Origin of the sequence: Bordetella bronchialis (assembly GCF_001676705.1) — a bacterium.
In the GTDB taxonomy this organism is placed as follows: domain Bacteria; phylum Pseudomonadota; class Gammaproteobacteria; order Burkholderiales; family Burkholderiaceae_B; genus Bordetella_C; species Bordetella_C bronchialis.
This window is the reverse complement of the sequence record NZ_CP016170.1, coordinates 1,535,384-1,593,054: the sequence shown is the minus strand read 5'-3', so window position 1 is coordinate 1,593,054 and position 57,671 is coordinate 1,535,384. Positions and strand designations below refer to the sequence as shown.

The following is a 57,671-nucleotide window of genomic DNA, read 5'->3' as shown; positions in this document are numbered from 1 at the left end:
GCCCTGCGACTATGGCCCGGACCTGTCGCGCGGCTTCCGCGCCCTGAAAACCTGGTTCACGCTGACCGTGTACGGCGCGGACAGGCTCGGCGCGGCCATCGCCCGGACCTGCGCCATCGCGCGCCATCTGGCGCGCCGCGTGCAGGCCGAGCCCGCGCTGGAATTGCTGGCGCCGGTGGCGCTGAACATCGTCTGCTTCCGCTATCGCGGCACGGGCGACGCCGCCGCCGACGATCGCCTGAACGCGGCCATCCTGCTGGCCGTGCAGGAATCCGGCCTGGCCGCGCCATCGAGCACGCGCGTGCGAGGCAGCCTGGCCATCCGCGCGGCCATCGTCAACCACCGTACCGCGCCGGTCGATGTCGACCGGCTGTGCGACGCGGTACTGCGGACCGGTGCGGCGCTCGCCGCCACGGCCGCCCTGGAACCCCACCCGATACCATGAACCATCCCGCTCCCACCGGCGCCGCCAGCCGGGAAACGCCGGCAGCGCCGGCGACGAACGCCGCCGACGCATCGCCGGTCTCGCGGCCGCCGCTGATCGGCAAGGCCGGCCTGATCACGCTGGCCTTCCGGCAAGGCGACCTGGAGTCATTGCGCCAGGCGCTGCTGGCCCGCGCGCAGCAGGACCCGGGCGACGCCAATGCGGCGCTGGACCTGTCGATGACGCTGCTGCTGCTGGGCCAGCGGGATACCGCGCTGGCGCTGCAGCGGCACGCCGTCCAGGCGCAGCCGCTGTACCACATGCCCGCCGCGCGGCCCGCGACGCTGCGCCTGCTCGCCCTGGTGTCCTGCGGCGACTTCCTGGCCAACACCCCGCTGGAATTCCTGATCGCCGATTCCGACATCGCGCTGGACATCCTGTACGTGGGCGAAGGCGTGCCCGCGCCCGCGACGCTGCCCGAGCACGATGTCCTGATGGTCGCGGTGGGAGAGTCGGCCGCCAATCGCCCGCTGCTGCAGGCGCTGGCCGAGCCGATGGGGCTGTGGCACAAGCCGGTGGTGAATCGTCCCGAACACGTCCTGAACACGTCGCGCGACGGCCTGGCGGCCGCGCTGCGCGGCGCGCCGGGCATCGTCGTGCCGGATATCGCGCGCGCGGAACGTGCCGCGCTATCGGCCATCGCCGAAGGCCGCGCGACGCCGGCGAGCATCCTGCCCGGGGTCGATTACCCGGTGCTGGTACGCCCCGTCGACTCGCACGCGGGCCAAGGCCTGGCCCGGATCGAGCGCGCCGCCGATATCGGCGAATACCTGGCGGGCAGCGACGCCGGCGATTTCTATGTGTCGCGCTTCGTCGAATACCGCGGCGCGGATGGCCGCTATCGCAAATACCGCGTCGTCCTGATCGAGGGCCGGCCCTATCTGGGCCACCTGGGCATCTCGCCGCGCTGGATGGTCCACTACCTGAACGCCGACATGGCGGAGAACGCCGCCAACCGCGCGGAGGAAGCCGAGCAGATGCAGGGCTTCGAGACCGGCTTCGGCGGCCGGCACGCCGCGGCATTCGCCGAAATCCATCGGCGGGTGGGCCTGGATTACCTGGTCATGGATTGCGCCGAAACGCCGGACGGGCGCCTGCTGGTGTTCGAGGGCGATACCTGCGGCGTCATCCACGCGATGGATCCGGAGGATCTATATCCCTACAAGCCCGCCTACATGCGGCGCATCTTCGCCGCCTTCCAGGACATGCTGCGGCGCAAGGCCGCCGGCTGATCCGCCGCGCGGCGGCCCGCGTGGCGCCAGCGCGCCGGCCGCCCCGCCGCGCCGTCCGGCGCCGGATCACAGCGTGTACCGGTCCCACTCATAGGCCACGAAGGCGGCGCGCTCCCCCGTATGCACGACAGGGTCGCGCCGCAGGCCGATGATGATGCCCGCGGCCGGCAGGCGGATCCGTTCGCGCTCATTGCCGTGGATATCCATGGCGACTCCCAGCAGGCCGCCTTCGTCCACCGCATCCCCCGCCTGCACTTCGGGAACGAACAGGCCGCCATGGTCGAAGGTGATCCAGCCGCGCCGCGTCACGCGCCGCACGCTTGCCGGCGCTTCGCTCGCGCCTTCCAGGATGCCCATCCGCACCGCCAGCCGCTCGAAGCCGCGTTCGGCCAGGGCGACGTTGGCGGCCTCGAAGCGGCTGCCGCCACCCAGTTCCAGCATAAAGGCGGGAATGCGGGCGGCCAGGCACTGGTAGTCCAGGGCCCCCGCGATATTGCCCGGCAGTTCGCCCTTGCCGCCCACGTCCATGCGGCAGGCCACGTGCGGCTCGAACAAGGCGATGGCGCGCAGCAGGTCGTTTTCCGCGACGCCGCTGTCGGGATGCAGCTTGTAGACGGCGTAAGGCCTGGAATCGAACAGCGCGTTCATGGTGTGCAGATTGATCACCAGATCGGCGGTGCCGCGGATCTCGCCGATCAGCGCATGCGCCAGCCGCTCGGAGATCAGGCCGCGCGCGCTGCCCGGATAGCACTGGTCCAGGTCCAGGTCGTCGTAGGGATTGCGCTTGCGCCGGCTGTCCAGGGCATGGGGGTTGCCGGTCGGCGTGACGACCACATTGCCGCGCATGGCTTGCGGATCCAGACGCGCGGCGAAGCGCAGCGCGGCCACCATGCCGTTGATTTCGTCGCCGTGCACCTGGCCGTGCAGCCATAGCGTCTTGCCCGGGCGGGCGCCGCGTACCGCCACGTAGGGCAGCTCCACCGCCATGCCGGAGGCCATCGATCCCACCGCGATCGCGCCGTGGCGGCGCGCGCCGCCTTCATGGCCGGCCAGGAAGTCCTTGATGATGCCCATATTCATGCTCCTTGCTGGATTCGATGCGTAAACCCTGATCGGGCGAAAAAAATGCGGCGACACGTCCCAGGGCCTGGCCCTGCCATCGCTCCGCCTGCACCAGGCAGCTCATGGCGTTGGGGCCCTGCGTCAGCGTGGAGGTGCCCACGTCCCGTGTCAGCACGTTGGCGGTACCGGCCTGCTCCGGCGCGTCCTCTTGCTGGCCGGGCGAGAACCAGGCGCCGGTGGCCATGACCACCGTACCGGGCAGCAGGCCCTCGTCCAGCCGCGCGCCGGCCAGGCAGGCGCCGCGCGCGTTGTACAGGCGAACCACGTCGCCGTCGCGCAGGCCGCGGGCACGCGCGTCGTCGGGATGGATGCGCACGGTTTCGTGTCCGGCCACCTTGTTGGACTGCGCCAGCGGGGCGGCGTCCATCTGGCTGTGCAGGCGGTCGGCCGGCTGCACGGTCAGCAGGTGCAGCGGATAGTCCGCCGCGCCGTCTGCGCCCAGCCATTCCGCCGGCGGCATCCATCGCGGATGCGGACCGCAATCCACGCAGCCGTAGCCGGCCAGCGTCTCGCTATACAGCTCGATGCGCCCGCTGGGCGTGCGCAGGGGATGGGCGGCGGGATCCTGGCGGAAGTCCTCGAACAGCACGAAATCGCGCGTGGGCGCCGGCAGCCGCACATGCCCCTGGCGCCAGAATGCGTCGAAGTCGGGCACGTCCACACCGGCCTGCCGGTGGGTGCGCGCGAAGTTCTCGTAGATATGCCGTATCCACGCCATCTCGCCGCGGCCTTCGGTATAGCGTTCGCCATAGCCCAGGCGAGCCGCCAGGTCGGCGAAGACATCCAGGTCGTTGCGGGCCTGGCCGACGGGATCGATGGCGCGATGCATGGCCAGCGCATAGCGGTCGCGCGACGAGCCGCCGATGTCGTTGCGCTCCAGCGATGTCGTGATCGGCAGCACGATATCGGCATGCCGCGCCACCGGCGTCCACCAGATTTCATTGACCACGATGGTGCGCGGCTTGCCGCGCCAAGCCTGCAGCAGGCGATTCAACTGCTGGTGATGATGGAAGGGATTGCCGCCGGCCCAATGGATGAAATGGATGTCGGGGTAATGATGGATGGCGCCCTGGAAAGGATAGGGCTGGCCCGGCTTTTCCAGCATCTCGGTCAGGCGGGCCACGGGAATCGACAGATTCGCCGGGTTGCGGCCCACGGGCATTTCCGGTCCCGGCGTCGCGATGCGCGGATTGCCGACGCCATTCATGGATCCATGGCCGAAACCGAAGCCCCCGCCGGGCAGGCCGATCTGCCCCAGCATGGCGGCCAGCGCGATCGCCATCCAATACGGTTGTTCGCCATGCTGGGCCCGCTGCACGGCGAAGGAACAGGTCAGGTAGCTGCGCGTGCCCTGCAGCGCCCGCGCCAGCGCGCGGATGCGCGCGGCGGGAATGCCCGTGATGCCCGCCGCCCACTCCGGATCCTTGGGCACCCCGTCCGCCGCGCCCGTGAAGTAGCCCGCCAGGGCATCGTAGCCCACGCAATGCGTGGCCAGGAAGGCCCGGTCGTGCGCGCCGGCGCGATGCAGCTCATGGGCCAGCGCCAGCATCAGCGCGACATCGGTATTCGGCCGTATCGGTATCCATTCGGCATTCAGGAAGCCGGGGCAGTCGTCGCGCGTCGGGCTCACGTTGATCACCCGCGCGCCCTTCGCGGCCAGGCGCCGCAGCCAGTATTCCTGCGTATGCTCGGCGGCGCCGCCGGACGACACCTGGCCGTTCTTCAGCGCCAGTCCGCCGAAGGCCAGGAATACCTCGGTATGCGCGACGATGCTGGGCCACGCGGTGACACGCCCCGTCAAGGGCGTATACGTGCCGATCACGTGCGGCAGCAGGAACTGGGCCGTGCCCCAGCTATAGTTGCCCACCTGGTCGACGCCGCCGCCGCCCGCGAAGTAAAAGCGGCGTATCAGCGAGCGCGCATGGTGCAGGCGGCCGGCGGATGACCAGCCGTAGGAACCGCAGAACAGGCCGGCGGGGCCGTGCTCGGCGCGCGTGCGCGCGATCTCGTCCGCCACCAGGTCCAGCGCCTGGTCCCAGTCTATTTCGACGAATTCCTCGCGCCCTCGCTGCGCGCCCCCCGCCGCGCCACGCGACGCCAGCCAGGACCTGCGCACCGCGGGCCGCGCGATGCGGCGGGGCGAATACACCATGGGCGCGATGGTTTCCAGCAGGCGGGACGGCGCCGGGTCCTGCTCGAAAGGCTCGCAGTCGACCAGGCGGCCGTCGCGCACCACGGCCGTGAACGCGCCCCAATGCGCCAGCTGCGGATAGCGGCGCGCTTCGGATGGATAGGGCCTCATGTCGCTCTCGTTGCTTTGCCCGCGGCGGCGCGATGTCGCCGCCGCCGCGCTTCGTCAATCCAGCCGGATGCCGGCCTTCTTGACCAGGTCGGCCCATTTCCCGCGTTCCTTGGACATCAGCTCGCCGAATTGCGCGGGCGTGCCCGACGTGGCCGTCATGCCGGAAGTGGCCAACTGCTTGACGATGTCGGGATTGGCCATGGCCTGCGCGAAGGCGCGGTTGAGCTTTTCCACCACGTCGTCCGGAACGCCGGCCGGCGCGATAACGCCGTACCAGTTCGTCAGCTCGTAGCCGGGAACCGCCTTGCCGATGGGCGGAGCATCGGGAAACTCGGCCGAAGGCGTGACGGTGGTGACACCCAGCGCTTTCAGCTTGCCCGACTGCACCAGGGACTTGACGGAAGGATCGGAGAACGTCACCTCCACCAGCCCGCCGGCCACGTCGGTCAGGGCCGGCGTGGTGCCCTTGTAGGGAATGTGCCGCATATGCACGCCGGCCATCATGTTGAACTGCTCCGCCGCCATCTGGCCTATGGTTCCGTTGCCGCCGGACGCGTAGGTCACGTCCTTGCTCCTGGCGCGCGCGATCAGGTCCTGGATGCTATCGATGCCGGAGTTCGGGCTGGTCACCAGCACATTGGGCATGGTCACCAGCAGGGAGATCGGCGTGAAGTCCCTGGCCGGATCGTAAGGGACCTTCTGCAGGCTGGGCAGGATGGTCAGCGAGCCGGGCGTGGCGATGTAGAGCGTATAGCCGTCCGGCTTGGCGCGCGATACGTAGTCGGTGGCGATGATACCGCTGGCGCCGGGCCGGTTCTCGACCATGACGTTGGCGTTCAGCGCCTTGGATACGCCCAGGGCCGCGGAGCGGGCCAGCACATCGGCGCCGCCGCCGGGCGGAAAACCCACCACGATGCGGATGGGCGTTCCCGGTTCCGGAAACGCCGCCTGGGCGTTGGAGACGAACAGTGCGCAGAGCGCGGCCGCGCCGATGGCGGCGATACGTTTGGCTTGCATGGTGCTTCCCCTTGTCGGCCGCGATATGGGTTGCCAGTGCGGCCGTCGTTGATAAAACGGTGGGTTTGACGAAAGGATGTCCCGCGATAAGCGTCTGTTGCCCGGGCCGGCACGCCCGCAATGGCGGCATGGCCGGACCGGTGCATGGCGTGGTCTAGGCGGGCGACGCCGACAGCAAGGACGCCCGCCCCGGCGCGTCGCCATCCGCCGCCAGGTCCGCGGGCACGCCCGGACGCAGGATGTCGGCCAGGAATTTGCGCGCGCGCGGATGCGCCGGGTTGGCGAAAAATCGGTCCGGCGTGGAGTCTTCCAGAATGCGCCCCTGGTCCATGAACCAGATGCGGTCGGCGACCTCGCGGGCGAAGCCCATCTCGTGGGTGACCACGACCATGGTCATGCCTTCCGCGGCAAGCTGCTTCATGACGGCCAGCACCTCGCCCACCATCTCCGGATCCAGCGCGCTGGTGGGCTCGTCGAACAGGATCAGCGGGGGATGCTGGGCCAGCGCGCGCGCGATCGCCACGCGCTGCTGCTGGCCGCCCGACAGGTTGGCCGGCATCGCGTCCGCCTTGTGTTCCAGTCCCACCTTGGCCAGCAGCTCGCGCGCCAGCGCGGCCGCCCGCTGGCGAGGCATGCCGGCCACGCGCACGGGCGACAGCATGATGTTCTCGGCCACCGACAAGTGGGGGAACAGGTTGAACTGCTGGAACACGAAGCCGATGCCCGCGCGCAGCGCGTTGATGTCGCGCCCCGGCGCATGGATGTCCTGGCCGGCCACGCGTATCGTGCCGCCCTGTATCGGTTCGAGCCGGTTGACGGTGCGTATCATCGTGGACTTGCCCGACCCGGAAGGCCCGCAGACCACCACCACCTGCCCGGCCTCCACGCGGCCGCACACATTGTCCAGCGCGTGGTAGCTTCCATACCATTTCTGTACGTTGTCGAGTTCTATCACGGCAATCTCCAAGACGATGCGGACCGGCGCTCAGGCGGCGCGCAGCCGCTTGCGGGCCAGGCCGCGTTCCATGCGGCCCGCCAGCCGCGACAGGGCGAAGCACGGCACGAAGTACAGCGCGGCCAGCACCAGGAAGGTCTGCAGCGCGTGCGCCATTTCCATGCTGTTCACCTGCTGCGCCGCGAACGTGACCTCCTGCACGCCGATCACGTACACAATCGACGTGGCCTTGATGGTCGACACGAATTGGTTGACCAGCGAGGGAATCATGTTGGCCAGGGCCTGCGGCAGGATCACGTGCCGCATGGCTTGCGCGTAGCTCAGCCCGATCGAGCGCGCGGCCTCGGTCTGCCCGGGCGGAAGCCCTTCCAGCCCGGCGCGCACGATCTCGCCCAGGAAGGCCGATTCGTACAGCACGATGGCGCACAGCGCCGTCGCGAAGGCCGGTACGGTGGCGCCCGTCAGAACCGGCAGGACGAAGTAGGCCCAGAAGATGATCATGATCAGCGGGATGCCGCGGAACGCGTACACCCAGGCGGTCGCGGGCCAGCGCAGCGCGCGGATACCGCTGGTGCGCGCCAGCCCCAGGCAAATCGCCAGCGGGAAGGACATCGCCAGGCCCGCGCCGGCCAGGATCAGCGTGGCCGCCAGGCCGCCCAGCGGGCCCTGTGGCCAGGCGCCCACCAGGAACATCAGGCCGTAGTCATGCACGATTTGCCACATGGCCTATCTCCTTCTATCCGCGGTAGGCCGGCGGATAGCGCCGGCCGAACCACGCGCCCAGGCCCATCAGGGCCAGCGATGCCGCCAGGTACAGCGCCGTCGAGACGGCGAAGACTTCGAAAGAACGGAAGGTCTGGTTCTCGATCGCCTTGACCTGGTAGGTCAGCTCGCCCACGCCGATCACCATCGCCAGGCTGGTGTCCTTGAACAGGATCAGCGAGCGGTTGACCAACGGGGGCACAGCGATGCGTACCGCCTGCGGCAGCATGACGTAGCGCAAGGCGCCCCAGGCGCCCAGCCCCACCGAGCGCGCCGCCTCGAGCTGCGTTCCGGGTATGGCCCGCAAGCCGGCCCGGATGTCCTCGGACATGAAGCCGCTGACATTCAGGCTGAGCGCGATCAGGCCGAACAGGAATTCCGTATCGCCGCGGTTGAGCCACAGGCGCATGCCCTCCGGCAGCACCTGCGGCATGCCGAAGTACCACACCATGATCTGCACCACGGTGGGCACATTGCGGTGATATTCGACGAAGCCGGCCACCACCGCCTGCAGGGGACGCCAGGGAATCGCGCGCAGCGCCACCAGCACCAGGGCGATCGCGAAACCCAGCACCCAGGCGCCGGCGAACAGGCGCACCGTGGTCAGCGCGCCGGCCAGCAGCGTGGCACCGTAGTTGCCGCTCGCCAGGAAAGCGAAATCGAAATGCATGGCGCTTTTCCCGCGGCCTTACTCGGCGTCGACCGGCTCGACCTTGAAGTTGCGGGTCAGCTTGTAGATCGAGCCCGCTCCCAGCCACTTGTCGTACATGGCGTTGAGCGTGCCGTCCTTGTCCATGTCCTGGATCACCTTGTTGACGGCGGCCAGCAGCTTGGGGTTGCCCTTGTTGACGACCACGCCGATATGCTCGACATAGGTCGGCTCGGGCAGCAGCACGGTGGGCTTGCCGCTTTTCTGCGAGTCCAGCTCGAAGCGCTTCAGCACCAGTTCGCCGGCCGTGAAGCCGTCCACCTTGTCGTTCTGCAGACCCAGGTAGCACGAGGCCACGTCCTGGAAGGACAGCACCTGCGAATCCGGCAGCACGCGCGCGGCGATGGCCGCCGAACTCGACCCCTTGGAGGCGCATACCTTGCGGCCGGCCAGGTCCTTCAGCGTGGCAATCCCCGACTCCTTGCGTACCAGCACCTTGATACTGCCCTGCAGGTACTGCAGGCTGTAATCGACCTGCTGGGCGCGCTCCGGCAGGTAGGCCATGGAGCCCGCCACCACGTCCACGCGGTTCATCTTCAGTTCGGGAATGCGCGCCTCGGTGGACAGCGGCTTGTGCTCCAGCGCCACGCCCAGGCCTTTCGCGAGCGCCGCGCACATATCGACGTCATAGCCGACGAAGCTGCGGGTGGCGGTGTCCTGGTAGGCATAGGGCACGCTGGCGCTCTGCGTGCCGCAGATCAGCTTGCCGCGTGCCTTGACCTCGTCCAGCACGTCGGCATGGGCCAGCCCCGCGGCCAGCGTGGCGGCGGCGGCAAACAGGCACAGTTTGGTTTTCATCGTTGTTCCCCTTCGTGGTTCGTGCCGGACGCGGATGGCCGGCAGTGGTGGTTCAGCCCGCCTGCCGATGGACCGGAAAGCGGAATATCGAACGTTCCTGCTCGTCGATCTGGTGGATCAGGTTGGTTTCCCAGGCCAGGTACTGGCGCGCCGCCGCCTTATTGCCGTCGTGGCGGTCATGCACGAAGAACAGATAGTCGATGCAGTCTTCGTCGGCCGGCACGTCGTCGCCGGCCTCGATGGCCAGGCCCGCCGCGCGCCATGCATCGGATGTCTCCATGTTCAGCCGTACCTGCGTGATGCCCAAAGCCGCCAGCTCGCGCGCGGCGAGCGCCGCCACGGCGGCGTCGGTCGCCAGCAACACCACCCGCGCCCCGGCCGGCAAACCCAGGCGCGCCAGGCGCGGCCGGATGGACCAGCGCGCGCCGGCGATATGTCCCTTGCGGTAGGCCATGCCGGGACGCACGTCCACCAGGACGGCGCCATCGCGCAGCGCGCCCGGCAGTTCTGCCGCCGCGATGTGCGGCAAGGCGGGCAGGTCGGCCGCCATGAACGGCGCGGCGACGTCCGCCGCCACGCCTTCGTGCAGCACGCAGGCCTCCCATCCCATCTGGCGCAGCCAGCTGGCCACCACGGGGGCGCGCACGCCCTCGCTGTCGATCAGCACCAGCCGCGCGTTGCGCACGCCGATGTACTGGTCCGTGGCCTGTATCAGTTGTCCCCCTGGGGTATGCTGCGCGCCGGCCAGCGTGCCGGCCGCGTATTCTTCCTCGGTGCGCACGTCGCACAGATACGTGGTCCGCGCGGGGTCGGCCAGCCAGGCGCGCGCTTGCGCCGCGTCCACGGTCCGCACGCCATGTTCGCGGGCCAGGGCCGCCGCACGGTCGCGCAGCGCGGGCAGCGCGTCGACCGGCACCGTGTCCGGGTATTTGCGCCGCGAACCATGTTCCAGCGGCAGGTCCGCCAGATACCAGCCCTGCGTGCCGTTCTCCAGCGCCAGCACCGGATTGGGCACGCCCAGGTTGATCAGGGTCTGCGCGCCGATGATGCTGCGCGTGCGGCCGGCGCAATTGATGACGATGGTGGTGGCCGGATCGGGCACGAGTTCCTGGATGCGCAGGGCCAGCTCGCCATTGGGGCAGCAGATGCCGCCCGGAATGTTCATCTTCTGGTATTCGGTGTAGGGCCGCCCGTCCAGGACCACCAGCTTGTCGCCTTCCCGCTGGCGGCTTGCCAGTTCGGCGGCGCCGATGCGCGGCGTGTGGCAGATATGCTCGGCCAGCTCGCCGAAGGTCTTGCTGGGCAGGTTGACGCCGGCGAACAAGGTATAGCCTGCCTGGCGCCAGGCAGGCGCGCCGCCCTCCAGCACGTGGACATCGGTGTAGCCCAGGCCGCGCAGCGCGGCGGCCGCGCGCAGCGCCACGCCGTCCCCGGCATCGAAGGCCACCAGCCGCGCGCCGCGGCGCGGCAGCAGGCGCGGCGCCTCCACCTCGAGCCGGCTATAAGGCAGCGAAACCGCCAGGAAGGGGTGCCCTTCGCCATACTGGCCGTGTTCGCGCACGTCCAGCAGGCCGATCTCGGCGCCGTCGTGCAGCCAGCGCTTCAGGGTGGGTGCATCGATGCGCGGGACGGAAGAAGGTTCGGTTTGCGGCTGCGTCATGGGGCTCTGCAAGAAATCGAGGAAAAAGCGCTCCCCTCGCGCCGCGTATCCGGGGCGCGCCAGGGAGGGAACTTCATCGGGCGGCCGGCAAGGCCCGCGACGATGCGTCTAGGGGTGCGGTCCGCCGGCGTTCATGCAACCGGCCGGATCCGCGTTTCAGCGTTCAAGCGCGGCCATGGCCTGCTCCAGGTCGGCCAGCAGGTCTTCGGGGTCTTCCAGGCCGATATGCAGGCGCAGGATCGCGCCGCGTCCCGACCAGTCCGCCACGGTGCGCGCGCGCGCCATGTTGGCCGGCACGCAAAGGCTCTCGAAGCCGCCCCAGGAGGCGCCCAGGCCGAACAGGCGGAAGGCGTCGATCATGCGTTCCACGTCGGCGTCGGCGATGCCGCGCGCGAACTCGATGGACAATAGTCCGTTGGTGCCGGTGCAATCGCGTTTCCACAGGGCATGGCCAGGGTCGCCGGGCAGCGCCGGGCACAGCACGCGCGCGACTTCGGGGCGGCTTTGCAGCCACTCGGCAACGCGCATGGCGTGGCGGCCATGCATGGCCATGCGCGCGGCCATGGACCGCATGCCGCGCAGGACGAGATACGCATCGTCGGCCCCCACGGTCTGGCCGATGTCCACCGTGGCGCGTTCCAGCGGCATCCAGGCGCGCTCGCTGGTCACGACGGTGCCCATCATGACGTCCGCGTGGCCACCCAGGTACTTGGTGGCGGCGGTAATCGAGATATCGGCGCCCAGGGCCAACGGGCGGTACAACAAGCCGGAACCCCAGGTGTTGTCCACGGCAAGCCAGCAATCGTGGCGATGCGCGAGCTCGGCGACGGCGGGCAGGTCCATCATTTCGTAGACCAGCGATCCCGGGCATTCCGCATAGATCATGCGGGTGTTGGGACGGATGCGGTCCGCCAGGTCGCTGCCGTCGGGCAGGTAATAGCTGAACTCGATGCCCCAGCGCGACAGATGGTCGGCGCAGAAGCGCCGCACCGGCTCGTATACGGCATCGGTGATCAGAACGTGATCGCCGGCCTTCAGGTACGCCAGCATCACGACCGCGATGGCGGCCTGGCCGGTGGGATACATCTTGGCGCGATAGCCGCCTTCCAGTTCGACCAGGGCGTCTTCCAGCGCATAAGTGCTGTCGGTGCCGCGGGCGCCATAAGACAACAGGCGTTCCTTGTCACGGCGTGCGCGGGTGTCGCGCCATTGCTGGACGCTGTCGAAAATGTACGTGCTGGCGCGCGTGACGGGCGTGTTGACCCAGCCGCGATGCGGCCGCCCGGCACGCAGCAGCCGCGTGCCAGGCTTGTAGCGTTCTTCCATGTTGGCGGTTCCGTCAGCGGCGCGTCTGCACGCCGATGGGCATGACTTTGCAGGTGCCCGCGTCCAGGTCGAAAGCGAGCCGTTCCGTCAGGGTTTCCAGGGCGCGGCCGTACATGTGCAGATGGCGGATCACGCTGTCGCCGCGGATTTCGACGGCATGGATATCGTCCGGCATGAGGGCGATGCCGGTGCCGGGCTCGACGACGACGGTGTCTTTCTTGGCGAGCCGGCCGACGCCGGGCTGTTTGCCGTCGTCGAGCCTGTCGTAGACATAGTTGTATTCGACGCCTTCGACGGCGGCGATGCAGGCCCAGGTCGTATGGTTGTGCGGCACGATCTTCTTGCCGGGCCGCATGACGTTCAGGTACAGCGCGTAGCCGTGGTCGTCATCCTCGCTGATCAGGTAGCGCGCCTGGCGTTCGTCGCCTTCCGGCGCGGGGTAGCGACCGGCGTCCCACCAGTCGCGATGGCTGGCCAGGCCGACGACGGTGCGCAGCACGTCGTCCAGGCTTCCGCGGTTCAGGCCCTGCGTTCGTACAGTATCCTTTATATTTCCAATCGCCTGTGCAATATCGTTTTGATGCGGATGCGGGCTGCCCATACGGAAAAACTCCTGTTTAGACGCGATTTCAGCGATACTCTACGGGCCCGTACGGGGCGTGACAAATTAAATTGATTTAATAACTCATTAGCAGCCGTAATATGTCGGGGGACGTATGCGCAATCTGGACCTGGACCTGCTGCGCACGCTCGCGGCCATCGACCAAGCCCAGACTTTCTCTGCCGCGGCCGAACGCCTGCACAAGACGCAGTCCGCGATTACGCAACAGATGCAGCGGCTGGAGAGCCTGGTAGGCTTGCCGCTTTTCGAGAAGCAAGGCCGCAACAAAGTACTGTCGCCGCACGGCCGCAAGCTGGTCGATTACGCGCGCCATATGCTGGCGATCAACGACGAGGCGATGCGCGCCATGCAGGACGGCCAACTTGAAGGCGAACTGCGGCTGGGATCGCCGCACGACGTGGCCGAGACGCTGCTGCCGACGGTGCTGACACACATCACGCGCTGGTCGCCGCGCGTGCGGCTGGAGATCCGTGTGGATCGCAGTCCCTTCCTGATGAATGCGCTGCGCGCCGGCGAACTGGACCTGTCGATTTCGACGCGCTTCGATCCGGCGTACGAAGGCGTGATCCTGCGCACGTCCCCGACGGCGTGGATCGCCTCGGCGGGTTACGTTCACGACGCCTCGGCACCCGTACCGCTGGTGCTCGCCGACGAGCCGAGCCTGTTCCGGCGTCTGGCGCTGAATGCGCTGGAGCAGGCGCGTGTGCCGTGGCAGACCAATTATGTGGCGCCCAATCTGGTGGGAATACGCGCGGCGGTGCGGGCAGGCCTGGGGATTACGGCGCGCAGCATCGAGTTCCTGGGGCCGGATATGCGGGTGCTGGGCGAGAACGACGGCCTGCCGCCGCTGCCGGACGCGAATTACTTCCTATGGATGCGGACGGATTCGATCAATCCGCTGACGCGGTATGTGTTCGATATGCTGATCGCGAAAATGGGGCTGGGGGATCGGGGGACGCCTACGGCCAGCGTGGAGGCTCGGCAGTTCTGAAGCGGTTGCTGGTGCGGGGTGGGGATGCTTGGATCTGGGGCGCTGTTATTGCCGTTCTTCGGGGGATTGTCTTCAGATGGCTTGCTGATGGCGTCCGGCGGGTGCTTGTCTTTAGGGCTTTCTTATGCCGTCCGGCGGGGCGTTTCCGGTCATATTGCTGATGCCGTCCGGCGGGGGAGATGCCTGTCGTGGCCGGCCCGGTCGGCCGGTCCAGCGCCTTCGCGCTGGACTACCGCGTCGTCTTCCTCGTCCGGCGGCCGAAGGGGCGGCGATTTTCTAGCGGATTTTTTGCCCGGCCGACCTCCCTACGGAAGCCCTCGCGCGGCCTCCGACGGGCCGGCCACGACAGGCATCTCCCCCGCCGGACTCGCGGGTTGCCTTATAGGCGGTCGCTGGGGCGGGCGGTGTTCTTGGCCCTTCGTGGGCCGTGTTTCCGGGTTAAGAAAGATCTTGCGTTGCCCGTCGTTTTCGGGCCGCCCTGCGCGGCCCGAAAACGCCTACGCGGTCGGGGCATGCGGTGGTTGCCGGTAATGCGACGGTTGTTGGTAATGCCGCCGTTGCTGGTAATGCGAAGGTCATGGAATCGGAGTGGAATCTTGGCCCGCGCGGGGGGGGTAACAAGGCGGTGTGGCGGGCCGCCACACCGTAGCACCGAGGCTTGCCGCGGATGTTGGTGTAGGTGCCATGTGACCCTAGCGCGAATGCGGGCGGCCGATTCCAGCGCATTGCGATAACGACGGCATATCGCCCTGCGCCGCAACGTCGGGATGGCGCAGATCGCCGATATCGCCCTGCGCCCCAACGTCGGGATGGCACCAATCGCGGATATCGCCGACGCCATTGCGTTGCGCTAGCGCAGTCTGAAGCGTCCAAGGGATGTCACGATTTTTATGTTCCGACATCCGAGGGACTGTCAGAAGGGATAGCCAGGATTTCTCTGTGTTTGAAGCGTTCGGACGCCGTACTGGGCGCCCTGGCCGCACCTATCGCGAGCATCCGTGGCAAGGCACGGTGCTACGGTGTGGCGGGCCGGCGGGCGGCCCGCCACACCGCCTTGTTACCCCCCCACGCGCGGGCCAAGATTCCACTCCGATTCTTCGACCTCCGCATTACCAGTAATCGTCGCATTACCAGCAGCCGTCGCATCACAAGCAACCGTCGCATTGCCAGCAACCACCGCATGCCCCGACCGCGTAGGCGTTTTCGGGCCGCGCAGGGCGGCCCGAAAACGACGGGCAACGCAAGATCTTTCTTAACCCGAAAACGCTGCCCACGAAGGGCCAAGAACGAGAACCGCCGCAGCGACCGCGACTAAGGCAACCCGTGAGTCCGGCGGGGGAGATGCCTGGCGGGGCCGGCCCGTCGGAGGCCGCGCGAGGGCTTCCGTAGGGAGGTCGGCCGGGCAAAAAATCCGCTAGAAAATCACCGCCCCTTCGGCCGCCGGACGAGGAAGACGACGCGGTAGTCCAGCGCGAAGGCGCTGGACCGGCCGACCGGGCCGGCCACGACAGGCATCTCCCCCGCCGGACGGCATCAGCAATATGACCGGAAACGCCCCGCCGGACGGCATCAGCATGATGACCGGAAACGCCCCGCCGGACGGCATAAGAAAGCCCTAAAGACAAGCACCCGAAGAACGGCAAGAGCAAGATCGCCTGAACCGCCAGCCCTGCCAAGGACCGAAGTAAGCAAGAAGACCGCCCTCCCCCCATCCCGATACAATCGAATCTTCGCGCGGCCACCAAGGCCGCGCCTGTCATTCATTCAGTGTTAATGGAAAAAAGCGATCTATCCGGCCACACGCCGATGATGCAGCAGTACCTGAAGCTGAAGGCCGAAGCCGGCCCGCTGCTGCTCTTCTACCGCATGGGCGACTTCTATGAGATGTTCTATGAAGACGCCGAGCGCGGCGCGCGGCTGCTGAATCTGACCCTGACCAAGCGCGGCACGTCCAATGGCAGCCCCATCCCCATGGCCGGCGTCCCCGTGCACGCCATGGAGCAATACCTGGCCAAGCTGGTCGCGCTGGGCGAATCCATTGCCATCTGCGAGCAGATCGGCGACCCCGCCGCGTCCAAGGGCCCCGTGGAGCGCCGCATCGTGCGCATCGTCACGCCCGGGACGCTTACGGACGACGCGCTACTGCCCGCCAAGGCCGATCGCTGCCTGGCCGCGGTATTCCCCGGCGCCGGCCGCGCGCCGCGCGCCGGCCTGGCCTGGCTGAACCTGGCAAGCGGCGACTTCCACGTCACGGAATGCGCGCCCACGCAGATCGAATCCGAGCTGCATCGTATCGCCCCGGCGGAGATCGTGTATCCGGAAGGCGCCGAACTTCGCGTCAACATCGACGGCGCGCAGACCCGCGTGCCGGATTGGCATTTTGAAAGCGACGGCGCCCGCGCCCATCTGCTGGCGCATTTCCGTACCGACTCGCTGGCCGGCTTCGATGTTGAAGACATGCCCGCTGGCGTCCGCGCCGCCGGCGCCCTGCTGCGCTATGCGGCCCGGACCCAGTCGCAGGCCCTGTCGCACGTACAGGGGATCAGCGTCGACCGTCCAGGCCAGTACGTGCTGATGGATCCGGTCACCCGCCGCAATCTGGAACTGACGCAAACGCTCAGCGGCGAAGAATCGCCCACGCTGTTCTCGATTCTGGACAACTGCCGCACCCCCATGGGCAGCCGCCTGCTGCGGCGATGGCTGCATCATCCGCTGCGGGACAACGCGCCCGTGCTGGAACGCCAGCAGGCCATCGCGGCGCTGCTTGCGGCCCGCCTCGACACCCCCGCCGGCCTGGCCGCGGCCATGCCGCTGGAGATGCTGCGCGATACGCTGAAGCGGTTTCCGGATATCGAGCGTATTGCCGCGCGTGTCGCGCTGCGCTCCGTGCGCCCGCGCGAGCTTGCCAGCTTGCGCGACGCCTTGGCGGAACTGCCGGCACTGTGCGAACAAGTGCGTGGCCTGGCAACGGATGGCCGCTTCGCGGCCCTGGCGGCGCATTTGTCGCCCGATCCCGCCGTCCATGCCTTGCTGGCCGCCGCCATCGCCGCCGAGCCCGCGGCAGCCATCCGCGACGGTGGCGTCATGGCGGCCGGATTCGACGCCGAGCTCGACGAACTGCGTGCGCTGGCCACCGATGGCGGCGATTTCCTGATGCAATTGGAAGCCCGCGAGCGCGAACGCAGCGGCATCCCCAACTTGCGTGTGGAATTCAACCGCGTGCACGGCTTCTATATCGAAGTCACCCGAGGCCAGGCGGACAAGGTGCCGGAAGACTATCGCCGGCGCCAGACCCTCAAGAACGCCGAGCGCTACATCACGCCGGAACTGAAAACCTGGGAAGACCGCGTGCTGTCCGCCCAGGACCGCTCCCTGGCCCGCGAAAAGTGGCTGTACGAGCAGGTGCTGGAACAACTCGGCGGCCACGTGCGCGCCCTGTCCGACTGCGCGTCCGCGCTGGCCGAGCTGGACACCCTGGCGGCGCTGGCAGAGCACGCGCGCCGCCACGACTGGAACGCGCCCGAGCTTTCCGAGGACGCGGAGATCGACATCGAGGCCGGCCGCCATCCGGTCGTGGAGCGCGCGATCGAACGCTTCACGCCCAACAGCTGCAAGCTGGACGCCACCCGGCGCATGCTACTGATCACCGGCCCGAACATGGGGGGTAAATCGACGTATATGCGGCAGGTCGCCTTGATCGCCCTGCTGGCGCGCACGGGCAGCTTCGTGCCCGCCGCGCGCGCCCGCATCGGCAGGCTGGACCGCATTTTCACGCGTATCGGCGCGGCGGACGACCTGGCGGGCGGCCGCTCTACCTTCATGATGGAAATGACGGAGGCCGCTGCCATCCTGGCGGCCAGTACGCCCGCCAGCCTGGTACTGATGGACGAGATCGGGCGGGGCACGTCCACCTACGATGGCCTGGCACTGGCCTGGGCTATCGCGCTGCGGCTGCTGACGCACAACCGTGCCCTGACGCTGTTCGCCACGCACTATTTCGAGATCACCCGCATGGCGGCGGAGCAGCCCACGGCCGCCAACGTACACCTGGCCGCGGCGGAATCCGCGGGCGGCATCGTCTTCCTGCACGAAGTGCGGGAAGGTCCGGCCAGCCGCAGCTACGGCATCCAGGTGGCGCAGCGCGCCGGCGTGCCGGCCGCCGTCATCCGCCAGGCCTCGCGCGAACTGGAACGCCTGGAAGCGCAAGGCGCGCCCACGCCTCAATTGGGGTTGTTCGCCGCGGCGGCGCAGGCGGACGCGGAATCGGCGGCCCGGTCCGCGGCCATGCAGGAGACCGAATCCCTGCTGTCGATGCGCGACGCGCTGGCCGACGTGGATCCCGATAGCCTGACGCCGCGCGAAGCCCTGGAAACCCTGTATCGGCTGAAGGCGCTCCTGCCATGACAGCCACCGCTTGCCACACGCACCCCCCGCGCGGGCGGACCGGCACGCATCATCGGAAGGCGCCACGGTCATGACGATCCCCCATCCCGACCAGCCGCTGGATCTGCTGGGCGGCCGTACGCCGGCCGCGTTCATGAAAGCCTATTGGCAGCGCAAGCCGCTGTTGATCCGCCAGGCCATCCCCGGTTTCAAGCCGCCGCTCTCCATCGCGGAGATCAAGCGCATGGCCCGCCAGGACGAGGTAGCGTCGCGCCTGATCTGGCGGGAAGAAGGCCAGTGGAACATGGAGCACGGCCCCTTCGCGCGGCTGCCCAAGGCGTCCGCGCCGGATTGGACCCTGCTGGTCCAGAGCGTGGACTTGCATCACGATGCGGCGGCGGAGCTGATGCACCGCTTCCGCTTCATCCCGGATGCGCGCCTGGACGACGTGATGATCAGCATCGCCACCGACGGCGGCGGCGTGGGCCCCCACTTCGATAGCTACGACGTCTTCCTGCTGCAGGCGGTCGGACGCCGCGAATGGCGCATCGGCCGCCAGCGCGACCTGAGCCTGGAGCCGGACCTGCCGCTGAAGATCCTGCGCCGCTTCGAACCGGAGACCACCTATGTGCTGGAACCGGGCGACATGCTGTACCTGCCGCCGCAGGTGGCGCACGATGGCATCGCACAGGGGGACTGCATGACGATTTCCATCGGCTTTCGCGCGCCGGACCAGGCCACCCTGGCGCGCGGAATGCTGGAGGCCGCCGCCGAACAGGTACTGGCCCGAGCCGGCCAGCCCAGCGGCCCCTATGGCGAACCCGCCCTGCCGGGCCCGCGCCTGGACGGCCGATATCGCGATCCCGGCCTGGCGCCGACGGCCAATCCCGCGCAGTTGCCGGAGAAGCTCACGGCCGCCGCGCTGGCGGCCGTCGGCCGTGTGCGCTTCGACGAAGCGCTGGCGCATCGCTTCCTGGGCTGCTGGCTGACCGAGCCGGGCGCCACCGCAGTATTCGATGCCCCCACGGAGGACGGCCCGGACCTGGTTGCCGACTGGCCCGTCGCCGGCCTGCTGCGCCTGGACCGGCGCTCGCGCATGCTTTATCGCGGCAGGCAACTGTTCATCAATGGCGAAACCGCCGCCGTGTCCGCCAGCGCGCCGCTGCGGCGCCTGGCGGACGCACGCTCACTGGCCTGCGACGATCCGCTGGCGGGCAAGCTGACCGAAGAAGAAAAAGCATGTTTGATGCAGTGGCTGGACGATGGCTGGCTGCGCTACGAAGCTCCCGCGTGAATTGGGGTCGGAAAACAAAAATGCCCCGATGAAAACCCCGAAAGGTTTCCAGAACACACAATTCAACGATTATTCCTACGCAAACGACACATTAGGAAAAACCCTATACATCGAAGTAAGGCCTGTTTCGTTTGGGACTAGCAAGCTTTAACTTCCACACTCAATCATCCGGGTAACTCCTGTAGCCTGAATTCGTCATCCCGGCTAGGCGCCTGCGCGGGCAGGCCCCCGGGCCGCACGATTGCCATCACAAAGGAGATATTCGAATGATGACGAAAACCCTGATTTTGGCTAGCGTTCTTGCCGTGTCGCTGACCGCCTGCAACAAGAACGACAATGCCACGCCGTCGGGCTCGTCCAGCACTCCGCCCTCGAGCTCGTCCGGCGCTTCGTCCGCGCCCCCCGCCACGGCGCCGTCCGCGACGCCCCCGGCCGCTGGCGGCGGTGGCGCGACCACGACGCCGGGCACCGGCAGCGGCGGCGGCACCACGGGCGGCACGACGCAATAAGCCGTACCGACCGCGAAAGCCGCATGGCATTGCGGCTTCTCCAAACGAAAAAGGAACGCCAGCGCGCGTTCCTTTTTTATCGCCCGTTGCGTGGGCCGCGCAGGCGGCGCGGACTCGGTGGATCGCCACGAGACGCACCGACCCGCGGCGTGACCGGGCATTCTGCGCGCCAGCACCGGCCACCTCGGCGGCGCCTGTTCCGGGTCGGACGCATGCGGCGCCTTCTTACCCGCCACAAAAAAAGAGGCCCTTGCCAGGGCCTCTTTCCGTCCACCGATGCCGCGGTTACTGCGCCGCTGACATCTTGTCCGCCAGCACGCTCAGCAGGCGCTGGGCGGTGGGGCTGCTGTCGACCTGGCCATTCGCGTCCAGCACGGTGACCTGCGTGGTCGCGCCCTGGCCAACCACATGGATGCGGTACTGCGGCGCCTGGCTGGGACGTGCGGTACCGAACATCCGGCTGAAGAAGCCCGGCTCGTCCCGCTGCAGGCCCGTGTCCGTATCCAGGTAGCGCACGTAGAAATCCCCGGCCGAGCGGTCGCGGTCGTCCACGGTGAAGCCGCCCGAATCCAGCGCGACACCGACGCGGCGCCACGCGCGATCGAAGGACTCCTGCACGTTCAGGCGCGCGCCGTCGGCCTGTACATCGCGAACGATCTTGGGCTGCGCGGGCGTGGCCTCTGCACGGGCGACCATGGTCTTGGCCTGGTCCACGCTGGTGCCCAGGTAAACCATCAGCCGCGCCAGCATGGCGGCGTTCAGACCGGGATCCTCGGGGCCGGGCTGCCATTGCAGATTGCCGGAATCGCGCTGGCCCACGTTCTTTTCCACCATGTGCTGGTGGCTGATGTAGATCTCGGTATGACCGTTGACGCGTTCCATGCGCGTGCGGAATTTCTCGCGCTCGCCGCTATCGTAGGCCTGCTCCAGGACGAAGCCCAGCGCCTGGCGCAGCCAGCTTTCCGGGATCTTGGCGCGGTTCTCGGCCCAGTCGGTTTCGATCAGGCCGGCCTGCGGATTATTGGTCTGGATGGTGAAGCCGTTGCTGGTCCAGAAATCCACCACCTTGCCGAAGATCTGGTCCGGCGGCAGATCGACCACCAGCCAGCGGATATCGCCGTCGCGTTCGACATGCATATCGGTACGCGCGGGCAGCACGTCGCTGGTGGCTTTACCCTGGGCCTGGGCGGCCGCCTGCTGCTGGCCTTCCGCCTGGTATTGCGAGAAGGTGGTGGTGCCCCCAGGAGGCGCCTTGTAGCGAGGGTCGGCGGCGGCCTGGGTCAGGTCCGGCGGAATGCTGAGCGGCTGCGACACCTGGCTGCTGGCACTCTTGTAATCGATGGGTTCTTCTTTGCCCAGAATCTGGTTGACGTCGCTGCACCCTGCCAGCATGACCAGGGTAAGCAATGCCGAGTAACCGGCATGGCGCGTGTTCATACGTATCCTCATTGAATGCTTTTAGAGCAGGCCCGCGTCCCGCAACGCGGCCTCCACCGCGGCGTGGTGCTGCGCACCGAGTTCCACCAGGGGCAGCCGGTAGCCCAGGGGCATGCGGCCCATGCGCGCCAGCGCCCATTTGACGGGAATCGGGTTGGCCTCGATGAAAAGAGCCTTGTTTAGACGGGCCACCCGGGCGTTCAGTTCACGCACCTTGGGCACGTCCATGGCCAGCGCCGCCGCACACAGATCGTGCATCAGGCGGGGCGCGACGTTGGCGGTCACGGAGATATTGCCGCGACCGCCCAGGAGCATCAGCGCGGCGGCCGTGGGGTCGTCGCCGCTGAACACCTGGAATCCGGCCGGCGCTTCGCGCAGCAGCAAGGCGCCGCGGCCGATGTCGCCCGTTGCATCCTTGATGCCGACGATGCCGGGTACCTGGGCCAGCCGCAGGACCGTCTCGTTGGAGAGGTCGGCGACCGTGCGCCCGGGCACGTTGTACAGCACCGTGGGGAGGTCCACGGCTTCCGCGATGCGGCGGAAATGCTGGTACAGGCCTTCCTGCGAAGGCTTGTTGTAGTACGGGACGACGGACAGGCCGGCCTGGGCGCCCACCGCCTTGGCATGCCGGGCCAGGTGGATGGCTTCGTCCGTGGAATTCGCGCCGACCCCGGCGATCACCGGGACGCGGCCGGCGGCGTGTTCCACCGCCACCCGTATCAGTTCGGCATGTTCTTCCATCGACACGGTGGGCGATTCGCCCGTCGTGCCGACCACCACGAGGACGTCGGTGCCTTCGGCCACGTGCCAGTCGATCAATGCGCGGTAGGCCGCGTAATCGAGCGTGCCGTCGGGGTGCATGGGAGTGACGAGGGCCACCATGCTGCCCTGGAAAGTAACGCCAGCGGCGGATGCCGAGGATGCCATGTGAGAGGGGCTCCGGTGCCCGCCGGCCAGCCCGGCGGGGACTTCGTGTGTAAATCCCGCGAGTTTACCGGATACCACGAAAAAACCTATAGAAACCAGCTGACCACCGTGCTGCCCAGCGCAAAAATCGGCCGCAGGAATACCCACAGGGCGCCGCTGAACAGCAGCAGCAGCACGATCATCATGCCGTAGGGCTCGATGCGCGCGTATTGGTAGGCCAGCCGGTGGGGCAGCAGGCTGTACAGGATCCGTCCCCCGTCCAGCGGCAACAGGGGCAGCAGGTTCAGGGCCATCAGCACCAGGTTGATCTGCACCCCGGCCGAGGCCATGTCGAACCAGTAGCCTTCCGCGCCGCCGCTTTGGTAGACCAGCTTGAGCATGATGCCCCACAGGATGGCCATAAGCAGATTGGACCCGGGGCCGGCGGCCGCCACCCAGAGCATGTCCTGCTTAGGACGGCGCAGGCGGCCGAAATCCACGGGCACGGGCTTGGCCCAGCCGAACAGGATGCCGGGGCTGCCCAGCAGCTTGGACGCCAGCAGGATGACCAGCGGCACGAGCAGGGTGCCGACAGGATCGATGTGCCGGACGGGATTCAGGCTGACGCGGCCCATCTGGTAGGCCGTCGGGTCGCCGAACATGCGGGCGACATAGCCATGCGCCGCCTCGTGCAGCGTAATGGCGAAAATGACGGGGATCGCGTATATCGCGATCGACTGGATGATGTCGTCCATGGATCAGGCGATTCCAAGCTGGGCGGGGTCGCCACGGCCCACCCGGATGAGTTGCGCTTCGTCGCCGGTCAGGTCGACGACGGTTGTGGGTTCTTTGGGGCAGGCGCCGCTGTCGACGACGGCGGCCAGCACGTGCTCGTAGCGTTCGCGGATTTCCTGCGCGTCGTTGAGCGCATCGGTTTCGCCGGCGGGGATCAGGGTGGTGGACAACAGGGGCTCGCCGAATTGTTCCAGCAGGCCCAGCGTGACCGGGTGCGCGGGCACCCGCAAACCTATGGTCTTGCGCGACGGATGGGACACCCGCCGCGGGACCTCGCGCGTGGCTTCCAGGATAAAGGTGAAAGGCCCCGGCGTGGCCGCCTTCAGCATGCGATATTGGCGGTTGTCCACGCGGGCGAAATGCCCCAGCTGGGCCAGGTCGCGGCAGATCAGCGTAAGGTGGTGGCGTTCGTCCAGGCCGCGCAGGCGGCGCAGCCCATCCGCCGCCGCCTTGTCGTCCAGGCGCGCGATGACGGCATAGCTGGAGTCGGTGGGCACGGCGGCCAGGCCGCCGTCGCGCAGCAACTGCGCGGCCTGTTTCAATAGACGGGGCTGGGGATTCGCGGGGTGGACGGTAAAGAATTGCGCCATGGGGCTATCCTAACATCTTGCAAGAACACATCCGCCGCCCGGCGGCCTGAAGGAGAGTGTCATGCGATTGGACGATTCGCGTGAAAGTGAAAATGTGGAAGACCGCCGTGGCGGCGGGATAGGCATCGGGGGCGGCAAGCTCGGCATCGGCGCGATCATCCTGGCGCTGGTCGCGATGTACTTCGGCGTCGACCCGGCGGTGGTGCTGCAGCTGGTGCAGGACCCGGCCAGCCAGCAGGCGCCGGCCACCGGCACCGCCCCGCCGGCCAACGACCCGCAGGCGCGCTTCGTGGCCAAGGTGCTGGGCGAAACCGAAGACACGTGGCAGGCGATTTTCCGCGAGCATGCCAGCCGCGCCTACGTCCCGCCCCGGCTGGTGCTCTACACCGGGGCCACGCAGACCGCCTGCGGCACCGGCCGCGCCGCCATGGGTCCGTTCTACTGCCCCGCGGACAGCAAGGTCTACCTGGACCTGGGCTTTTTCGACGACATGAAGCGCCGCTTCCAGGCACCGGGCGATTTCGCCCAGGCCTACGTCATCGCGCACGAGGTCGGACACCATGTACAGCATCTGCTGGGCATCTCCGAACGCGTCGCCGCGCTACAGCAGGAAAATCCCCGCCAGGCCAATGCGCTGTCCGTGCGGCTGGAGCTGCAGGCCGACTGCTACGCGGGCCTGTGGGCGAAGCGCGCCGACAGCGCGCGGCACATCCTGGAGGCCGGCGATGTGGAAGAAGCATTGAATGCCGCCAGTGCGATCGGCGACGACCGGCTGCAAAAACAGAGTCAGGGCTATGTCGTGCCTGACGCGTTCACGCACGGTTCGTCCGCGCAGCGCGTGCGCTGGTTCAAGCGCGGTCTGGAGAGCGGCGATCCGCGCCGCTGCGACACGTTCAGCGCGCAATCGCTCTAGGCAGCCGTCGGGGGAAACCGCGCCCTGCCGGCGCCGCCGATGCGGGGCGTCCCGATGCCGGGCGTTCCGATGCCGGCCCCCGCGGTCGGCGCCGCGATGCCGGGCTCCCCTACGCCGGGTTCGCCTAAGCCGGGCCCCCCTAAGCCGGGCTCCCCTAAGCCGGGCGCCCCGCATATCGTTGTGGCGGTTGCTCACGGCCGGGGCCGGCCGGAAACGTGCGCGGGCGGCTGGCCATCAAAGCAGCTGGAATCCGCCTCCGGCGCGGTAGCGGCGGAATGCGTCCAGGCTGGCGCGCACGTGCGGCATCATCGGCGGCAACGGGGCGTCTATGTCCAGCCAGCGCAAGACCGGCGTTTCATGCGGATCCGGGCGCGCCGCGCCATCGAATTCCCGGCAGTGGAACAACACGGCCTGATAGTGGCAGACATCCCCGTTGGGCAGCGTGACGGTTTCCACCCGCGGATCCGAGGCATGCCCGAACGCGATCAGTTGCCCGGCAGCCAGGCCTGTCTCTTCGAGGATCTCGCGCCGCGCCGCCTGCTCCGCGGATTCGCCGATCTCGATGTGCCCCCCGGGCAGGCCCCACATGCCGGCGAAGTCGGCACGCGCGTGCAGCAACACCGTGCCGTCGGGGCGTTCCAGCACCACCCGCACGCATGGGCACAACAACGGCCGCGGCCCCACCAGGGCACGCAGCCGTCCCAGCGTGGACTGGGAAAACGCGGTCATGACACCGCCAGGCGCGCTCCCGACAGGGCATCGACGATTTCGCGGCCGTGCGCCACGGCGGCATGGACGGCCTCGGCCGGGCTGTAGACGAAACCACCGTCCATGAAACGCGGAATAGGATATTCGTCGCCGTCCGCGGGTTGCAGCGAGGCGGGCGCCACGCAAACCACCGCGCGGAACACCGGCGTACCGCCGTCGGCCGGCGCCGGCATATCCCGGGCCACCTTGGCGGTCAAGCGATAACCCTTGTAGACGTCGTTATTGCGATGCACGCGTTCTTCCCCTCTCGTGATGGGTCCAATGACGAGCATACCCCCCACGCATGACATGTCGTGGAATGTTTTGTAACCACAACATGACAGAAAGTTAACCCGGGTTTTCCCGGCGGGCCGGCATGCGCGAGGCCCGCGTGCATGGGCCGACCGCGTCCCGCCGGACATGTCACCGTTTTTCTTCACTCGGGAATGGCGCTTGCGCGCCTTCTGGAAGGCGCTGTGCACTTCAGTGCCGGTCATGCGGAGACAGACATGCTGACTAAAGAACAGCTGCAGCTTCTGAAACAAATACACGCCGGCGAGCAAGGCATCGAGGGCGACCAAGCCAGGGATTTGCTGGACCGCGGCTTCGTCGCCCAACAGGAAGGAGGCTTGACGATTACGCCCCAAGGCCGGGACGCCCTGGGCCTGCGCGAGGGGTTCGGCGATGCCATCGTCGACGCGGTCCTGCCGGGCGCGGGCGCCCGGCAGGCGGAGGAAAAACACTGAGCCGGCCTCAGGCCTTGAGCGCCGCGATGACGGAATCGCGCATTGTTTCGAAGCCGGCAACGTATTGCTGGCTTTCCGACCGGGCAAGCAGGCCGGCATAGTTCTGTTCGAGGCGGGTTTCCACCGCCTCGCGCAGGCCCGGCGTGCCGCGCGCGATATGCAGGACGCACAGCAGCGACGCCGTCAACGCGCTGATCTGGCCGCCCTGATGAGCGATGGTCTGCGCGATCAGCGCCAGTTTCTCGTCGGTATCCATGATCGATCCTCCTGATCTTTAGCCGGTCCGCGGGACGCGGCTCGCGTCCCGGTCCGGCGGCGGCGGGCATCCTAGCACGGCGGTCGCCACGGGCCGGGACTCGTACATCGGACGGCTTGCCCAGTTTTCCGTATAACGCCAACATCATCGTATATCGGCCGGCATCGCGGTCCTCGTTACCGCGTGCCGGCGCCGCCCGGACGAACGTAACGAAGCGCCCATGACAAAACCGGCAAAAATCATCCTCATCGCCATCCTGCTGCTCGCGGTGGCCGTCGTCGGCGGGCTGCATATCGCCTCGCGGGTCGTGGTCAACCGTATCCAGGACATGATGGGCGACAAAGGCCATGCCGCGCGCATCGACGTCGGCTGGCGGCGTATCGTCCTGGACGATGTGGAAATCGGCGCGCCGCCGGACTGGCCCTCGCGCCAGACCTTGCGCGCGGCCCGCGTGACCATCGAGCCGGATTGGCGCGCCCTGCTTTCCGACCGCCTGGACATCCGCCGCATCGTCGTCAGCGACTACAGCCTTTCCGTCCTGCGCTCGGCGGATGGCAGCCTGCAGATGCTGCCCACCCTGCGGCAGCGCGCGCGGGAACGGGCGCAGGCCCGTGGCGAGGACCCGGACGCACCCGGCGAGACGCGGCGTGAAACCCGCGTCGGCTTGCTGGTGCTGGAGAAGGGCCGCCTGGACTTCTACGATGCGCGCGTGGCCAAACCGCCGTACCGGGTGCCGTTCGAGAACGTGAATGCCGAAATCGGCCCGCTCAGGGCGCCGGCCAACGACGAGCATACGCAGATCAAGCTGCAGGGCCAGATGGTGGGCAAGCAGCGGCGCGGCGCCGTCAGCGTCCAGGGCTGGGTCGCCCTGCCCAGCCACGATGCCGATGTACGTACCACGACCTCCGGCGCGGACGTCGGCCTGCTGGCGCCCTACCTGCAGAAACACGCGCCTTCTTTGCTGACCGCCGGCCAGATGGACCTGGATATGACCACGCGCGTCAAGAATCAGCAGTTGGCGGCGCAAGGAAAGGCCACGCTGCGCGATCTGGACTTCAGCGGCGGCACCCTGGGCTCCCTGCCGCGCCGCGCCGTCATGGCGGCGCTGGAGGATCGCAAGGGGGAAGTGACGTTCGAGTTCACGCTACAGGGCAGCCTGAAGGACCCGAAATTTTCGCTGACGGACGACCTTTCCACCCGCATCGTGGGCGGGTTTACCAAGGCGATCGGCGTCAGCGTGGAAGGTGTGGCCGAGGGCGTGGGATCCGCCGTCAAGGGATTGGGTGGGGCGCTGGGCGAGCTGCTGGGGAAATAAATCAGGCGGATCGCGCGCCGGCGTGGGCGTCCGGGGCCTGCCGGCGTCCGGGCGGGGCTTGGACCGGGGGCCTGTGTCAGAGGCCTGTATCAGGCCACCCAACCGCCATCCGGGACGCTCGGTCCCGGGACCGGCAGATCATCCCCCTTTCCCTTCCCGGGCCGCGCGGGCTCGGGCGGAGCCGGCGCACCGAGGGGTGGCTTGCCGGGGCCGGGCACCGGGTCCTTGGGCGGGATATCGGGATTCTCGGGCAAGCCGGGATCGATGGGACCGATGGGGCGTACGGGCTGGATCGGATTCATGGCGAGCTCCTTTGGTCGTGCCTGAAAGCCGGCGTGGCTGCAAACGCCATGCCTCGGTCGCGATCGCGCCGTCCGCTATGCCGTGCTTTTCGCTCCATCGATATATGCCTTCGCGCGCGACACCGCGGCGGCATTCGCGGACGCCGCATCCAGGAAGACGTACTGCGCGCGCTTGCACAAATGAACCGGCGGACCCGGCTGGCCATCGGCGTCCAGGGCGGCGACGGCGATGGTGGTGAGATAGACGCCGGTATCGGATTCCGCCGACACCGGACGAACGTCGATCGACACCGCGTGGCCGCGGTATTCAAACGATTCGATGTCCCGCATGCCTTCCTCCCGAACGGAATGGCCACTCGCGGCCAGCCCAGCGAATATAGGACAATCTGCTCTTTCGATCATCGTGGAGCCGTCGTGTCGCCCCGGGACCTGGCCTTGGCTTTCGTCGTCATTCTCGTGTGGGGAATGAACTTTGTCGTCATCAAAGTGGGCTTGAACGGCATACCGCCCATGCTGTTGGGTGGCTTGCGATTCCTGCTTGCGGCGGTTCCGGCCGTGTTCTTCGTCAAGCGCCCCGCCATCCCCACGCGCTGGCTGGTGGCGTACGGCGCCACGATCTCGCTGGGGCAATTCGCTTTCCTGTTCACGGCCATGGCGGTAGGCATGCCGGCAGGCCTGGCGTCCGTCGTGCTGCAGGCGCAGGCGTTTTTTACCGTGGCGCTGGGCGCGCTGCTGTTGAAGGAACCCTTCCGCCGTCACAACGCCGTGGGCTTGCTGGTCGCCGCCGGCGGGCTGGCCCTGATCGGCGAAGAAGGCGGTGCCGGCATGACCTTGATCGGCTTCGTGCTGACCTTGTGCGCCGCGCTGATGTGGGGGCTGGGCAATATCGCCACCAAGAAAGCCGGCAAGGCCGACATGCTGGGGCTGGTCGTCTGGGGCAGCCTGATTCCCCCGCTGCCTTTCTTCGCGTTGTCGTGGTGGCTGGAAGGACCGGACCGCATACAGGCCGCCCTGGGCTCGGTCAGCGGGGCATCGGTGTTCGCGGTGGTGTATTTGTCCTTCATTGCCACGCTGGTGGGATACGGCCTGTGGGCGTGGCTGATGTCGCGCCACCCGGCCGCGCAGGTGGCGCCGTTCTCGCTGTTGATTCCGGTGATCGGGCTGGCCGCCGCCGCCGCGCTGCTGGGCGAGATCCCGACGCCGGCGCAGATAGGCGGCGCGCTACTCGTGATGGCGGGCCTGCTGGTGAATACCTTCGGGGGCCGCCGCCGCGCATAGCGCGGCGAAGGCGATACGGACCTGAGGCGGGCTACACGCTCATGGTCACCGACGGTTTTCTGGACGAAGCGGCACTGTCGGACCGGTAGGGATTGGCCGGCGTCTGGGCCGCCGGCTGAAGATGCTGGCGCCGCGCGGCACGCCATTGGCTGAACGCCGCCCACATCGACTCGAAAGGCCGGGCCACCACCCTGGCCCGGCGCTGCCATTTGGGTTTGCCGGTTTTCTGCTTGAGCGTACTGGCCGCGGCCGCGGCGTCTTCTTGCGCCGCATGCGCGGACGGGGTGGATGCACCGGGGCCCATCGCCAGGCCTTCCTGGCTGCCGCGCCGACTGGGCGCAGGCGTCGCAGCCCCATTGGCCACGCCATTCACCATGGTGTGCCCCATGGCGAACTCGGCCTGGGCCGGCCCGGCGTGGCCGCCGGCGACGAACGAAGTGACCGATATGGATCCCGCGGAACTCGTGGTAGACGACTCGCTGGGCTTGCGGCCGTTCGCCGCCGGAGCGGGGACCGGATCCGCCGGCACGGGCGGCGGGGGCTGCACATCGCCCTTCATTTTGAGTTGGTCCAAGGCTTTCGTGACCGCTTGGAGATCCCGCATGGCGTCGATGCCATCCGCGCCATCCCGGCGTACCGCGGGCATAGAGTCCGAGGCGGCGAGTTCTTCCTGGAAACGCGCCTGCAGGCCGGCGGCGTCCCGTTCGGCCTGCTCGCTGGACTGTTGCGCCATCATGGCGCCACGCAGCGTGACCAGACTCTGGAACACCGAAGGGGCATATTGGATTTCCGGCGGCACGCCGATTTGCGCCGCGCCGGCGCTTAATTCCACCTCGTGCAGCCACAAAGCTTGGGCGGCATCCGCGTCGGGCAGCGCCGCGCCCGTGGCCAGCAAGTTCACGGCAAGCGGCTTGTCCTGAGCGGCCAGGTCCCGGAAGAAATCCAGGATCGCACGGCCGGTTGCCGTGCCGTCGATTGCTCGCAGGATGGCGGCCAGGGCCTGGCGATGGGGCTGTACCGATCCGGCCAATAGGACATTCAGGCAGCCGTCCAGGTCGTCTTTCGCCGGCTTGGGAAGAACGGCCGGCGCGTGCGCGTCCGGCCACGAAGGCGGAGCGATGTTGACAGAAACCGCTTGATTCACTTCCATGATGTCTCCTTTAGCTGGGAGTGTGGGTGGTCCCGGCGCGCGAGCCGCCGTTATCGGTTCTGGCCGGATCCGCGTTCCATATCGACCGCGTGCGCTTGTGCCGCGTCGGCTTTTGGCCTTCCCGCGCCTGCTTGATAAGAGGACGGTCCGCGTCCGTGGCATCGGAAGCGGCGCCCGAGCCCCGGCGCGGGATCGAGGCCGGTGTCGGAGTCGAGATCGGGCCGGAGACCGAGGTCGCGATCGCGGTCGCGGTCGAGTCCGGGGCCGCGACCCCGGTCGAGGTCACGAAAGGGACCGCGGCCAGCGTGGAAGCCGGGCTGGACACGCCGGCGTCGAGCGCGATACCGGCCCCAGCCTTTCGGTGCGGTATCGGCGCGCCTGCCTGCCCGTAGCGGTCATCGCGGGGCGTGCCGCGGCGACGAAGCAGGAAATCCGCGCATCTGCGGGCCTGGCATTCGACCCATCGGAAGGTGCGCCGCACGCGTCCCGCCCCCGGCTCGTGAACGGCGGCGCCGCCGTTTTCGGTCACGGGGCCGTAAGGATGCGGCGCCGTGGAAGGCTTGGAGGACGGTATCAACAGGCTGGGCGCCGGCGCGGCGTGGTCCCGGGAGGGGCGTGGCGGCAGCGACGGCGCTTGCGCGGCGGGCGGGGGTCCTGGAGGCTGCGCCGGCCGGGGCGGCAAGGGGGGTGGAGCGGGACGCATGGCCGCCGGGGACACCGCGTCCGCGTCCTGGCCCCCCGCACCGGCGCCAGGACGAGCCGGCGTGCGCTGGTGCACCTCGCCCTGGAAACGCGCTCGGGTCATGATCGGATCCATGCGGACGAGAAGCGGCTCGTCCGACGGGTTCCTGAAATGCCCGCCCTGTTCCCGCAGCGCCAGGGTATTGCGGATCTCTGTAAGCCGGAACAATACCCACGGTGCGTGTTCGAGTTCGGGCGAAACGCCTATCGTGCGCGCGCCACCCGTCAGGACTTCCTGGCTGAGGAGCAGGCAGTGCTGCCTGGCTGCCTGCTGCGTCAGCGCATCCCGCGGATCCAGGATATCGATGGACGGCACATGCCCGCGAGCGGCAAGCCTGCCGAAATCGTGGAGAAGTTCGCGCCCGATCTGCGTGCCGCCGATGACCGCGAGGATGTCCATGACGCGTTGGCGATGGGGCTTGACGGTCGGGAAGACGGTGGCGGTCAGCATTCCACCCAGGACGTCCGTTTCGCGTTCCGGTGGACGCGGCGGACTGGCGGGATGCGCGGCCGCGACGGGAAGATCCGCGGATCCTCCTATTGACCCAGCTGTCGGCATGAGGTGTCCTCCATGAAGTAGCGCGGGGCGTGACGCCCTTGCCGAGCGTAGGTGGGATTCGGCGGTGACGCGTTCCGCCTTTTCCGACAGCGGAAAACCCGTATTCCGACCGCGCGCTTCCAGGGCAGGCAAGGCCCCGCCCGGGCGCGCCGCGGCCCTAGCGTGCCGACACGGACAGCGGCCGAGCGGCCTCCAGGAAGGACGCCAGCGCCGGGTTGTCGTCATCGCGCCGCCAGGCCAGCGAGATCTCCTGGCGCAGATAGGCCGTGTCGTCCGACAGCGGGATGTAGCGCACCTTGGGGTGGATGAGCGAGGCCAGGTTGCTGGGTATCAGCGCGACCGACAGCCCCGCCGCGACCAGGCAGACCACGCTGGCGACCTGCGCGCATTCCTGTTCGATACGGGGATGGAAACCCGCCGTGGCGCAGGCGGATATCAATTGCGCGTGCGCGGCGGGCACCTTGTCGCGCGAGAAGGCCACGAAGGAGTCACCCGCCAATTGACGCAGGGCAATGCGTTTGCGGCCCGCCAGCGGGTGCTGCATGGGCAGCGCGGCCATCAGGCGGTCGTATTGGTAGAGCCGCGTCCGGATCATCGCCCCTTCCTGCGGCAGCGGCGTGCGCAGCATGCCGACGTCCAGGGAACGACCCTTGAGCTGCTCGAGCTGGTCCTTGGTGGTCATCTCCACCACGCGCAGGCTGACCTGCGGATAGCGCTCGCGGAAGCGGCCGATCAGCTCCGGCATGAAGCCGTAGCCGGCGCTGCCGATGAATCCGATGGATAGCTGGCCGATCTCGCCACCGGCCGCGTGCTGGGCGCGCTCCACCGCGATGCGTTCGTATCGCAGCCATTGGTGGGCTTCTTCCAGGAACACGCGGCCGGCCGGCGTCAGCGACACCGAGCGCTTGTTGCGCAGGAACAGCGGCGTGCCGACATGCGCCTCCAGCCGCTGGATCGCCTGGCTGAGCGGCGACTGCGCGATCCCCACACGCTGCGCGGCGCGGCCGTAATGCAGTTCTTCGGCGACGGCGATGAATTGCCGCAGCAGCTTGGCGTTCAACATGGCCGGACTCCGGCAAGACTTGCGGACAGCACGGGATATGCACGGACGGGGGCGGCGAATGCCCCCGGCTTTTAAGACACGTCGTGTCTCACAGCGCGCGAAATTATATATTGGACGCGCGCAATCGCCGGTCCTAGACTTTCGGTCCCGACCCGTTGCGAAAGAGCCGCCATGCCCCCCATCCTTCCGCTGGCCGACGAGGCCGTCCGTGCCATTTCCGCCTTGTCCGCGCCGCACCGGACGCTGGACGCCGATGCCGCCGCGCGCCTGCGCTTCTTCGGCACGGCCCCGGCCTTCGATACCCCGCACAAACTCACGCTGGCCTCGGCCAGCGCCATCGGCGTCTATGCGCTGGGCGTGGAGCAATGGTGGCGCATGGCCACCGGCCAGCATCAAAGCGTGGCCATCGATTGGATGCAGGCGGCCTGCGCGCTGAATCCCGGACACTTCCAGACCCAGAGCGGCTACGCCCTGCCCGCGTTGTCGCTGCTGACCGAACTCAAGGCGGATTTCTACCGGACCGCCGACGGCCGCTGGTTCTTTCCCATCGGCTCTTACCCGCACCTGCGCGACGGTGTGCTGGACGTGCTGCAATGCGCGAACACCGGCGCGGCCCTGGCAGCCGCGATCGGCCGCCGCGAAGGCGACGAACTGGAAGACACTTTCGCCCGGCACAAGCTTCCCGGGATTTATGCGCGGTCCCGCGAGGAATGGCTGGCGCATCCGCAAGGCGCGCTGCTTGCGGGCCTGCCGGTCATCCAGGTCGAGAAGATAGGCGACAGTCCGGCGGAAGGGCCGGGCTTCGCGGCGGCGCGCGCGGCGGCCGCCGCGCCATTGCAAGCATGGCCGGGAGCCGCGGCGCCAGGCGCCGGCGGGCCCGCCACGGGCGCCGGCCCGCGCGCTTTGCAGGGCCTGCGAGTGCTGGACCTGGGCCACGTGATCGCCGGCCCCATCGTCGCGCGCTCGCTGGCCGAACACGGCGCCGATGTGTTGCGTATCACGTCTCCCACCCTGCAGGACCCCTTCCGCCAGACCGTGGACACCAACATCGGCAAGCGATCGGCCTTCCTGGACCTGGACCGGCAGGTGGACCTGCAGCGCGCGCGGTCGCTGATGGCGGGCGCCGACGTAGTGGTGCAATCGTGGCGCCCGGGCAGCATGGCGCGCCGCGGACTTGCCGCCGAGGATGCCGCCCATATCCGTCCCGGCGTCGTCTACGTCAGCGTCAGCTGCTTCGGCGATACGGGTCCGTGGGGCGATCGCGGCGGCTTCGAACAGCTGGGCCAGGCGATCAGCGGCGTCTCGGTGGCCGAAGGCGGCACGGGCAGCCCCCGCGTCGTGCCCACTTATCTGCTGAACGACTACCTGACCGGTTATCTGGGCGCGGCCGGCGTCATGATGGCGCTGATCCGGCGCGCGCGCGAAGGCGGCAGCTATCACGTAAAGGTTTCCCTGGCGCGGACGTCCATGTGGGTGCAGGAGTTGGGGCTGGACCCGGGCTTCGACCCGGACCGGCCGCGCCGCCACTTCGCCGAGACCTTGACGCCGGTACTGGAGACGCGGCCGTCGGCGTACGGCATCCTGGAACAGCTGCCGCCGGTGGCGCGATTTTCCCGCACGCAGGCGGCCTGGACGCTACCGCCCGCGCCCAACGGCGCGCATGCCGCGGAGTGGCTGCCGTCCTGAACAACGCGCCCGACATCGCGCTCAGCTATCCATCCACAAAACCCCAGGAGACAAAAAAATGACCATCAAGAAAGGCATCGCCGTCCTGTTCGCCCTTCCGGCGCTGGCGCTGTCCATGGGCGCGGCCCGCGCCGCCGACGACTACCCCGGCAAGCCCATCACCGTGATCATCGGCTTCGCACCGGGCGGGCCCACCGACGCCATCGGGCGTGTTCTCTTCAAGAAGGTATCGCAGGAGCTCAAGACCCCGATCATCATCGAGAACAAGGCAGGCGCGGGCGGAAACATCGGCACCCAGGAATTGATGCGCGCCAAGCCCGACGGCTATACCTTGATGTACGGTACGTCGTCGGTGACCACGGCGCCGCCGCTCTTCGACCGCGATGACCTGGATCCCCGCAAGGCCTTCGCCACGGCCAGCTGCTCGGTCGCGGTGCCGCTGATCCTGCTGACCCCCGGCAAGATGAACATCGCCGATGCGCAGGCCTTCTACACCGCGGTCAAGGCGCAGCCAGGCAAGTATTTCATGGGATCATCCGGCAACGGCTCCATCGATCACCTGGTGGGCATGGACATCGCGCACCGGCTGGGCCTGCAATTCCAGCATGTGCCGTACAAGGGCAACGGACCGGCGCTGACCGACCTTGTCGCGGGCAATACCGGCTTCATGTATTCGGGCTCGTTCAACAGCGCGCTGCCTTTCATCCAGAACGGGCAGGTCAAGGCGCTGGCAGTCACGTCCGGCAAGCGGTCGGAGGCCCTGCCCCAGGTCCCCACGCTGGGCGAAAGCGTCCAGGGACTGCAGGGCTTCGATGCCGGCACCTGGCAAATCCTGGCCGCGCCCAACGGCACGCCGGCGCCTATCCTGAAGAAACTCGACACCGCGCTGCAAGCGGCATTGAAGGACCCCGAAGTGATGAAGAGCCTGCGCTTCCAGGGCGCCGAGCCGATGGACAAGGATCCCGCCCAATGCCGGGCCTACGTCGCCAGCGAATACGAACGCTGGTCGTCCACGATCAAGCGGCTGGGCTTGAAGGGGAATTGAATCCCGGCAAGGGAAGTAAGCGTATCCCCATAATGAAATGGGCCAGAAGCAAATGCCCCACAAGCAAATGCCCCAGAAGCAAATGGCCCATACGCAAATAAGGACGATGTAGTTGGGCGGGACGGGGCGCGCCGGTAGTGTATGCAGCACCCACTTACCGGAGACCCCCAATGAACGACCGTTTGAAGCCCGCGCAGGCATCGCGATCGGTGGCCGTGAAAGCGCGGCTCGATCACCCCGTCATCGATACGGACGTCCACGTCAACAGCTATGCCCCCGCGCTGGAAGACTACGTACAGCACTACGGCGGCAGCAAGCTGGTGGACGCGCTGCGCCGGGCCCAGGGGGGACGCTTCGCGCGCCGCGACGCGGAGGGCAAGGACTGGTACCAGCAGACGCCGCAGGAACGCCAGTACCATCGCACGCTGCGCGCGCCCTGGTGGGCGCGCGTCACCCGCAATACGCACGACCTGGCGACCTACACCCTGCCCGCCCTGCTGTACGAACGCCTGGCGGAACAGGGCTCCGACTACTCGGTGCTGTTTCCCAATGACGTGCTGGCGCCGCTGGCCGCCGGCGCCGATAATCGCCAGGCCCTGCAACGCGCGATCAACCATTTCCATGCCGACCTGTACCGGCCCTATGCCGACCGGCTGACCCCGGTCGCCGGCATCGGCCTGCACACGCCGCAGGAAGGGATCGAGGAACTGGAATTCGCGGTCAAGACGCTGGGATTGAAAGTCATCAACATCCCCGGCGGCATCCGCCGTCCGATCCGCGCGATCGCCGACAAATACCCCGCCCGCGACCATCCGGACGTGGCGCGCCATGCCGGGTACATCGACTTCCTGGGGATAGACAGCGAATACGACTACGACCCGTTCTGGGCCAAGGCGGTCGAACTCGGCGTACCCGTCACCACGCACTACGGCAGCCAGGGATGGACCGGCCGGCAGTCGATCAGCAATTACATGTTCAACCACATCGGGCACTTCGCCGACGGTTCGCAGGCCTTCGCCAAGGCGCTGTTCTTCGGCGGCGTCACCAGGCGCTTTCCCGCGCTGCGCGTGGCGCTGCTCGAAGGCGGCGCGGACTGGGGCGCGCACGTGTATATCCACCTGCTGGACCGCTGGGAAAAGCGCAACCGCGAGGCCGTGCAGAACTACAACCCGGCCCACGTGGACCTGGACCAGCTGGAAGCGCTGTTCCGCCGCTATGGCGGCAGTCTCCTGAAAAACCGCGAGCTGAATCGCGACACGCTGGTGCGCGACAGCCTGGGGATCTCCGCCCTGCCGCACAGCCGCGACCCCCATGCCGACGAACTGGACGACTTCGCCGCCGCCGGCATCGAAAGGCCGGAGGATATCCGCGCCCGTTGGCTGGACAGTTTCTACTTCGGCTCGGAGGCCGACGACCGCACGGTGGCGTCCGCCTTCAATACGCGGGCGCTGCCGCTGGGCGGCCGCGTGAATGCCATCTGGTCGTCCGATGTGGGCCATTGGGACGTGCCGGAGTTCACCGAACCGCTGGCCGAAAGCTGGGACCTGGTCGAATCCGGCGTGATTTCGCAGGCCGACTTCAAGGCATGGGTGTTCGACAACCCGCTGCGTTTCTACACGCAGGCCAACCCCGACTTCTTCAAGGGCACGGCCATCGAGCCGGCGCTGGCCAAACACGGAGTGCAAGCACGATGAACAAGGCGCTGCACGGTTGGCGGCGCCTGGCCGCCGGGGTCGCGGGCGCCCTGCTGCTCGCCACGGCCGCGGGTGCGCACGCGCAGCCTGACACGATCCGCATCGGCGTGGCCACCGCGGGCGGCGGCGACCCCATCACCTGGGGCGGCTCGCCGGGCTCGGTGGCCCGCGTGAACCGGTGGCTGGAAGAGGCGTTCGCCGCGTCCGGCGTCAAGGTCGAATGGCTGTTCTTCAAGGGCGCCGGTCCGGCGGTGAACGAAGCGCTGTCGAACCGGCAGATCGACTTCGCCTACCAGGGCGACCTGCCCTCGGTGGTGGGACGCGCCAACGGCCTGGACACGCGCCTGCTGCTGGTCAGCGGCGCGCGCAACAACCTGTACGTTGCCGTGCCGGCGGCCTCGCCCCTGAAGTCCGTCGACGACCTCAAGGGCCATACAGTGGCCCTGTTCCGCGGCACCAACGGCCATCTCGTGGCGATCAATGTACTGGCGGCCCGCAAGCTGGCCGAACGGGACTTGAAGATCGTCAACCTGGATACCGGCAGCGCGCAGGCGGCCATCGTTTCCAATGGGGTCGAGGCGGCCTTCGGCGGCATCGAGTACTTCAAGCTGCGCGACCAGGGCCTGGTAAAGCTGATCTACTCCACGCAGAAGGAAAGTCCGGCCTACACCCGGCAGGCCGCCCTGCTGGTGCGCGGCGCCTTCGCCCAGGCGTATCCCGCGGCCACGCAACAGGTCGTGGATGGCTTCGTGCGGGCGGCGCGCTGGGCGTCCGACGAGGCCAACCGCGATGCGCTGTTCAAGCTGTGGGCACGCAGCGGCATCCCCTACGATTCCTTCAAGGCGGAATTCCAGGACCAGGCGCTGCGCACGCGCAACTCGCCCCTGGTCGACCCTTTCATCATCGGCCGCTACAAGGCCGTCGTGGCCGACGCCTTGAAACAGCGCCTGATCCGCCGCGAGGTCAGCGTGGACGACTGGTTCGACACGCGTTTCCTGGAGCAGTCCCTGAAGAACCAGGGCTTGACGGGCTACTGGGTGCGCTACGCGGCGGACGGCGTCACGCCGCTGGACAAGGACGCCGCGGCCGCATCCGCCGGGCACGGCGCCGCCGCCGCGAAGCCCGCGGATGCGCGCGCCGGGACCGCCGGCGCGGCCACGGGCGCGGCCGCCATCGCCGCCACATCGGGGACGATCCGGCCATGAGCGCCTCGCCCTTCGTTCTAGCCGGCGCACGCCGCCCGCGCCGGCTCGCCGCCCCCCGGGATCTGCTTGGCAAGCTGGGATCCCGGGGGCTGGGCTGGATCCTGCCGCTGGCCATCCTGGCCCTGTGGCAATTCTGCGATGGACGAGGCTGGATATCGCCGCAGGTACTGCCTTCCCCGCGCTTCGTCCTGGATACGCTGCGCGACCTGGCCGCCAGCGGCGATCTGTGGGCCAACACGCGCGCCAGCATGACGCGCGTGCTGGTCGGCTTCGCCGCCGGCAGCGCGCTGGGCCTGGGCCTGGGCACGGCGATGGGCTTGTCGCGCAGGCTGGAGTCCTATGTCCTGCCTACCTTCAATGCCCTGGTGCAGATCCCCGTGCTGGCATGGATGCCCTTCGTGCTGCTGCTGGTGGGAATAGGCGAGCCGCTCAAGTACATCCTGATCGCCAAGGCCGCGCTGGTGCCCGTGACATTGAATACCCTGCAAGGCTTCCGCCAGGCGCCTCCCGCCCTGCTGGAAGTCGCGCGCGTCTATGGCTACAGCCGCCGGCAGGAAGTGCTGGAAGTCGTCCTGCCCCACGCGGTGCCCACGCTGTTCACCGGCCTGCGCCTGGGCTTCACCAAGGCGTGGCTGTCCCTGGTCGTCGTGGAGCTGGTCGCGTCCAGCGAAGGCCTGGGCTACCTGATCGTCTACGGCCGCCAGCTCTTCCAGCTGGACCTGGTGATGGCCGCCGTCATTGTCGTCGGCGCCATCGGCTACGCCATCGACCGCGCGCTGGACGCCGCCGAGCGCCGCGTATCGCGCGGCCGTCCGGATGCCGCTTGGGAGACCCCATGAAAACCGCGGAGACGCCGCGCGATGCCCCGCGGAACGACTCCGCCAGGAATCGCGCCGGCCAGAACTTCGCCGGCCGGCACCTCGCGCGCCGTGCCGCGCCGGGCCGCTGGCGCGGCTGGGTGATCCCCCTGGCCGCCATCGCCGCCTGGTGGCTGGCCGTCCATACCGGCATCAGCCGGTCGCCCATGCTGGTCTCCCCCGGCCTGGTCCTGCATACCGCGCTGGACCAGGTCGTGACAGGAAAACTGTGGCGCGCGCTGGCCGCCAGCTTCGCGCGGGAGTTCGCGGGATTCGCCATCGGCACGGTGCTGGGCCTGCTGCTGGGCGGGGCGCTGGGATTGTCGCGCGGCTTCCAGCGCGTCGTCGGCCCCAGCTTCAATACCTTCAAGCAGGTTTCGCTGTTTGCCTGGATACCGCTGATCTCGGTGTGGTTCGGGCTGGGCGACGCCGCCAAAGTGGTGTTCCTGTCGCTGGCCGCGCTGGTGCCGGTGGTGGTGAACACCTGCGACGGCATCCGCAACACGCCCGCCGGCCTGCTGGAAGTCGCGCGGGTGCATGGCTATACCCGCCCGCAGACCATTGTGTCGGTGATCCTGCCCTGCGCCGTCCCGTCCATCTTCACGGGCGTCTACCTGGCGCTGATCTATTCCTGGCTGGCCACGATAGGCGCGGAATACCTGCTGGTCGCCGGCGTGGGCATCGGCAACACGCTGATCGACGGCAGCGAACACTTTCGCATGGACCTGGTTATTTTCGGCATGACCGTGGTCGGCCTGGTGGGATGGGGCCTGAACGCCCTGGCCCGCCTTATCGAGCGCCGCCTGGCCCGCTGGCGGTCCGCATGATCCCGCGCCACACCCCCCGCCTGCGAGGCGCCCATCCTCTCTTCCCCACTATGACGACCACCATTATGTCCCCGAACATAGACTCCGGCGCCGCGGCGTCCGCCCTGCGCATCGACGGCCTGGGCAAGCGTTATCCCGCCGCCGGGCGTCCGGATGACGTAACCGTGCTCGACGACATCAACCTCGATATCCCCGCCGGACGCTTCATCAGCATCGTCGGCGCCAGCGGCTGCGGCAAATCCACGCTGCTGCGGCTCATCGTGGGCCTGGACAGCGATTACCACGGCTCGATCCGGGTGGACGGCCGCGCCGTTTCCGGCCCGGGCAACGACCGCGGCATCGTGTTCCAGGAGCATCGGCTGTTCCCCTGGCTGACGGTGGCCCGCAATGTCGCCGTGGGCCTGCGCAACGCGCCCATTCCGGATGCCGAAAAGCGCGAGCGCGTGGCCGAACATCTGGCACTGGTGGGCCTGGAAGCCCATGCGGATGCCTATCCGCACCAGATCTCCGGTGGCATGGCGCAGCGCGTGGCCATCGCGCGCGGCCTGGTCAACCGTCCGCGCATCCTGCTGCTGGACGAGCCCTTCGGCGCGCTGGACGCGCTGACGCGTTCCCGCATGCAGGCGCAGCTGCAGCGCATCTGGCAGCAGGAAAAACTCACCATGATCCTGGTCACCCACGATGTGGAGGAGGCCGTCTACCTGGGCGACGAAGTCGTCATCATGCAGCCGCATCCCGGGCGCATCCATCGCACCGTCGCGGTCGACCTGCCGCACCCGCGCGACCGCAGCGATCCGCGCTTCATCCGCCTGCGCGACGATGTGCTGAGCGACTTCCTGGAGCCCGATGACAGGCGGCGCATGCCGGAGCGCGATCGCCTGCCGGCCGGCGCCTTGCCATAGCCCGGCCACGGGAACTTCCGTCGACTTCACGAAGGCCAGCAGGTCTGGTGCCGGCCCGCATCTCCAGCAGGGCCGCGCGGCACCGCCGCGTGGGGCTCCCCTTGCCGGCGCCCGCGGGGCCCGATGGTATAGTCGTTCGCTCTCGGCAGTAGCCGTGGAATCTTGCTCTGCCATAACGATCTCCAATGCAGCAGGGAGCGAAAAAGGAAGATGGAGCAGCCCTTGGAGTCGGGTTCTCTGGATTGCGATGCAGCGCCGTCGTTCCTGGCCGGGGGCGGCGAGATGGGCGCCCTTATCCGCGCCCACGATTGGGCCTCGACGCCGCTGGGACCGCCGGAACAATGGCCGCAAAGCCTGAAGACCGCCATCCGCATCATGCTGGCGTCGCGGCAGCCGATCTGGATCGGCTGGGGCGAAACGCTCATCTTCTTCTACAACGATCCCTATAAAAGCATCATCGGCGGCAAGCACCCCGTGGCGCTGGGCTGTCCGACCATCGAGGTGTGGAAGGAAATCTGGGCCGACATCGAGCCGCTGCTGCGCACCGCCATGGGCGGGATGGAAGGCACCTATGTGGAAGAAAAGTTTCTCCTGATGGAGCGAAACGGCTATCCGGAGGAGACTTACTACACCTTCTCGTACAGCCCCATCCCGCGGGACGACGGCACGGCCGGCGGCATCCTGTGCGCCAATAGCGACGACACGGCCCGGGTCATCGCCGAGCGGCAGGTACGGCTGCTGCGCGAACTGGCCGCCGTCACCACGCAGGCGCACAGCTGGGACGAGGCTGGCCGCCTGGGTGCCCGCGCCCTGGGCCTGGACCCCTACGATGTGCCGTTCGCCATGCTGTACATGGCCGATCCCGGCAGCGACACGGCGACCCTGATCGGCAGCAGCGGAATCGAGGACGGGCACCCCGCCGCGCCGGCCGCCCTGGAGACCGGACGCGGCTCGCCCTGGCCGGTCCATGAAGTCCTGCGCGGCCAGGACGCTCTGATCCTGGAGGACCTGCCGGCAGACCTGGGCGCGGCCCTGCCGTCGGGCCCGTGGCGGGACGTTCCGGCCCGCGCGGCATTGCTGCCGGTTTCCCCCACGGGCGAGACCGGCATGGCCGGCGTCCTGATCGTCGGGCTGAATCCCTATCGCCTGGTCGACGACGGCTACCGCGGATTTCTCAAGCTGGTGGCCGGCCAGATCGGCGCCGCCATCGCCCACGCCCATGCCTACGAGGAAGAACGCCGCCGCGCGCGGGCGCTGGAAGAAATCGACCGCGTCAAGACCACCTTTTTCTCCAACATCAGCCATGAGTTCCGCACGCCCCTGACGCTGATGCTGGGACCGCTGGAAGAGTTGCTGCAGCGCACACCGGCCGACGACGGGCAGCACGCGCTGATCGACCTGACCTATCGCAACGGCCTGCGCCTGCTGAAGCTGGTCAATAGCCTGCTGGACTTCTCCCGCATCGAGGCGGGGCGGGTACAGGCCAGGTTCCAGCCCACGGACCTGGCGGCCCTGACGGCGGAGCTGGCTTCGCTGTTCCGCTCGGCCACCGACAAGGCGGGCTTGCGGCTGACGGTGGATTGCAAGCCGCCGCCGCAAGCGGTCCACGTCGACCGCGAAATGTGGGAAAAGATAGTCCTGAACCTGCTGTCCAACGCTTTCAAGTTCACCTTCGAAGGCGAGATCCGCATCGAGCTCGAGGCGGGCGTGCAGGGTGGCGTGCGGATGCGCGTGCGTGACACCGGCATCGGCATCGCCGAGCACGAGTTGCCCCACGTGTTCGACCGCTTCCATCGGGTCAGCGGCGCCGTGGGCCGCAGTATCGAAGGCAGCGGCATCGGCCTGGCCCTGGTGCAGGAACTCGTGCACCTGCATGGCGGGACGATCTCCGTGGAAAGCCAGCCCGGCGTCGGCACCACCTTTACCGTCGACCTGCCCCCCGGCAAGGCCCGCGCGCGGGGGGACACGCTCCAGGACGCCGCCGCCGGGGGCGGGGCCAGCGTCGCGGCGCAGGCCTACGTGGCCGACGCGCTGCGCTGGGTCCCGGAAGACCAGGCCGCGCCGCAGGCGCCGGCGCTGTCGTCCGTGCTGAACACCGGCATCGCGCAGGCGGGCGCCGTCGGCACGGAGCGCATCCTGGTCGTGGATGACAACGCGGACTTGCGCGACTATGTGCGCCGCATCCTGGGATCCGCCGGCTACCAGGTGACGGTTTGCGTCGATGGCCAGGACGCGCTGGCGACGGCGCGCCGCCAGCCCCCGGGGCTGATTCTTTCCGACATCATGATGCCGGGGCTGGACGGCTACGGCCTGTTGGCCGCCGTGCGCCAGGATCCGCATTTGCGCGATATCCCGGTATTGCTGATGTCCGCGCGCGCCGGCGAGGAAGCCCGCGTGGAAGGCCTGGATGCCGGCGCGGACGACTACCTGACCAAGCCCTTCTCGGCGCGCGAACTGCTGGCCCGGGTGGCGAGCAACGTCCAGATGTACCGGCTGCGGCAGGAGACCGCCCGCCGCCTGAAGGAAGACGCGCGCATCCTGGAAGTCCTGAACCGCGTCGGCACGACCATTGCCGCCGAACTGGACCTGAGCCGCGCGGTGCAGGTCGTGACGGACGCCGCCACCGAGCTGACCGGCGCGGCGTTCGGGGCGTTCTTCTATAACGTGCTGGACGACGCCGGCGCGCGCTATACCTTGTACACCTTGTCCGGCGCGCCCAAGGAAGCCTTCTCGCGCTTCCCGATGCCGCGCAACACCGCTGTCTTCGGCCCCACCTTCACGGGCACGAGCGTGGTGCGCTCCGACGACATCACCCGGGATCCGCGCTACGGCCACAACGCCCCCAACCACGGCATGCCGCCGGGACACCTGCCCGTCCGCAGCTATCTGGCAGTGCCGGTGGTGTCGCGCACCGGAGAAGTACTGGGCGGCCTGTTCCTGGGCCACGGCGAACCGGGCGTGTTCGACGACGCCGCGGAACGGCTGGCGGTGGGCATTGCCTCGCAAGCCTCCATCGCCATCGACAACGCCCGCCTGTATCAAGCGGCGCAGAACGAGATCGACCAGCGCAGGCAGGCCGAGCACGCCTTGCGGCAGCTGAACGAGACGCTGGAACTGCGCGTGGCCGAGGCGGTGGCGGAACGCGAGCGCCTGTGGGAACTGAGCGAGGACCTGCTCGCCGTGGGCGACTACGAAGGCAAGCTGCTGCGGGCCAGCCCGTCATGGACCCGCGTGCTGGGGCATGACCGCGAGCGGCTTTCCACTTGCCACTACAAGGACCTGCTGCACCCGGACGACCACGCCGCCGCGGCGGCCTCGCTGCGGGCCCTGCGCGAAGGCGGCCGCTCCGTGGCCTTCGAGTGCCGCATGCGCACGGACGCGGGCCTGTGGCGCTGGATATCCTGGACGCTGTCGGCCGACCCGCAAAATGGCACCGTGCATGGCGTGGGCCGCGACGTGACGGCGGACAAGGAAGCGGCGGAGACGCTGCGCCAGACCGAGGAAGCCCTGCGGATGGCGCAAAAGATGGAAGCCGTGGGCAAGCTGACCGGCGGCGTGGCGCACGACTTCAACAACCTGCTCCAGGTGATCGGCGGCAATCTGCAGTTGCTGGCCATGGATACGCGGGGCAACGAGCGGGCGGAAAAGCGCGTGCGCAACGCCCTGGCCAGCGTCGCCCGCGGCGCCAAGCTGGCGTCCCAGCTGCTCGCCTTCGGCCGGCGCCAGCCGCTCGCGCCCAAGGTGGTCAACCTGGGCCGCTTCGTGCGCGGCCTGGACGACATGCTGCGCCGCGCCCTGGGCGACGGCATCGAGATCGAGACCATCATCTCCGGGGGCCTGTGGAACACACTGGTCGATCCGTCCCAGGTGGAAAACGCCCTGCTCAACCTGGCCATCAATGCCCGCGACGCGATGCACGGCCACGGCAAACTGACCATCGAGGCCGGCAACGCCCTGCTGGACGACGACTATGCGCTGCGCCACGCCGACGTGAAGCCCGGCCAATACGTCATGGTGGCGGTCACCGACACCGGCGAAGGCATGACGCCGGAGGTCCTGGAACAAGTCTTCGAGCCTTTCTTCACGACCAAGCCGGAAGGCCGCGGCACCGGCCTGGGCCTAAGCATGGTGTACGGCTTCATCAAGCAGTCCAACGGCCACATCAAGATCTACAGCGAGCCGGGACAAGGCACCACCGTGCGCCTGTACCTGCCGCGCGAGCGGCAGGAAGAAGACCTGGCCACGGAGGTGGACACCGGGCCCATCGCCGGCGGCACCGAGACCATCCTGGTCGTGGAGGACGACGAGGAAGTCCGCGCCACGGTCGTCGACATGCTGGCCGAACTGGGCTACAGCGTGCTGAAGGCCAAGGACGCGCAAAGCGCGCTGGCCATCGTCGAAAGCGGCGTTCCGATCGACCTGCTGTTCACCGATGTCGTCATGCCGGGGCCCCTGCGCAGCCCGGAACTGGCGCGCAAGACGCGCGAACGCCTGCCCAATGTGGCGGTGCTGTTCACCTCGGGCTATACCGAAAACGCCATCGTGCATGGCGGGCGGCTGGACGAAGGCATCGACCTGCTGAGCAAGCCCTACACGCGCGAGGCGCTGGCCCGCAAGATCCGGCACGTACTGCGCAACCAGCAGCAGCGCAACGCCGCCCAGGCCTCGCGGCAACGGCAGCTGCCCCTGCCGGCGGCCCGGCGCAATGGCGCGGCGGCCACGCCGCTGCGCGTGCTGCTGGTGGAAGACGACAGCCTGATCCGGGCCAGCACGGCCGAAATGCTGGAGGCGCTGGGCCACAGCGTCGTGGCGACGGCCCACGCCTCCGCCGCCCTGGCGGCGCTGCACGGCGACCGGATCGACGTGCTGATGACGGACATCGGCCTGCCCGGGGTCTCCGGCGTGGAGCTGGCCGCCCAGGCCCGCGAGCGCCAGCCCGGCCTGGGGGTGGTGTTCGCGTCGGGACACGACGTGGGCGCCGATGGCGCGCACGATAACCTGGCCGACGCCGTCCACTTGCTCAAACCTTATACCCCCCAGGACCTGGAGCGGGTACTGGAGAGCCTGCGGCCCGCATCCTGAGGCGGGGCCTGGCACGCCAGTTGCTTCGCGCGACAAAAAGCGCGCGGCGCGCTGGGCCCGCGCGCCCGAAAACAGGAGCTGCCATGGCCTCGTCTACGCGAACGATCTGGAAAGGCGCCATTTCGTTTGGCCTCGTCAACATCCCCGTGGGCCTGCACACGGCAACCGTCGAATCCGGGGTGGATTTCGACTGGCTGGACAAGCGGACCATGGACCCGGTCGGCTACAAGCGCATCAACAAGCGCACCGGCCGCGAAATCGACCGGGAAAACATCGTCAAGGGCGTGCAGTACGAAGACGGCAAGTACGTCATCGTCTCCCCTGAGGAAATCGCCGAGGCCTATCCGCGCACCACGCAAACCATCGAGATCCAGCGCTTCGTGCCGGCCGAGCAGCTTTCCTTCGTGTACCTGGAGCGGCCCTACTACATCGCGCCCATCAACAAGGGCCAGAAGGTCTACGCGCTGTTGCGCGATACCCTGGCCAAGACCGGCAAGATCGGTATCGCCAAGGTGGTGATCCAGACCAAGCAGCACCTGGCCGCGCTGGTGCCCGCCGGCGATGCGCTGGTGCTGAACCTGATGCGCTGGGGCGACGAGGTCAAGCCCGTCGAGGACCTGGACCTGCCGGCCGCGGGCACCAAGGCGCTGGCCGCCAGCCCGCAGGAACAGAAGATGGCGAAAATGCTGGTGGAAGATATGTCGGGCGACTGGAACCCGGATGACTTCAAGGATGAATTCCGCCACGCCGTCATGGACCTGGTGGAACAGAAGGTCAAGGCCGGCAAGACCGAGACCGTGATCGAGCCGCAGGAAGAAGCCCCGAGCCTGGGCGGCGATAACGTCATCGACCTGACCGAGCTGCTGCAACGCAGCCTGAAGGGCGGGCATGGCGCCAAGGCGGCCGCCCCGGCCAAGAGCCCCGCGAAGAAGGCCGCCAAAAAGACCGCCACGAAGACCAAGTCCGCGTCCAAGTCCGGCGGCCGTACGCGCAAGGCGGCCTGACCATGGTCGACACCCTTGCCAAGTACCGCCAGAAGCGCAACTTCGATATCACGTCCGAACCCGCGGGCGGCGGCAAAGCGAACGCGGCGGCGCGCGCCTTCGTCATCCAGAAGCACTGGGCGACGCGCCTGCACTACGATTTCCGGCTCGAACTGGATGGCGCGATGAAAAGCTGGGCCGTGCCCAAGGGCCCCAGCTACGACCCATCCATCAAGCGCATGGCCGTCCAGGTGGAAGACCATCCCATCGCCTACAACCAGTTCGAAGGCGAAATACCCAAGGGCCAGTATGGCGCCGGCAAGGTCATCATCTGGGACGAAGGCACGTGGCAGCCGGTGGGCGACCCGCGCAAGGGCTATCGCGAAGGGCATCTGAAATTCGACCTGATGGGCGCCAAGATGCAGGGCCGCTGGGCGCTGGTGCGGCTGCACGGCAAGGAAAACGAAAGGCAGCCCCCCTGGCTGTTGATCAAGGATCGCGACGAATTCGCGCGGCCCGACAGCGAGTTCAGCGTGGTCGACGAAATGCCCGACAGCGTGGTGCCGCTGCGCGCGCAACGCAGGAAGGCGATCGCGCGGGCGTCGGCCAGCGGGGGACCGGCGCAGGGAAAGGCGGCGAAGAAGACGGCCGGCAAGACCGCCAAGGCGACGAAAGCGACGAAGGCCGCGGCAAGGGCCGCGGATGAATTTACCGCCGATCCGGCCGACGACGGCGCCGGGGGGCGGAAACTGCCCGGGGTGGCCCGCGCGCTGCCCGCCACCCTGAAACCCCAGCTTGCCACGCTGGTGGACGGCGTGCCGCCGAACACGGCGGACTGGGTCTACGAGGTGAAGTTCGACGGCTACCGCATCGTGGCCCGCCTGGACGAAGACGGCGCGCGGCTCTACACCCGCAACGGCCACGACTGGAGCGCGAAGATGCCGCACCTGGCCAAGGCGCTGGCCGGACTCAAGGTGCCGGGCACGTGGATAGACGGCGAGATCGTCGTCCTGGCCGATAACGGCGCACCCAGTTTCCAGGCCCTGCAGAACGCCTTCGAGGGCGAGCGCACCGCCAATATCGTTTACTACGCCTTCGATCTTCCCTACGTCGCCGGCCGCGATTTGCGCGAAGAACCGCTTACCGTGCGGCGCGCCCTGCTGGAGCAACTGCTGGACGGGGCTTCCGACGGCCCGGTGCGCTTCAGCGCCGCCTTCGACGTACCGCCCAAGGACCTGGTGGCGTCGGCGTGCAGGATGGGCCTGGAAGGCATCATCGCCAAGCGCAAGGACGCCGTCTATGTGTCCCGGCGCACCGATACCTGGGTCAAGATCAAATGCGCCCAGCGGCAGGAGTTCGTGATTATCGGCTACACCGATCCGCGCGGCAGCCGCACCGGTTTCGGCGCGCTGCTGGTCGCGGTCCATGACGACAAGGGCGGCCTGCGCTACGCCGGCAAGGTCGGCACGGGCTTCGACACGCGCGGGCTGGCCGAACTGGCGAAGAAGCTGCAGGCGCTGGAGGTCAAGGAACGGCCGCTGCCGCACCAGGCCGAGATGCCGCGCCAGGCGCACTGGATCCGCCCGGAACTGGTCGCCGAAGTGTCCTTCGGCGAATGGACGGGTGGTGGGCATATCCGTCATTCGGTTTTCCGGGGCTTGCGGGCCGACAAGCCGGCGCGCGCGATCACCCGCGAGGAAGCCGTCCCCGCCGAGGCGGTCGCCGACGACGACCATGACGGCAAGGACGAGACGCCCCCGCCCAAAGCCGCCGCGAAGAAAACCCGGGCAGGAAAAGAAAAGCCGGGCCGGCTGTCCAATCCCGACCGGGTCATCGATCCCTCCACGGGCCTGACCAAGCTGGACCTGGCGCGCTATTACGGGCTGGTGGCGCCGCTGCTGCTGACGCACCTGAAAGGCAGGCCGGTCTCGCTGGTGCGCGCGCCGGGCGGCATCCACGAGCCGCTGTTCTTCCAGAAGCACCTGGAAGCGGCCATGCCGGGCGTCAAGCCCTTGCCGGAAAAACTGGACCCGGGCCATCCCTCTTTGCTGGAAGTACCGTCGGACGTGGCCATCATGTCGGCGGCGCAGATGAACGTGGTGGAATTCCACACCTGGAACGCCGTCAAGACCGCGATAGACAAGCCCGACCGCATGCTGTTCGACCTGGATCCCGGGGAAGGCGTGAAATGGGCCACGCTGCAGCAGGCCGCCGGGCTGGTACGCGTGCTGCTGCGGGAGCTCGGCCTGGACTGCTGGCTGAAGACCAGCGGCGGCAAGGGGCTGCACGTGGTCGTGCCGCTGCGCAAGCAGTACGGCTGGGACCCGGTGAAGGATTTTTCGCAGGCCGTCGTGCGGCATCTGGCGCGCACCCTGCCCCAGATCTTCGTGGCGAAGAGCGGTCCCAAGAACCGCGTGGGCAAGATCTTCGCGGACTACCTGCGCAACGGCTTCGGCGCCACCACCGTATCGGCCTGGTCGGCGCGCGCGCGTCCCGGACTCGGCATCTCGGTGCCTATCGCCTGGGATGAACTGCCGGAAATCAAGAGCGGCGCGCAGTGGACCATCGCCAGCGTCCACAGCCGCCTGGACGCGGGCAACGAGCCCTGGGCGGATTACCGCGCCCAATCCCTGGGGCCCGCCATGAAGGCGCTGGACTTCGAGCCCGGGCGCCGGTAGGCAAATCGACGGGCCAATCCGGCACGCCGCTTGCTTCCCACCCGCACCCGCGCCGTGGCGCCCGCAAGAGACGCCCGCCGCATCCACACAACGGGAGCGCCAGCGCCAACCCCGCCCTGGCCGGAGCGCCACCTCTCCGGTGGCGGGGATGGGCGTCAGGCCGACTCTCCCGCGACAAAGGGTACGAGCAAAATGGCGAAAGAACACACGTCTTCAAGGCCGCACACCGAGCCGGCCGGCGGATGGGGCTCGACGCGCGCCGTCGGGTCCATCCTGGTCAAGGAGCATCGCCTGTTGCATGGCAGCAGGGTGCTGATGCATCAGAACAAGCCCGACGGCTACATGTGCGTGAGCTGTTCGTGGGCGAAGCCGGCCAAGCCCCATCCCTTCGAGTTCTGTGAGAACGGCGCCAAGGCCACCGCCTGGGACATCACCGCGAAGCAGGTGCCCGCGAGCTTTTTCGGCGAGTACACCTGTACCGAGCTGGAGGCCTGGTCCGACCACGAGCTGGAGGCCATCGGCCGCCTGACCGTGCCCATGCGCTGGGATGCCGACACGGACAAGTACGTGGAGATCGGCTGGCAACAGGCCTTCGATGAAATCGGCGCGCTGCTGCGCGGCCGCGATCCGGACTCCGTGGTGTTCTACACGTCCGGCCGCGCTTCGCTGGAAACCTCGTACATGTACGCGCTATTCGCGCGCATGTACGGGACCAACAATCTGCCGGACAGCTCCAACATGTGCCACGAGAGCACCTCGGTGGGCCTGCCCAAGACCATAGGCGTGCCGGTGGGCACGGTGACGCTGGAGGACTTCGAGCACACCGACTGCATGTTCTTCTTCGGCCACAACACCGGCACCAACGCGCCGCGCATGCTGCATCCGCTGCAGGAAGCCCGCAAGCGCGGCGTGCCTATCGTCACGTTCAATCCCCTGCGCGAACCGGGGCTGGTCAGCTTCACCAACCCGCAGTCCCCAGCCGAAATGCTGACCGGCAAGGAAACACGGATCAGCACCCAATACCTTCAATTGAAGCTGGGCGGCGATACCGCGGCGCTGGGGGCTTGTGCAAATGGTTGATCGAAGCCGACGACGCGGCGCGGGCGAGCGGGACGCCGGCGGTGCTGGACCATGCGTTTATCGCCGAGCACACCCACGGCTTCCAGGCCTTCGCCGACGCCATGCGGCGGACCGCCTGGGAAGATATCGAACGCGAGTCGGGCCTGGACCGCGCCGCGCTGGCGCAGGCGGCCGCGACCTATGCCAAGGCCAAAGCGGCCATGCTGCTCTACGGCATGGGGCTGACGCAGCATCGCAATGGCGTGCAAAGCGTGCAGATGATCACAAACCTGATGCTGCTGCGCGGCAATATCGGCAAACCCGGCGCGGGCGTGTGCCCCATCCGCGGCCACTCCAACGTCCAGGGGCAGCGCACGGTAGGCATCACGGAAAAGCCGGACCATGTGCCGGCCGACAAGCTGCGGGAGCTTTACCGCTTCGACCCGCCGTCGAAGAAAGGCATGAACACGGTAGAGGCCTGCGAAGCCATGCTGGATGGCCGCGTGTCCGCCTTCATCGGGCTGGGCGGCAATTTCGCGCGCGCCACGCCGGACCACTACCGCATGGAACCGGCCTGGCGGCGCCAGGACCTGACCGTCGGCATCACGACCCGCCTGAACCGCAGCCACCTGCTGCACGGGCGCCACGCCTATCTGCTGCCCTGCCTGAGCCGTATCGAAATCGACCGCCAGGCCACGGGAGAACAGGCCGTCTCGATGGAGGACAGCACCGGGTGCTTCCATGGATCGCGCGGCATCCACGAGCCGGCCAGCGACAAACTGCTGTCGGAGCCCGCCATCGTGGCCGGCATCGCCAAGGCCACGCTGCCCCCGAATCCGCACGTGGACTGGGACCGCTGGGTGGGCGATTACGGCCTGGTGCGCGACGCCATCGAGGCCACCTACCCCAAGATCTTCAAGGACTTCAACCGGCGCATGTGGAATCCCGGCGGCTTCCATCGGCCCCTGGGCGCCTGTGAGCGGAAGTGGGAAACCGAGACCGGCAAGGCGAACTTCGTCGTGCCCGAGACGCTGGACGACGATCCCGACATGCCGGAAAAAGGCGGCGATGTCATCCGCCTGATGACGACGCGCGGCGACAACCAGTTCAATACCACCGTCTATGCGCTGGATGACCGCTTCCGCGGCGTGTACGGAACGCGCAAGGTCATCATGATGAATCCCCAGGACATGGCCAGGCTCGGATTGCAGGAGGACGATCTGGTGGTCGCCAGCACCGTGGCGCACGATGGCTACAAGCGGGAAGTGGGCGGCCTGAAGGTGCGCCCCTACGACATTCCGGCCGGCTGCGCGTGGGGCTATTACCCGGAATGCAATCCCCTGATCCCGCTTTGGCACCATGCCAAGGAAAGCAAAGTGCCCGCTGCGAAGTCGGTGCCCATCACACTGCGCAAGGAGGCCTGACGCACTCATGTGCCGCCGCGCAGTCGTCTGGATCGCCGCGCTGTGGACCGGCGCCGTGGCCGCCGCGCCGGGCCAGGACGTCCTGGCGCCGGCCGGCATCCAGGCCGAGCGCATTCTCGCGCTCTGGCATGTGACCCTGGCCGTGTGCACGGCGGTGTTCGTGGCGGTGCTGCTGGCGCTGGTCGTGGCGATCCGGCGGGCGTCGCGCCGGGACAAGGAAGGGCGCGAGCCGGATCGGCGGCACGAGCCGCGGCTGCGGCGTGGGGTCGTCGCCGCCACCGTCGTTTCCGTCATCCTGCTGTGCGGCCTGATCGCGGCGGATTTCCTGACCGACCATGCCCTGTCGCGGCTGCCCATGGCCGACCCGCTGCGCGTAGAAATGGTCGGCCACCAATGGTGGTGGGAAACCCGCTATGCCGCCGATGGCGACCGCCCTGCCTTCGTCACGGCCAACCAGCTGCGCCTGCCCGTGGGCCGGCCCGTGCTGGTCACGCTGAAGTCCTCGGACGTCATCCACACCTTCTGGGTGCCCAACCTGCACGGCAAGCGCGACATGATTCCGGGCCGCGACGCGGCTATCCTGCTGCGCGCGGACCGCGCGGGGGACTATCGCGGCCAGTGCGCGGAGTTCTGCGGGGCCGAACACGCATTGATGGCGTTTTCCGTATCGGCCCTGCCGCAGCCGGACTACGCCGCGTGGGTGCAACGCGAACGACAGGACGCGCGGCCGCCGGAGGACGCCACCCTGCGGCGCGGCATGGGCATCTTCCTGGGCAATGCCTGTGCGCAATGCCACACCATACGCGGGACGCCGGCCTCGGGCACGCTGGGACCGGACCTGACGCACGTGGCCAGCCGTCCGCTGCTGGCGGCCGGCACCATCGCCAACACACCGGAAAACCTGGCCCGGTGGATCGCGGCGCCGGGTTCGATGAAGCCCGCCACCACCATGCCGCCGACCGGACTGCCGCCGGAAGAGATGCAGGCGCTGGTGCGCTACCTGGGATCCTTGCAATGACGACCGACCCCGAGCCATCCCGCCCGCCCCCCGCCGGCACGCCAGCCAGGCCCGGCTCGGCGCACCCGGCCGGACCTGGCCCGGCCCGGCCTGACGCGGCCCGGGTGGATGGCGCCGGCGGGGCGCGTCCGCTCGATGGCCCGGATGCCACGACTTCGGCGCGCGCGATGCTGGCGGAGACCTGGCGGGATCCGCCCGGCTGGCGTGGATGGCTGTGCGCCATCAACCACAAGACCATCAGCCTGCGCTTCATGCTGGCGACCTTCGTGTTCTTCCTGCTGGGCGGCCTGCTGGCGCTGGCGATGCGCCTGCAACTGACCCGGCCGGACAACCAGCTGGTGGGGCCGACCTTCTACAACCAGCTTTTCACCATGCACGGCACCACCATGATGTTCCTGTTCGCCGTCCCGGTGATGCAGGCCGTGGCCGGCTATCTGGTGCCGCTGATGATAGGGGCGCGCAGCGTGGCCTTTCCCCGGCTGAACGCATATGCGTACTGGGTCTTCGTCTTCGGCGGGCTGTTCCTGTTCGGCGGCTTCCTGCTGGGCGCGGGGCCGGACGCCGGCTGGTTCGCCTACGTTCCCCTGTCCGGCCCCGACTATTCCACCGGCAAGGGCGTCGACATCTGGGCCCAGATGATCACCTTCACCGAGCTGGCGGCGCTGCTGGAGGCCATCGTCCTGATCACCACCATCCTGAAACTGCGGGCGCCGGGCATGACGCTGAACCGCATGCCGCTCTTCGTCTGGGCCGTGCTGGTCACGCAGTTCATGGTGATCTTCGCCATGCCCGCCGTGATGTTCGGCAGTACCGCCCTGATCCTGGACAGGCTGGTGGGCACGCATTTCTACAACCCGGCGCGCGGCGGAGACGTGCTGCTCTGGCAGCACCTGTTCTGGTTCTTCGGCCACCCCGAGGTCTACCTGATCTTCATCCCGCCGCTGGGTTTCATCTCGACCATCCTGCCCACTTTCGCACGCCGGCCGGTGTTCGGCTATCCGGCCATGGTGCTGGCCTTGGTGGCCATCGCCTTCCTGGCCTTCGGCCTGTGGGCCCACCATATGTACGCCACCAGCATGCCCGAGATGGGCAAGCGCTTTTTCACGGCCTCGAGCCTGGCGATCGCCATACCGTCCGGCGTGCAGATCTTCTGCTGGCTCGCCACGCTGGCCACGGGACGCTTGCGCTGGAGTACACCGCTCTGCTTCGTACTGGCTTTCTTCTTCATCCTGGTCCTGGGCGGCATGACGGGGGTGATGCTGGGATCGGTTTCGCTGGACCTGCAGGTGCACGACACCTACTTCGTCGTCGCGCATCTGCACTATGTGCTGTTCGGCGGGGCCGTGTTTCCGCTGTTCGGCGCCTTCTACTACTGGTTTCCCAAGTTCACCGGGCGGCTGCTGGACGAGACCCTGGGCTACTGGCACTTCTGGCTGTTCTTCATCGGCTTCAACCTGACCTTTTTTCCCATGCACGTGCTGGGGCTGGAAGGCATGCCCAGGCGGGTCTGGACCTACCCCGCCGGGATGGGCTGGGACGGCATGAACCTGTGGGCGACGGTGGGCGACGGCATGCTGGGGGCCGGGGTGTTGATTTTCCTGTTCAACGTACTGCGCAGCCGGCGCCGGGGCGTCCCGGCCGGCCCGGATCCCTGGGCGGCGGGCACGCTGGAATGGCGCAGCAGCAGTCCGCCGCCGCCGCACAACTTCGATTGCCTGCCGGTGGTGGCATCGCGCGATCCCCTGTGGGACGACGGCGTGCGTGGCAGCGTGGCGGGGCTGGCGGCCGATGCGCGCGAAGTGCTGGTGACCACCGCCGTCGACGCGCGTCCGGACCTGCGCGTGCTGTTTCCCAATCCCTCGATCTGGCCTTTTGTCAGCGCCGTGGCCACCGCGGTGCTGTTCGTGGCGTCGGTGTTCACGCCCTGGGCCGTGGTGTGGCTGTCGGCGCCGGTGGCGGCGGCGATGATCCTGTGGTTCTGGCCCAGCCGGCGCGCGACCGGACAGGCCATACGGCTGGAGCGCAAGCCATGACGCATCGCCACGGCGAGGAAGTGGCCGTTGCCGCCGGCACCGTGATCGACGTGTCCGGCCTGCCCACCTACGGATTCGGCCATCGCAGCCTGATGTGGTGGGGCACCATGGGATTGATGCTGATCGAAGGCACCGTGTTCGCCATCGGCGTGATGAGCTACTTCTACTTGCGCGGGCTGGCGCCGCAATGGCCGATCGCCGCCGACCCGCCCGCCCTGGCCTGGGGGACCGCCAACACCGTGCTGCTCTTGGCAAGCCTGTGGCCGAATCACCTGGCCAAGCGCGCCGCGGAACGCCAGCAGCGTGCGCGCGCGGCGCTCTGGGTCGTCGTGTGCGTCGTCCTGGCCGCCGTCTTCCTGGCCCTGCGGGCGCTGGAATTCACGGCGCTCAACGTATCGTGGAACGAGAACGCCTACGGCGCGCTGGTGTGGTTCCTGCTGGGGCTGCATACCACCCACCTCATCACGGATACGGTCGATACGGCCGTGCTGGCGGCGCTACTGTTCACCCAGCGTTTCGATGGCCGCCGATATGTCGACGTCAGCGAGAACGCCATGTACTGGTATTTCGTGGTGTTCAGCTGGGTGCCCATCTATGCCGTCATTTACCTGGCGCCGCGTTTCTAGCGGGGGCTCCATGAATCACTTCCCGCGCATAGCGCCGGCACGGCGGCCGGCTTCGATTCCGGCGATGTCGCCGGCATGCCTCGCGGTGCTGGCGGCGTGTTTTCCGCTGGGGGCGCATGCGCATGTCGCGTCGGCGGATGCGGCCGGGCTGCCGGATCTCCAGCCGGTGCTGGAGCCCTGGGTCGTCGGCACGCTGCTGCTGAGTCTGTTCCTTTATGTGGCGGGCTATCTGCGGCTGCGCCGCCACGCCGCCGCGGGCCCGGATGATGAGGCGGACGCTGGCGTCGGCGCGTCCGGAAACGGGGCGTCGGCCCCCGGTGCGTCGGCCCCCGGTGCGTCGAGCGACGGCGCGTCGGGCGACGGCGCCCGGACGCGCCAGCGCCAATTGCTGGCCTTCCTGGCCGGCTGGGCGACGCTGTGCATCGCGCTCGTATCGCCGTTGGACGCGCTGGGTCCCGTGCTGTTCTCGGCACACATGGTGCAACACGAGATGCTGATGATCGTGGCCGCGCCATTGCTGGTCGTGAGCCGGCCGCTGGCCGTGTGGCTGTGGGCGTTCCCCCGGCGATGGCGGCGCCCCATCGCCCGGGCGTGGCGGTGGCGGCCCTTGCTGCGCGCCTGGACGCTGCTGACTGGCGCGCTGGCCGCGTGGATGTTGCATGCGGCGGCGCTGTGGCTATGGCACGTGCCCCGGTTCTTCCAGGCGGCCCTGGCGGATCCCACCGTGCATGCGTGGCAGCACGCCAGCTTCCTGGCGAGCGCCCTGCTCTTCTGGTGGCCCATCTTCGGCGCGAGCCGCCGCACCGCCCCGGGCGGCTATGCCATGGTGTCGCTGTTCACCACCATGGTCCATACCGGCGCGCTGGGCGCCTTGCTGACGCTGGCCCCGGGCCTGTGGTATCCCGCCTATGCCGAACCCGCGGCGGCGCTGGGCGTGGACGCGCTGCGCGACCAGCAACTGGGCGGCCTGGTGATGTGGGTGCCGGGCGGCCTGGCCTATCTGATCGGCGGGCTGTACGTCGGCTGGCGCTGGCTGGCGCGCCCGGCCCTGTCCGTGTCGGTCATGGTGCTGCTGGCCGTACCGGCGTCGATGCTGCCCACCCGCCCCGCCCATGCCGCGGGCGATGATGCATCCTCCGCGGACGCGATGCTGACCGCGCGCGGCCGCTATGTGGCCAGTGCCGGCGACTGCTTCGGATGCCATACCAATCCCAAGGGCGGCGCGCCTTACGCCGGTGGCCGCGAGCTGTGGTCGCCCTTCGGCACCATCGTCTCCACCAATATCACGCCCGATCCCCGGCACGGCATAGGGGGCTACACCTACGAGGAATTCGCGCGCGCCCTGCGCCGCGGCGTGGCGCGCGGCGGCAAGCCGCTGTATCCCGCCATGCCCTATGCGTCCTTCGCCAGGATGACGGAGGACGACCTGCGCGCGCTGTATGCCTACATGATGCACGACGTCCCGGCCGTGGATCAGTCGCCGCCGCCCACCGACCTGCCTTTCCCGTTCAACCAGCGCTGGATGCTGCGCGGCTGGCAAGCCCTGTTCGTCCCCGACGAGGTCTACCAGCCGCGCCCCGGGCGGGAT

The 57,671-nt window shown here is 68.2% G+C and carries 45 protein-coding genes and 1 pseudogene (2 of these 46 running past the window's edge); 25 read left to right on the top strand and 21 right to left on the bottom strand.

Features of this window, described 5'->3' with window-relative positions; genetic code table 11:
- Both BAU06_RS07070 and BAU06_RS07065 read left to right on the top strand, forming a co-directional pair.
- A protein-coding gene (locus BAU06_RS07070) for a pyridoxal phosphate-dependent decarboxylase family protein (protein WP_066346193.1) crosses the window boundary here: on the top strand, window positions 1-445 show its end. It extends 1,052 nt beyond the left edge of the window; the window shows 445 of its 1,497 coding nt (coding positions 1,053-1,497); its start codon lies beyond the left edge, outside the window; the stop codon is at window positions 443-445.
- Window positions 442-1,716: an ATP-grasp domain-containing protein gene (locus tag BAU06_RS07065; RefSeq protein ID WP_082988038.1), complete on the top strand. Its 1,275-nt coding sequence runs from the start codon at window positions 442-444 to the stop codon at window positions 1,714-1,716. The genes BAU06_RS07070 and BAU06_RS07065 overlap by 4 nt, the downstream gene beginning before the upstream one ends.
- Before the next feature lie 66 nt (window positions 1,717-1,782).
- Here the strand turns inward: BAU06_RS07065 and BAU06_RS07060 are convergent, their stop codons facing one another.
- From BAU06_RS07060 to BAU06_RS07015, 10 genes are all read right to left on the bottom strand, one after another.
- Window positions 1,783-2,796 (bottom strand): M14 family metallopeptidase, encoded by a 1,014-nt coding sequence (locus tag BAU06_RS07060; protein WP_082988037.1) that lies wholly within the window; start codon window positions 2,794-2,796, stop codon window positions 1,783-1,785.
- The gene (locus BAU06_RS07055) at window positions 2,756-5,140 is read right to left on the bottom strand and encodes a molybdopterin-dependent oxidoreductase (protein WP_082993548.1); all 2,385 of its coding nucleotides are present in this window, start codon (window positions 5,138-5,140) and stop codon (window positions 2,756-2,758) included. The genes BAU06_RS07060 and BAU06_RS07055 overlap by 41 nt, the downstream gene beginning before the upstream one ends.
- A 54-nt stretch (window positions 5,141-5,194) precedes the next feature.
- Window positions 5,195-6,157 carry a Bug family tripartite tricarboxylate transporter substrate binding protein gene (locus BAU06_RS07050; protein ID WP_066346176.1) on the bottom strand — a complete coding sequence of 321 codons (963 nt, stop codon included), beginning with the start codon at window positions 6,155-6,157 and terminating at the stop codon, window positions 5,195-5,197.
- A 154-nt stretch (window positions 6,158-6,311) separates the two neighbouring features.
- The gene (locus tag BAU06_RS07045) at window positions 6,312-7,112 is read right to left on the bottom strand and encodes an amino acid ABC transporter ATP-binding protein (protein WP_082993547.1); all 801 of its coding nucleotides are present in this window, start codon (window positions 7,110-7,112) and stop codon (window positions 6,312-6,314) included.
- 30 nt (window positions 7,113-7,142) lie between these two features.
- Window positions 7,143-7,835: an amino acid ABC transporter permease gene (locus tag BAU06_RS07040; RefSeq protein ID WP_066346175.1), complete on the bottom strand. Its 693-nt coding sequence runs from the start codon at window positions 7,833-7,835 to the stop codon at window positions 7,143-7,145.
- 13 nt (window positions 7,836-7,848) lie between these two features.
- Window positions 7,849-8,544, bottom strand: a complete 696-nt coding sequence (locus tag BAU06_RS07035) for an amino acid ABC transporter permease (RefSeq protein ID WP_066346173.1) — start codon at window positions 8,542-8,544, stop codon at window positions 7,849-7,851.
- Window positions 8,545-8,562: 18 nt separating this feature from the next.
- A complete protein-coding gene (locus BAU06_RS07030; protein ID WP_066346169.1) occupies window positions 8,563-9,381 on the bottom strand; it encodes an ABC transporter substrate-binding protein in 819 nt (272 codons plus the stop codon).
- Between the two features lie 52 nt (window positions 9,382-9,433).
- On the bottom strand, window positions 9,434-11,041 hold the full coding sequence (locus BAU06_RS07025) for a rhodanese-like domain-containing protein (RefSeq protein ID WP_066346166.1): 1,608 nt from the start codon (window positions 11,039-11,041) through the stop codon (window positions 9,434-9,436).
- Window positions 11,042-11,197: 156 nt separating this feature from the next.
- The gene (gene metC, locus BAU06_RS07020) at window positions 11,198-12,367 is read right to left on the bottom strand and encodes a cystathionine beta-lyase (protein WP_066346163.1); all 1,170 of its coding nucleotides are present in this window, start codon (window positions 12,365-12,367) and stop codon (window positions 11,198-11,200) included.
- Window positions 12,368-12,380: 13 nt separating this feature from the next.
- Complete coding sequence (locus BAU06_RS07015; RefSeq protein ID WP_066346161.1) at window positions 12,381-12,968, bottom strand: cysteine dioxygenase family protein; 588 nt, start codon at window positions 12,966-12,968, stop codon at window positions 12,381-12,383.
- A gap of 115 nt (window positions 12,969-13,083) precedes the next feature.
- On the opposite strand from BAU06_RS07015, the gene BAU06_RS07010 reads away from it, so the two are divergent.
- The 4 genes from BAU06_RS07010 (at window position 13,084) to BAU06_RS26010 (ending at window position 20,166) form a co-directional block, all read left to right on the top strand.
- The gene (locus BAU06_RS07010) at window positions 13,084-13,980 is read left to right on the top strand and encodes a LysR substrate-binding domain-containing protein (protein ID WP_066346159.1); all 897 of its coding nucleotides are present in this window, start codon (window positions 13,084-13,086) and stop codon (window positions 13,978-13,980) included.
- A 1,773-nt stretch (window positions 13,981-15,753) separates the two neighbouring features.
- A complete protein-coding gene (gene mutS, locus BAU06_RS07005) occupies window positions 15,754-18,384 on the top strand; it encodes a DNA mismatch repair protein MutS (RefSeq protein ID WP_415834943.1) in 2,631 nt (876 codons plus the stop codon).
- A 70-nt stretch (window positions 18,385-18,454) separates the two neighbouring features.
- The gene (locus tag BAU06_RS07000) at window positions 18,455-19,657 is read left to right on the top strand and encodes a cupin domain-containing protein (RefSeq protein WP_066346149.1); all 1,203 of its coding nucleotides are present in this window, start codon (window positions 18,455-18,457) and stop codon (window positions 19,655-19,657) included.
- A gap of 266 nt (window positions 19,658-19,923) precedes the next feature.
- Window positions 19,924-20,166, top strand: coding sequence for a hypothetical protein (locus BAU06_RS26010; protein WP_066668745.1), 243 nt, complete (start codon window positions 19,924-19,926; stop codon window positions 20,164-20,166).
- A 285-nt stretch (window positions 20,167-20,451) separates the two neighbouring features.
- On the opposite strand, the gene bamC is transcribed toward BAU06_RS26010, so the two are convergent.
- The 4 genes from bamC to BAU06_RS06975 all read right to left on the bottom strand — a co-directional run bounded on the left by bamC (window position 20,452) and on the right by BAU06_RS06975 (window position 23,894).
- Window positions 20,452-21,603, bottom strand: coding sequence for an outer membrane protein assembly factor BamC (bamC, locus tag BAU06_RS06990; protein ID WP_066346142.1), 1,152 nt, complete (start codon window positions 21,601-21,603; stop codon window positions 20,452-20,454).
- Window positions 21,604-21,624: 21 nt separating this feature from the next.
- Window positions 21,625-22,530, bottom strand: a complete 906-nt coding sequence (gene dapA, locus BAU06_RS06985) for a 4-hydroxy-tetrahydrodipicolinate synthase (protein ID WP_066346140.1) — start codon at window positions 22,528-22,530, stop codon at window positions 21,625-21,627.
- 86 nt (window positions 22,531-22,616) lie between these two features.
- Window positions 22,617-23,264: a site-2 protease family protein gene (locus BAU06_RS06980; protein ID WP_066346137.1), complete on the bottom strand. Its 648-nt coding sequence runs from the start codon at window positions 23,262-23,264 to the stop codon at window positions 22,617-22,619.
- A 3-nt stretch (window positions 23,265-23,267) separates the two neighbouring features.
- Window positions 23,268-23,894: an L-threonylcarbamoyladenylate synthase gene (locus tag BAU06_RS06975; RefSeq protein ID WP_066346134.1), complete on the bottom strand. Its 627-nt coding sequence runs from the start codon at window positions 23,892-23,894 to the stop codon at window positions 23,268-23,270.
- Between the two features lie 61 nt (window positions 23,895-23,955).
- On the opposite strand from BAU06_RS06975, the gene ypfJ reads away from it, so the two are divergent.
- Window positions 23,956-24,807, top strand: a complete 852-nt coding sequence (gene ypfJ, locus BAU06_RS06970) for a KPN_02809 family neutral zinc metallopeptidase (RefSeq protein ID WP_066346133.1) — start codon at window positions 23,956-23,958, stop codon at window positions 24,805-24,807.
- 234 nt (window positions 24,808-25,041) lie between these two features.
- Here ypfJ and BAU06_RS06965 read toward each other — a convergent pair whose 3' ends face one another.
- Window positions 25,042-25,536 (bottom strand): NUDIX domain-containing protein, encoded by a 495-nt coding sequence (locus BAU06_RS06965; protein ID WP_066346132.1) that lies wholly within the window; start codon window positions 25,534-25,536, stop codon window positions 25,042-25,044.
- Window positions 25,533-25,808, bottom strand: coding sequence for a hypothetical protein (locus tag BAU06_RS06960; RefSeq protein ID WP_156770172.1), 276 nt, complete (start codon window positions 25,806-25,808; stop codon window positions 25,533-25,535). Before BAU06_RS06960 ends, BAU06_RS06965 begins: the two co-directional genes overlap by 4 nt.
- Before the next feature lie 255 nt (window positions 25,809-26,063).
- Between BAU06_RS06960 and BAU06_RS06955 the strand changes: the two genes are divergently transcribed.
- Complete coding sequence (locus tag BAU06_RS06955) at window positions 26,064-26,300, top strand: hypothetical protein (RefSeq protein WP_066346128.1); 237 nt, start codon at window positions 26,064-26,066, stop codon at window positions 26,298-26,300.
- 7 nt (window positions 26,301-26,307) lie between these two features.
- On the opposite strand, the gene BAU06_RS06950 is transcribed toward BAU06_RS06955, so the two are convergent.
- Complete coding sequence (locus tag BAU06_RS06950) at window positions 26,308-26,556, bottom strand: hypothetical protein (RefSeq protein WP_066346125.1); 249 nt, start codon at window positions 26,554-26,556, stop codon at window positions 26,308-26,310.
- Between the two features lie 220 nt (window positions 26,557-26,776).
- On the opposite strand from BAU06_RS06950, the gene BAU06_RS06945 reads away from it, so the two are divergent.
- Entirely contained in the window at window positions 26,777-27,871 is a 1,095-nt protein-coding gene (locus tag BAU06_RS06945; RefSeq protein WP_066346117.1) for a DUF748 domain-containing protein, read from the top strand.
- Between the two features lie 377 nt (window positions 27,872-28,248).
- Here the strand turns inward: BAU06_RS06945 and BAU06_RS06935 are convergent, their stop codons facing one another.
- Complete coding sequence (locus tag BAU06_RS06935) at window positions 28,249-28,503, bottom strand: hypothetical protein (protein ID WP_066346111.1); 255 nt, start codon at window positions 28,501-28,503, stop codon at window positions 28,249-28,251.
- Window positions 28,504-28,587: 84 nt separating this feature from the next.
- Between BAU06_RS06935 and BAU06_RS06930 the strand changes: the two genes are divergently transcribed.
- On the top strand, window positions 28,588-29,451 hold the full coding sequence (locus BAU06_RS06930) for an EamA family transporter (RefSeq protein WP_066346109.1): 864 nt from the start codon (window positions 28,588-28,590) through the stop codon (window positions 29,449-29,451).
- 31 nt (window positions 29,452-29,482) lie between these two features.
- On the opposite strand, the gene BAU06_RS06925 is transcribed toward BAU06_RS06930, so the two are convergent.
- From BAU06_RS06925 to BAU06_RS26835, 3 genes are all read right to left on the bottom strand, one after another.
- Window positions 29,483-30,601, bottom strand: a complete 1,119-nt coding sequence (locus BAU06_RS06925; protein WP_066346107.1) for a hypothetical protein — start codon at window positions 30,599-30,601, stop codon at window positions 29,483-29,485.
- Window positions 30,602-30,611: 10 nt separating this feature from the next.
- Window positions 30,612-31,793: a hypothetical protein gene (locus BAU06_RS26530; RefSeq protein WP_156770171.1), complete on the bottom strand. Its 1,182-nt coding sequence runs from the start codon at window positions 31,791-31,793 to the stop codon at window positions 30,612-30,614.
- Between the two features lie 265 nt (window positions 31,794-32,058).
- Window positions 32,059-32,964: a LysR family transcriptional regulator gene (locus BAU06_RS26835; RefSeq protein WP_197509456.1), complete on the bottom strand. Its 906-nt coding sequence runs from the start codon at window positions 32,962-32,964 to the stop codon at window positions 32,059-32,061.
- A 171-nt stretch (window positions 32,965-33,135) separates the two neighbouring features.
- Here BAU06_RS26835 and BAU06_RS06905 point away from each other — a divergent pair, with 171 nt between their 5' ends.
- The 15 genes and pseudogenes from BAU06_RS06905 to BAU06_RS27260 all read left to right on the top strand — a co-directional run.
- Complete coding sequence (locus BAU06_RS06905) at window positions 33,136-34,650, top strand: CoA transferase (RefSeq protein WP_066346086.1); 1,515 nt, start codon at window positions 33,136-33,138, stop codon at window positions 34,648-34,650.
- A 58-nt stretch (window positions 34,651-34,708) separates the two neighbouring features.
- A complete protein-coding gene (locus BAU06_RS06900) occupies window positions 34,709-35,695 on the top strand; it encodes a Bug family tripartite tricarboxylate transporter substrate binding protein (RefSeq protein WP_066346081.1) in 987 nt (328 codons plus the stop codon).
- 170 nt (window positions 35,696-35,865) lie between these two features.
- Window positions 35,866-37,389, top strand: a complete 1,524-nt coding sequence (locus tag BAU06_RS06895) for an amidohydrolase family protein (RefSeq protein ID WP_066346078.1) — start codon at window positions 35,866-35,868, stop codon at window positions 37,387-37,389.
- Window positions 37,386-38,594: an ABC transporter substrate-binding protein gene (locus BAU06_RS06890; protein ID WP_082993544.1), complete on the top strand. Its 1,209-nt coding sequence runs from the start codon at window positions 37,386-37,388 to the stop codon at window positions 38,592-38,594. Before BAU06_RS06895 ends, BAU06_RS06890 begins: the two co-directional genes overlap by 4 nt.
- Window positions 38,591-39,433, top strand: coding sequence for an ABC transporter permease (locus BAU06_RS06885; RefSeq protein WP_066346075.1), 843 nt, complete (start codon window positions 38,591-38,593; stop codon window positions 39,431-39,433). The genes BAU06_RS06890 and BAU06_RS06885 overlap by 4 nt, the downstream gene beginning before the upstream one ends.
- A complete protein-coding gene (locus BAU06_RS06880) occupies window positions 39,430-40,278 on the top strand; it encodes an ABC transporter permease (RefSeq protein WP_082988031.1) in 849 nt (282 codons plus the stop codon). Before BAU06_RS06885 ends, BAU06_RS06880 begins: the two co-directional genes overlap by 4 nt.
- A gap of 65 nt (window positions 40,279-40,343) precedes the next feature.
- Window positions 40,344-41,180, top strand: a complete 837-nt coding sequence (locus tag BAU06_RS06875; protein WP_415834936.1) for an ABC transporter ATP-binding protein — start codon at window positions 40,344-40,346, stop codon at window positions 41,178-41,180.
- A gap of 210 nt (window positions 41,181-41,390) precedes the next feature.
- Window positions 41,391-46,262: a response regulator gene (locus BAU06_RS06870; protein WP_066346071.1), complete on the top strand. Its 4,872-nt coding sequence runs from the start codon at window positions 41,391-41,393 to the stop codon at window positions 46,260-46,262.
- A gap of 83 nt (window positions 46,263-46,345) precedes the next feature.
- The gene (gene ku, locus BAU06_RS06865; RefSeq protein ID WP_066346069.1) at window positions 46,346-47,266 is read left to right on the top strand and encodes a non-homologous end joining protein Ku; all 921 of its coding nucleotides are present in this window, start codon (window positions 46,346-46,348) and stop codon (window positions 47,264-47,266) included.
- A 2-nt stretch (window positions 47,267-47,268) separates the two neighbouring features.
- Window positions 47,269-49,923: a DNA ligase D gene (gene ligD / locus BAU06_RS06860; protein ID WP_066346066.1), complete on the top strand. Its 2,655-nt coding sequence runs from the start codon at window positions 47,269-47,271 to the stop codon at window positions 49,921-49,923.
- Window positions 49,924-50,115: 192 nt separating this feature from the next.
- Window positions 50,116-52,406, top strand: a pseudogene (locus BAU06_RS06855) (FdhF/YdeP family oxidoreductase).
- A gap of 7 nt (window positions 52,407-52,413) precedes the next feature.
- Complete coding sequence (gene coxB, locus BAU06_RS06850) at window positions 52,414-53,424, top strand: cytochrome c oxidase subunit II (RefSeq protein ID WP_082993543.1); 1,011 nt, start codon at window positions 52,414-52,416, stop codon at window positions 53,422-53,424.
- Window positions 53,425-53,591: 167 nt separating this feature from the next.
- Complete coding sequence (gene ctaD / locus BAU06_RS06845; RefSeq protein ID WP_082993542.1) at window positions 53,592-55,457, top strand: cytochrome c oxidase subunit I; 1,866 nt, start codon at window positions 53,592-53,594, stop codon at window positions 55,455-55,457.
- Complete coding sequence (locus BAU06_RS06840) at window positions 55,454-56,083, top strand: cytochrome c oxidase subunit 3 (protein ID WP_066346057.1); 630 nt, start codon at window positions 55,454-55,456, stop codon at window positions 56,081-56,083. The genes ctaD and BAU06_RS06840 overlap by 4 nt, the downstream gene beginning before the upstream one ends.
- A gap of 64 nt (window positions 56,084-56,147) precedes the next feature.
- A protein-coding gene (locus BAU06_RS27260) for a cytochrome c oxidase assembly protein (RefSeq protein ID WP_156770169.1) crosses the window boundary here: on the top strand, window positions 56,148-57,671 show its 5' portion. 762 nt of this gene lie beyond the right edge of the window; the window shows 1,524 of its 2,286 coding nt (coding positions 1-1,524); it begins with the start codon at window positions 56,148-56,150; its stop codon lies off the right edge, out of view.

What these genes read in the sequence shown, in the direction of transcription:
- BAU06_RS06885 (WP_066346075.1), top strand. Translation starts at nt 38,591, where the DNA reads ATGAGCGCCTCGCCCTTCGTTCTAGCCGGCGCACGCCGCCCGCGCCGG.
- BAU06_RS06875 (WP_415834936.1), top strand. Translation starts at nt 40,344, where the DNA reads ATGTCCCCGAACATAGACTCCGGCGCCGCGGCGTCCGCCCTGCGCATC.
- BAU06_RS07050 (WP_066346176.1), bottom strand. Translation starts at nt 6,157, where the DNA reads ATGCAAGCCAAACGTATCGCCGCCATCGGCGCGGCCGCGCTCTGCGCA.
- ctaD (WP_082993542.1), top strand. Translation starts at nt 53,592, where the DNA reads ATGCTGGCGGAGACCTGGCGGGATCCGCCCGGCTGGCGTGGATGGCTG.
- dapA (WP_066346140.1), bottom strand. Translation starts at nt 22,530, where the DNA reads ATGGCATCCTCGGCATCCGCCGCTGGCGTTACTTTCCAGGGCAGCATG.
- BAU06_RS06905 (WP_066346086.1), top strand. Translation starts at nt 33,136, where the DNA reads ATGCCCCCCATCCTTCCGCTGGCCGACGAGGCCGTCCGTGCCATTTCC.
- BAU06_RS06880 (WP_082988031.1), top strand. Translation starts at nt 39,430, where the DNA reads ATGAAAACCGCGGAGACGCCGCGCGATGCCCCGCGGAACGACTCCGCC.
- BAU06_RS26835 (WP_197509456.1), bottom strand. Translation starts at nt 32,964, where the DNA reads ATGTTGAACGCCAAGCTGCTGCGGCAATTCATCGCCGTCGCCGAAGAA.
- BAU06_RS07040 (WP_066346175.1), bottom strand. Translation starts at nt 7,835, where the DNA reads ATGTGGCAAATCGTGCATGACTACGGCCTGATGTTCCTGGTGGGCGCC.
- BAU06_RS06945 (WP_066346117.1), top strand. Translation starts at nt 26,777, where the DNA reads ATGACAAAACCGGCAAAAATCATCCTCATCGCCATCCTGCTGCTCGCG.
- BAU06_RS06965 (WP_066346132.1), bottom strand. Translation starts at nt 25,536, where the DNA reads ATGACCGCGTTTTCCCAGTCCACGCTGGGACGGCTGCGTGCCCTGGTG.
- BAU06_RS06975 (WP_066346134.1), bottom strand. Translation starts at nt 23,894, where the DNA reads ATGGCGCAATTCTTTACCGTCCACCCCGCGAATCCCCAGCCCCGTCTA.
- BAU06_RS07060 (WP_082988037.1), bottom strand. Translation starts at nt 2,796, where the DNA reads ATGAATATGGGCATCATCAAGGACTTCCTGGCCGGCCATGAAGGCGGC.
- BAU06_RS06870 (WP_066346071.1), top strand. Translation starts at nt 41,391, where the DNA reads ATGGAGCAGCCCTTGGAGTCGGGTTCTCTGGATTGCGATGCAGCGCCG.
- BAU06_RS06890 (WP_082993544.1), top strand. Translation starts at nt 37,386, where the DNA reads ATGAACAAGGCGCTGCACGGTTGGCGGCGCCTGGCCGCCGGGGTCGCG.
- ku (WP_066346069.1), top strand. Translation starts at nt 46,346, where the DNA reads ATGGCCTCGTCTACGCGAACGATCTGGAAAGGCGCCATTTCGTTTGGC.
- BAU06_RS06895 (WP_066346078.1), top strand. Translation starts at nt 35,866, where the DNA reads ATGAACGACCGTTTGAAGCCCGCGCAGGCATCGCGATCGGTGGCCGTG.
- bamC (WP_066346142.1), bottom strand. Translation starts at nt 21,603, where the DNA reads ATGAACACGCGCCATGCCGGTTACTCGGCATTGCTTACCCTGGTCATG.
- BAU06_RS06840 (WP_066346057.1), top strand. Translation starts at nt 55,454, where the DNA reads ATGACGCATCGCCACGGCGAGGAAGTGGCCGTTGCCGCCGGCACCGTG.
- BAU06_RS06955 (WP_066346128.1), top strand. Translation starts at nt 26,064, where the DNA reads ATGCTGACTAAAGAACAGCTGCAGCTTCTGAAACAAATACACGCCGGC.
- BAU06_RS07035 (WP_066346173.1), bottom strand. Translation starts at nt 8,544, where the DNA reads ATGCATTTCGATTTCGCTTTCCTGGCGAGCGGCAACTACGGTGCCACG.
- BAU06_RS07030 (WP_066346169.1), bottom strand. Translation starts at nt 9,381, where the DNA reads ATGAAAACCAAACTGTGCCTGTTTGCCGCCGCCGCCACGCTGGCCGCG.
- ypfJ (WP_066346133.1), top strand. Translation starts at nt 23,956, where the DNA reads ATGCGATTGGACGATTCGCGTGAAAGTGAAAATGTGGAAGACCGCCGT.
- BAU06_RS06900 (WP_066346081.1), top strand. Translation starts at nt 34,709, where the DNA reads ATGACCATCAAGAAAGGCATCGCCGTCCTGTTCGCCCTTCCGGCGCTG.
- mutS (WP_415834943.1), top strand. Translation starts at nt 15,754, where the DNA reads ATGGAAAAAAGCGATCTATCCGGCCACACGCCGATGATGCAGCAGTAC.
- ligD (WP_066346066.1), top strand. Translation starts at nt 47,269, where the DNA reads ATGGTCGACACCCTTGCCAAGTACCGCCAGAAGCGCAACTTCGATATC.
- BAU06_RS26530 (WP_156770171.1), bottom strand. Translation starts at nt 31,793, where the DNA reads ATGCTGACCGCCACCGTCTTCCCGACCGTCAAGCCCCATCGCCAACGC.
- BAU06_RS26010 (WP_066668745.1), top strand. Translation starts at nt 19,924, where the DNA reads ATGATGACGAAAACCCTGATTTTGGCTAGCGTTCTTGCCGTGTCGCTG.
- BAU06_RS06925 (WP_066346107.1), bottom strand. Translation starts at nt 30,601, where the DNA reads ATGGAAGTGAATCAAGCGGTTTCTGTCAACATCGCTCCGCCTTCGTGG.
- BAU06_RS06950 (WP_066346125.1), bottom strand. Translation starts at nt 26,556, where the DNA reads ATGGATACCGACGAGAAACTGGCGCTGATCGCGCAGACCATCGCTCAT.
- BAU06_RS07065 (WP_082988038.1), top strand. Translation starts at nt 442, where the DNA reads ATGAACCATCCCGCTCCCACCGGCGCCGCCAGCCGGGAAACGCCGGCA.
- BAU06_RS06935 (WP_066346111.1), bottom strand. Translation starts at nt 28,503, where the DNA reads ATGCGGGACATCGAATCGTTTGAATACCGCGGCCACGCGGTGTCGATC.
- BAU06_RS06980 (WP_066346137.1), bottom strand. Translation starts at nt 23,264, where the DNA reads ATGGACGACATCATCCAGTCGATCGCGATATACGCGATCCCCGTCATT.
- BAU06_RS07055 (WP_082993548.1), bottom strand. Translation starts at nt 5,140, where the DNA reads ATGAGGCCCTATCCATCCGAAGCGCGCCGCTATCCGCAGCTGGCGCAT.
- metC (WP_066346163.1), bottom strand. Translation starts at nt 12,367, where the DNA reads ATGGAAGAACGCTACAAGCCTGGCACGCGGCTGCTGCGTGCCGGGCGG.
- BAU06_RS07015 (WP_066346161.1), bottom strand. Translation starts at nt 12,968, where the DNA reads ATGGGCAGCCCGCATCCGCATCAAAACGATATTGCACAGGCGATTGGA.
- coxB (WP_082993543.1), top strand. Translation starts at nt 52,414, where the DNA reads ATGTGCCGCCGCGCAGTCGTCTGGATCGCCGCGCTGTGGACCGGCGCC.
- BAU06_RS07025 (WP_066346166.1), bottom strand. Translation starts at nt 11,041, where the DNA reads ATGACGCAGCCGCAAACCGAACCTTCTTCCGTCCCGCGCATCGATGCA.
- BAU06_RS07010 (WP_066346159.1), top strand. Translation starts at nt 13,084, where the DNA reads ATGCGCAATCTGGACCTGGACCTGCTGCGCACGCTCGCGGCCATCGAC.
- BAU06_RS07000 (WP_066346149.1), top strand. Translation starts at nt 18,455, where the DNA reads ATGACGATCCCCCATCCCGACCAGCCGCTGGATCTGCTGGGCGGCCGT.